At 65.8% G+C, this 56,150-nt stretch carries 52 protein-coding genes and 1 tRNA gene (1 of these 53 running past the window's edge); 31 read left to right on the forward strand and 22 right to left on the reverse strand.

Annotated elements, in window-relative coordinates; all coding sequences use genetic code 11:
* Together AC6CHY_RS14005 and AC6CHY_RS14010 are read right to left on the reverse strand one after the other, a co-directional pair.
* Positions 1–634 (reverse strand): potassium channel family protein (locus tag AC6CHY_RS14005; RefSeq protein ID WP_498227172.1); only part of this gene is annotated, 634 nt, incomplete at its 3' end.
* Positions 635–659: 25 nt separating this feature from the next.
* The gene (locus tag AC6CHY_RS14010; RefSeq protein ID WP_217390269.1) at positions 660–2,099 is read right to left on the reverse strand and encodes a TrkH family potassium uptake protein; all 1,440 of its coding nucleotides are present in this window, start codon (positions 2,097–2,099) and stop codon (positions 660–662) included.
* Positions 2,100–2,361: 262 nt separating this feature from the next.
* Here AC6CHY_RS14010 and AC6CHY_RS14015 point away from each other — a divergent pair, with 262 nt between their 5' ends.
* The 6 genes from AC6CHY_RS14015 to AC6CHY_RS14040 all read left to right on the forward strand — a co-directional run bounded on the left by AC6CHY_RS14015 (position 2,362) and on the right by AC6CHY_RS14040 (position 7,714).
* Positions 2,362–3,510 carry an acetoin utilization protein AcuC gene (locus AC6CHY_RS14015; RefSeq protein ID WP_217390359.1) on the forward strand — a complete coding sequence of 383 codons (1,149 nt, stop codon included), beginning with the start codon at positions 2,362–2,364 and terminating at the stop codon, positions 3,508–3,510.
* A 46-nt stretch (positions 3,511–3,556) separates the two neighbouring features.
* Positions 3,557–4,009, forward strand: a complete 453-nt coding sequence (locus AC6CHY_RS14020) for an ArsR/SmtB family transcription factor (protein ID WP_498227107.1) — start codon at positions 3,557–3,559, stop codon at positions 4,007–4,009.
* A gap of 203 nt (positions 4,010–4,212) precedes the next feature.
* The gene (gene gdhA, locus AC6CHY_RS14025; RefSeq protein WP_217390275.1) at positions 4,213–5,556 is read left to right on the forward strand and encodes an NADP-specific glutamate dehydrogenase; all 1,344 of its coding nucleotides are present in this window, start codon (positions 4,213–4,215) and stop codon (positions 5,554–5,556) included.
* Between the two features lie 404 nt (positions 5,557–5,960).
* Positions 5,961–7,067, forward strand: coding sequence for a 3-deoxy-7-phosphoheptulonate synthase (locus AC6CHY_RS14030; RefSeq protein ID WP_217390278.1), 1,107 nt, complete (start codon positions 5,961–5,963; stop codon positions 7,065–7,067).
* Between the two features lie 191 nt (positions 7,068–7,258).
* Entirely contained in the window at positions 7,259–7,471 is a 213-nt protein-coding gene (locus tag AC6CHY_RS14035; RefSeq protein ID WP_217390281.1) for a helix-turn-helix domain-containing protein, read from the forward strand.
* 144 nt (positions 7,472–7,615) lie between these two features.
* A complete protein-coding gene (locus tag AC6CHY_RS14040) occupies positions 7,616–7,714 on the forward strand; it encodes a 30S ribosomal protein bS22 (protein WP_003792170.1) in 99 nt (32 codons plus the stop codon).
* 112 nt (positions 7,715–7,826) lie between these two features.
* Here AC6CHY_RS14040 and AC6CHY_RS14045 read toward each other — a convergent pair whose 3' ends face one another.
* Entirely contained in the window at positions 7,827–8,642 is an 816-nt protein-coding gene (locus tag AC6CHY_RS14045) for an HAD family hydrolase (protein ID WP_498227108.1), read from the reverse strand.
* A gap of 49 nt (positions 8,643–8,691) precedes the next feature.
* Between AC6CHY_RS14045 and AC6CHY_RS14050 the strand changes: the two genes are divergently transcribed.
* Both AC6CHY_RS14050 and AC6CHY_RS14055 read left to right on the forward strand, forming a co-directional pair.
* Positions 8,692–8,946, forward strand: coding sequence for a glutaredoxin family protein (locus AC6CHY_RS14050; protein WP_217390287.1), 255 nt, complete (start codon positions 8,692–8,694; stop codon positions 8,944–8,946).
* Between the two features lie 65 nt (positions 8,947–9,011).
* On the forward strand, positions 9,012–9,755 hold the full coding sequence (locus AC6CHY_RS14055; RefSeq protein WP_498227109.1) for a redox-sensing transcriptional repressor Rex: 744 nt from the start codon (positions 9,012–9,014) through the stop codon (positions 9,753–9,755).
* 100 nt (positions 9,756–9,855) lie between these two features.
* On the opposite strand, the gene AC6CHY_RS14060 is transcribed toward AC6CHY_RS14055, so the two are convergent.
* Positions 9,856–10,605: a hypothetical protein gene (locus AC6CHY_RS14060; RefSeq protein ID WP_498227110.1), complete on the reverse strand. Its 750-nt coding sequence runs from the start codon at positions 10,603–10,605 to the stop codon at positions 9,856–9,858.
* 272 nt (positions 10,606–10,877) lie between these two features.
* Here AC6CHY_RS14060 and AC6CHY_RS14065 point away from each other — a divergent pair, with 272 nt between their 5' ends.
* From AC6CHY_RS14065 to AC6CHY_RS14095, 7 genes are all read left to right on the forward strand, one after another.
* The gene (locus tag AC6CHY_RS14065; RefSeq protein WP_498227111.1) at positions 10,878–11,540 is read left to right on the forward strand and encodes a histidine phosphatase family protein; all 663 of its coding nucleotides are present in this window, start codon (positions 10,878–10,880) and stop codon (positions 11,538–11,540) included.
* 4 nt (positions 11,541–11,544) lie between these two features.
* Positions 11,545–12,171: a TlpA family protein disulfide reductase gene (locus AC6CHY_RS14070; RefSeq protein WP_217390294.1), complete on the forward strand. Its 627-nt coding sequence runs from the start codon at positions 11,545–11,547 to the stop codon at positions 12,169–12,171.
* Entirely contained in the window at positions 12,171–12,962 is a 792-nt protein-coding gene (locus AC6CHY_RS14075; RefSeq protein WP_498227173.1) for a cytochrome c biogenesis CcdA family protein, read from the forward strand. Before AC6CHY_RS14070 ends, AC6CHY_RS14075 begins: the two co-directional genes overlap by 1 nt.
* 14 nt (positions 12,963–12,976) lie before the next feature.
* Positions 12,977–14,581: a cytochrome c biogenesis protein ResB gene (gene resB / locus AC6CHY_RS14080; protein WP_498227112.1), complete on the forward strand. Its 1,605-nt coding sequence runs from the start codon at positions 12,977–12,979 to the stop codon at positions 14,579–14,581.
* 20 nt (positions 14,582–14,601) lie between these two features.
* Positions 14,602–15,618: a c-type cytochrome biogenesis protein CcsB gene (gene ccsB / locus AC6CHY_RS14085; RefSeq protein ID WP_498227113.1), complete on the forward strand. Its 1,017-nt coding sequence runs from the start codon at positions 14,602–14,604 to the stop codon at positions 15,616–15,618.
* Positions 15,619–15,965: 347 nt separating this feature from the next.
* A tRNA-Met gene (locus AC6CHY_RS14090) sits at positions 15,966–16,039 on the forward strand.
* Between the two features lie 579 nt (positions 16,040–16,618).
* Positions 16,619–17,785 carry an RtcB family protein gene (locus AC6CHY_RS14095; protein WP_498227114.1) on the forward strand — a complete coding sequence of 389 codons (1,167 nt, stop codon included), beginning with the start codon at positions 16,619–16,621 and terminating at the stop codon, positions 17,783–17,785.
* A gap of 70 nt (positions 17,786–17,855) precedes the next feature.
* Here the strand turns inward: AC6CHY_RS14095 and AC6CHY_RS14100 are convergent, their stop codons facing one another.
* Positions 17,856–18,284: a PLDc N-terminal domain-containing protein gene (locus AC6CHY_RS14100; RefSeq protein ID WP_217389279.1), complete on the reverse strand. Its 429-nt coding sequence runs from the start codon at positions 18,282–18,284 to the stop codon at positions 17,856–17,858.
* Positions 18,285–18,336: 52 nt separating this feature from the next.
* Here AC6CHY_RS14100 and AC6CHY_RS14105 point away from each other — a divergent pair, with 52 nt between their 5' ends.
* On the forward strand, positions 18,337–18,606 hold the full coding sequence (locus tag AC6CHY_RS14105) for a DUF4229 domain-containing protein (protein ID WP_217389280.1): 270 nt from the start codon (positions 18,337–18,339) through the stop codon (positions 18,604–18,606).
* A gap of 94 nt (positions 18,607–18,700) precedes the next feature.
* On the opposite strand, the gene AC6CHY_RS14110 is transcribed toward AC6CHY_RS14105, so the two are convergent.
* Entirely contained in the window at positions 18,701–19,357 is a 657-nt protein-coding gene (locus AC6CHY_RS14110; RefSeq protein WP_498227115.1) for a GntR family transcriptional regulator, read from the reverse strand.
* Positions 19,358–19,514: 157 nt separating this feature from the next.
* On the opposite strand from AC6CHY_RS14110, the gene AC6CHY_RS14115 reads away from it, so the two are divergent.
* Both AC6CHY_RS14115 and AC6CHY_RS14120 read left to right on the forward strand, forming a co-directional pair.
* Positions 19,515–22,343, forward strand: coding sequence for an FAD-binding and (Fe-S)-binding domain-containing protein (locus AC6CHY_RS14115; RefSeq protein ID WP_498227116.1), 2,829 nt, complete (start codon positions 19,515–19,517; stop codon positions 22,341–22,343).
* Between the two features lie 192 nt (positions 22,344–22,535).
* Positions 22,536–23,006 (forward strand): hypothetical protein, encoded by a 471-nt coding sequence (locus AC6CHY_RS14120; protein WP_498227117.1) that lies wholly within the window; start codon positions 22,536–22,538, stop codon positions 23,004–23,006.
* 108 nt (positions 23,007–23,114) lie between these two features.
* Here AC6CHY_RS14120 and AC6CHY_RS14125 read toward each other — a convergent pair whose 3' ends face one another.
* The 4 genes from AC6CHY_RS14125 to AC6CHY_RS14140 form a co-directional block, all read right to left on the reverse strand.
* Positions 23,115–24,002, reverse strand: a complete 888-nt coding sequence (locus AC6CHY_RS14125) for a 1,4-dihydroxy-2-naphthoate polyprenyltransferase (protein ID WP_217389284.1) — start codon at positions 24,000–24,002, stop codon at positions 23,115–23,117.
* Positions 24,003–24,095: 93 nt separating this feature from the next.
* Positions 24,096–25,463, reverse strand: coding sequence for a short-chain fatty acid transporter (locus AC6CHY_RS14130; protein WP_217389285.1), 1,368 nt, complete (start codon positions 25,461–25,463; stop codon positions 24,096–24,098).
* Positions 25,464–25,621: 158 nt separating this feature from the next.
* A complete protein-coding gene (locus tag AC6CHY_RS14135) occupies positions 25,622–26,749 on the reverse strand; it encodes an AMP-binding protein (RefSeq protein ID WP_498227118.1) in 1,128 nt (375 codons plus the stop codon).
* Positions 26,750–26,770: 21 nt separating this feature from the next.
* Positions 26,771–27,736, reverse strand: coding sequence for a 1,4-dihydroxy-2-naphthoyl-CoA synthase (locus AC6CHY_RS14140; RefSeq protein ID WP_217389287.1), 966 nt, complete (start codon positions 27,734–27,736; stop codon positions 26,771–26,773).
* A gap of 364 nt (positions 27,737–28,100) precedes the next feature.
* Here AC6CHY_RS14140 and AC6CHY_RS14145 point away from each other — a divergent pair, with 364 nt between their 5' ends.
* On the forward strand, positions 28,101–29,552 hold the full coding sequence (locus tag AC6CHY_RS14145) for an amino acid permease (RefSeq protein ID WP_498227119.1): 1,452 nt from the start codon (positions 28,101–28,103) through the stop codon (positions 29,550–29,552).
* Positions 29,553–29,680: 128 nt separating this feature from the next.
* Here AC6CHY_RS14145 and AC6CHY_RS14150 read toward each other — a convergent pair whose 3' ends face one another.
* Complete coding sequence (locus AC6CHY_RS14150; RefSeq protein WP_498227120.1) at positions 29,681–31,129, reverse strand: MFS transporter; 1,449 nt, start codon at positions 31,127–31,129, stop codon at positions 29,681–29,683.
* Positions 31,130–31,475: 346 nt separating this feature from the next.
* Here AC6CHY_RS14150 and AC6CHY_RS14155 point away from each other — a divergent pair, with 346 nt between their 5' ends.
* The 6 genes from AC6CHY_RS14155 to AC6CHY_RS14180 all read left to right on the forward strand — a co-directional run bounded on the left by AC6CHY_RS14155 (position 31,476) and on the right by AC6CHY_RS14180 (position 36,261).
* Positions 31,476–32,699 (forward strand): thiolase family protein, encoded by a 1,224-nt coding sequence (locus AC6CHY_RS14155; protein ID WP_498227121.1) that lies wholly within the window; start codon positions 31,476–31,478, stop codon positions 32,697–32,699.
* Positions 32,700–32,702: 3 nt separating this feature from the next.
* Positions 32,703–33,491 carry an enoyl-CoA hydratase/isomerase family protein gene (locus tag AC6CHY_RS14160; protein ID WP_498227122.1) on the forward strand — a complete coding sequence of 263 codons (789 nt, stop codon included), beginning with the start codon at positions 32,703–32,705 and terminating at the stop codon, positions 33,489–33,491.
* Positions 33,488–34,360, forward strand: coding sequence for a 3-hydroxyacyl-CoA dehydrogenase family protein (locus AC6CHY_RS14165; protein WP_498227123.1), 873 nt, complete (start codon positions 33,488–33,490; stop codon positions 34,358–34,360). The genes AC6CHY_RS14160 and AC6CHY_RS14165 overlap by 4 nt, the downstream gene beginning before the upstream one ends.
* A gap of 167 nt (positions 34,361–34,527) precedes the next feature.
* The gene (locus AC6CHY_RS14170; protein ID WP_498227124.1) at positions 34,528–34,902 is read left to right on the forward strand and encodes an antibiotic biosynthesis monooxygenase family protein; all 375 of its coding nucleotides are present in this window, start codon (positions 34,528–34,530) and stop codon (positions 34,900–34,902) included.
* A 26-nt stretch (positions 34,903–34,928) separates the two neighbouring features.
* Complete coding sequence (locus AC6CHY_RS14175; protein WP_498227125.1) at positions 34,929–35,612, forward strand: tyrosine-protein phosphatase; 684 nt, start codon at positions 34,929–34,931, stop codon at positions 35,610–35,612.
* Positions 35,613–35,655: 43 nt separating this feature from the next.
* Positions 35,656–36,261 (forward strand): GNAT family N-acetyltransferase, encoded by a 606-nt coding sequence (locus AC6CHY_RS14180; RefSeq protein ID WP_498227126.1) that lies wholly within the window; start codon positions 35,656–35,658, stop codon positions 36,259–36,261.
* A 21-nt stretch (positions 36,262–36,282) separates the two neighbouring features.
* Here AC6CHY_RS14180 and AC6CHY_RS14185 read toward each other — a convergent pair whose 3' ends face one another.
* The 5 genes from AC6CHY_RS14185 to AC6CHY_RS14205 form a co-directional block, all read right to left on the reverse strand.
* Entirely contained in the window at positions 36,283–36,867 is a 585-nt protein-coding gene (locus tag AC6CHY_RS14185; protein WP_217389295.1) for a hypothetical protein, read from the reverse strand.
* Between the two features lie 135 nt (positions 36,868–37,002).
* The gene (locus AC6CHY_RS14190; RefSeq protein WP_217389296.1) at positions 37,003–39,420 is read right to left on the reverse strand and encodes a GNAT family N-acetyltransferase; all 2,418 of its coding nucleotides are present in this window, start codon (positions 39,418–39,420) and stop codon (positions 37,003–37,005) included.
* Complete coding sequence (locus AC6CHY_RS14195) at positions 39,417–40,757, reverse strand: lysine N(6)-hydroxylase/L-ornithine N(5)-oxygenase family protein (RefSeq protein WP_217389297.1); 1,341 nt, start codon at positions 40,755–40,757, stop codon at positions 39,417–39,419. Before AC6CHY_RS14195 ends, AC6CHY_RS14190 begins: the two co-directional genes overlap by 4 nt.
* Positions 40,754–42,277, reverse strand: a complete 1,524-nt coding sequence (locus tag AC6CHY_RS14200; RefSeq protein ID WP_498227127.1) for a pyridoxal phosphate-dependent decarboxylase family protein — start codon at positions 42,275–42,277, stop codon at positions 40,754–40,756. Before AC6CHY_RS14200 ends, AC6CHY_RS14195 begins: the two co-directional genes overlap by 4 nt.
* A 298-nt stretch (positions 42,278–42,575) precedes the next feature.
* Positions 42,576–43,184 carry a hypothetical protein gene (locus AC6CHY_RS14205; RefSeq protein ID WP_498227128.1) on the reverse strand — a complete coding sequence of 203 codons (609 nt, stop codon included), beginning with the start codon at positions 43,182–43,184 and terminating at the stop codon, positions 42,576–42,578.
* 140 nt (positions 43,185–43,324) lie between these two features.
* Here AC6CHY_RS14205 and AC6CHY_RS14210 point away from each other — a divergent pair, with 140 nt between their 5' ends.
* Positions 43,325–44,338, forward strand: a complete 1,014-nt coding sequence (locus tag AC6CHY_RS14210) for an NAD-dependent epimerase/dehydratase family protein (RefSeq protein ID WP_498227129.1) — start codon at positions 43,325–43,327, stop codon at positions 44,336–44,338.
* A gap of 332 nt (positions 44,339–44,670) precedes the next feature.
* Positions 44,671–46,335 carry an ATP-binding cassette domain-containing protein gene (locus tag AC6CHY_RS14215; protein WP_217389301.1) on the forward strand — a complete coding sequence of 555 codons (1,665 nt, stop codon included), beginning with the start codon at positions 44,671–44,673 and terminating at the stop codon, positions 46,333–46,335.
* On the opposite strand, the gene AC6CHY_RS14220 is transcribed toward AC6CHY_RS14215, so the two are convergent.
* From AC6CHY_RS14220 to AC6CHY_RS14230, 3 genes are all read right to left on the reverse strand, one after another.
* Positions 46,316–46,744: a hypothetical protein gene (locus tag AC6CHY_RS14220; RefSeq protein ID WP_217389302.1), complete on the reverse strand. Its 429-nt coding sequence runs from the start codon at positions 46,742–46,744 to the stop codon at positions 46,316–46,318. The two genes, AC6CHY_RS14215 and AC6CHY_RS14220, sit on opposite strands and share 20 nt — an antisense overlap.
* Before the next feature lie 228 nt (positions 46,745–46,972).
* Positions 46,973–47,860, reverse strand: coding sequence for a serine protein kinase RIO (locus AC6CHY_RS14225; RefSeq protein ID WP_498227130.1), 888 nt, complete (start codon positions 47,858–47,860; stop codon positions 46,973–46,975).
* 543 nt (positions 47,861–48,403) lie between these two features.
* The gene (locus AC6CHY_RS14230; protein WP_217389304.1) at positions 48,404–48,844 is read right to left on the reverse strand and encodes a PaaI family thioesterase; all 441 of its coding nucleotides are present in this window, start codon (positions 48,842–48,844) and stop codon (positions 48,404–48,406) included.
* A 113-nt stretch (positions 48,845–48,957) separates the two neighbouring features.
* Here AC6CHY_RS14230 and paaZ point away from each other — a divergent pair, with 113 nt between their 5' ends.
* Positions 48,958–51,084 (forward strand): phenylacetic acid degradation bifunctional protein PaaZ, encoded by a 2,127-nt coding sequence (gene paaZ / locus AC6CHY_RS14235; protein ID WP_217389305.1) that lies wholly within the window; start codon positions 48,958–48,960, stop codon positions 51,082–51,084.
* Positions 51,085–51,313: 229 nt separating this feature from the next.
* Positions 51,314–52,531, forward strand: coding sequence for a phosphotransferase family protein (locus AC6CHY_RS14240; RefSeq protein WP_217389306.1), 1,218 nt, complete (start codon positions 51,314–51,316; stop codon positions 52,529–52,531).
* A 131-nt stretch (positions 52,532–52,662) separates the two neighbouring features.
* On the opposite strand, the gene AC6CHY_RS14245 is transcribed toward AC6CHY_RS14240, so the two are convergent.
* Entirely contained in the window at positions 52,663–53,142 is a 480-nt protein-coding gene (locus AC6CHY_RS14245; protein ID WP_498227131.1) for a hypothetical protein, read from the reverse strand.
* A 340-nt stretch (positions 53,143–53,482) separates the two neighbouring features.
* On the opposite strand from AC6CHY_RS14245, the gene AC6CHY_RS14250 reads away from it, so the two are divergent.
* Together AC6CHY_RS14250 and AC6CHY_RS14255 are read left to right on the forward strand one after the other, a co-directional pair.
* On the forward strand, positions 53,483–53,974 hold the full coding sequence (locus tag AC6CHY_RS14250; protein WP_498227174.1) for an ASCH domain-containing protein: 492 nt from the start codon (positions 53,483–53,485) through the stop codon (positions 53,972–53,974).
* Between the two features lie 349 nt (positions 53,975–54,323).
* Positions 54,324–55,214 (forward strand): hypothetical protein, encoded by an 891-nt coding sequence (locus tag AC6CHY_RS14255; RefSeq protein ID WP_498227132.1) that lies wholly within the window; start codon positions 54,324–54,326, stop codon positions 55,212–55,214.
* Between the two features lie 156 nt (positions 55,215–55,370).
* Here AC6CHY_RS14255 and AC6CHY_RS14260 read toward each other — a convergent pair whose 3' ends face one another.
* A complete protein-coding gene (locus tag AC6CHY_RS14260; protein ID WP_217389309.1) occupies positions 55,371–56,039 on the reverse strand; it encodes a response regulator transcription factor in 669 nt (222 codons plus the stop codon).
* Positions 56,017–56,150: the 3' end of a sensor histidine kinase gene (locus tag AC6CHY_RS14265; protein ID WP_498227133.1), read on the reverse strand. 1,381 nt of this gene lie beyond the right edge of the window; only the last 134 of its 1,515 coding nucleotides appear in the window; its start codon lies off the right edge, out of view; it ends in the stop codon at positions 56,017–56,019. Before AC6CHY_RS14265 ends, AC6CHY_RS14260 begins: the two co-directional genes overlap by 23 nt.

Genomic DNA, 56,150 nt, shown 5'->3' on the forward strand with positions numbered 1-56,150 from the left:
GCCGGGCTGCGAAGCGCTCGAGCAAATCCACGTGGCCCGAGACGATCAGCACGTCGCGCCGGGTCACCTTGGTGTCGGGCTGGGCATAGGTGAAGTCCTCGCCGGGGGATTTCACGCCCACCACCGTGATCCCGTACTTGGAGCGGACCTGGGACTCGGCCAGGGTGAAGCCCTGGGTCTCCTTGGGCGGGTACATCTTCACGATGGCAAAACCGTCGTCGAACTCGATGAAGTCGAGCATCCGCCCGCCGACCAGGTGGGCGGCGCGCACCCCGGCGTCCGCCTCCGGGTAGATCACGTGGTTGGCGCCGATGCGGGTGAGGATCTTGCCGTGCGAGGGCGTGATGGCCTTGACCCAGAGGTGCTCGATGCCCAGGTCCACCAGGTTCACGGTGATCAGCACGGAGGACTCGATCGAGGTGCCCACCCCGACCACCGCGGAGGTGAACTCCTGGGCGCCGAGCTGGCGCAGCGCATCGATGTTGGTGGCGTCGGCCTCCACCACGTGGGTGAGGACCGAGGCCCACTTCTGCACCAGTTCCTGGTTGCGCTCGATGGCCAGCACCTCGCGGCCCTGCTTGACCAGTTGCTCGGCCACCGAGGCGCCAAAGCGGCCCAGCCCGATGACCAGCACCGCGGCGTTGTGGTCCGTGTTTTTCTCAGCCAATGATCGGCCTCTCTTCGGGGAAGTGGTAAAGCTGGTTGCGCTGGCGCAAGGTCAGCGCCGCCGCAAGGGTAATCGTACCGATTCGGCCGGCAAACATCAGTGCGGAGAGCACGTACTTGCCCGCCGGCGGCAATTCCCCCGAAAGGTTGGTGCTCAGCCCCACGGTAGCAAAGGCCGAGATCGACTCGAAGAGCGCGCGCGAGAGGGAGGTCCCGCTGATGGCCAGCAGCGAGGCCGTGGCCAGCATCACCAGTGTGGCGCCCAAGACGATGACCGAGATGGCCACGCGCATGGTGCCCTCCGGGATGCGCCGGCCGAAGGCGCGCACGTCGGTGTCGCCGCGGGCCTCGGCGAAGATCGCCAGGAACATCACCGCGATGGTGGTGACCTTGATGCCGCCGGCCGTGGAGGCCGAGCCGCCGCCGGCGAACATCAGCGCGTTGGTCAGCAGCATCGTCACCTGGTGCATCTCGCCCTGTTCCACCAGGTTGAATCCGCCCGAGCGCGTCATCACGGAGGCGAAGACCGAGTGGATGACCTTGTCGCTGTTGGACATGTAGCCGATGGTGTCGGGGTTGGTCCACTCGGCCACCGCCCACAGCAGCGCGCCGGCCACCAGCAGCATCCCGGTGACCACCAGGGTGAGCTTGGCGTGCAGCGACCACTTCCGGGTGTTGAAGCGGTGGGCCAGGAGCACCATCAGCACCGGGAAGCCCAGGGATCCCAGGAACACCCCGAGCATCAGCGGCACCAGGATCCACAGGTCGGTCTCGTAGGGGACCAGCCCGTCGGAGTGCGGGGTGAATCCGGCGTTGTTGAAGGAGGAGACCGCGTAGAAGATCCCGTGCCACACGGCCTCGTCGATCGGTTCGCCCAGGATCAGGAAGCGCGGGATCAGCATCAGGGCCAAGGCCACCTCGATGGCCACGGAGGTGGTGATCACGATGCGCAGCAGCGAACCGACCTCGCCGAGGGTGGAGGCCGCGGAGGTGTTCATGGAGCTTTGCGCCAGCAGCTTGCCGCGCACCCCCAGCCGCTTGGACACCGCCAGGGAGAGCACCGAGGCCAGGGTCAGGATGCCCAACCCGCCGACGAACACCGCGATGATCATCACCAGCTGCCCAAAGAAGGACCAGTGCGTGGCGGTCGAGACGACGGTCAGTCCGGTGACGCACACCGCGGAAACTGCGGTGAACAAGGCATCGTAAAACGGCGTGGGCTCGCCGGTCGCGGAGGACACCGGCAGGGCCAGCACGGAGGTGAACAGTGAGATCACCAGGGTAAAGGTGAACAGGGCCAGGCGTGCGGGGGAGCGGACGGTGAAGTCGGACACCAGCCGGCGCCACTGGTCCAGGCGCAGGCGCCAGCGGGCCGGCGCGCCCGACTCGGTGCCCTGCCGTCGTGCTGGTTCGGAAAAGGGAGGCATTCCCATGTGATCTGCTCGGCTCCAAGACGTGGAAAACTTCGGTGCGGAAGCGCTGCCCCGCAGGATCCCACAATAAACCATGCCGCAGCGGGATCCTCCGGTGGCCCGCCGACGCGCTGGCGCGACCCGCGCCGGGCGCCGTGGACCTGCGTTGGCGGAGGTCACGAGGGTGTCTTGGCACACACCGGCGGTGCCGATCGCGTAGCCTGAAGGGGTGTTTGCCGCAAATGAGCCACTGCCCCCGACCCAGGTGATCTGGAGCGAGCAGATGATGGAGTACCGCTTTAGCGAGACCCATCCCATGCACCCGCTCCGGCTGGATCTCACCGCCCGGCTCTGCACGGACCTGGGCCTGTTCGAGCGCGCCAATCTCACCGTGGCGGCCCCGCCCGTGGCAACGGATGCGGAACTGGCCGCGGTGCACGAGCCGGCCTACATCGCCGCCGTCCACGAGGTCAGCGCCAATCCCCATGTGCCCAACGAGGCCCGCGGGCTGGGCACCGAGGACAACCCCGCCTACGCCGGGATCCACGAGGCCAGCGCCCGGCTGGCCGGGGGCTCGCTGCTGGCCGCCGAGGCCATCCTGGACGAGAGCGCCCTGCACGTGGTCAACTTCGGCGGCGGCATGCACCACGCCTCGGCCTCCAAGGCCAGCGGCTTCTGCATCTACAACGACGCGGCCCTGGCGATCCGGCGATTGCTCGACGGCGGCGTGCAGAAGGTGCTGTACATCGACGTGGACGCCCACCACGGCGACGGGACCGAGTCGATCTTCTGGGACGACCCGCGGGTCATGACCATCTCCATCCACGAAACGGGCATGTCGCTGTTCCCCGGCACCGGGTTCGCCAACGAGATCGGCGGGCCCAACGCACAGGGCACCGCGGTGAACATCGCCGTGCCCCCGCGCACCGGCGACGCCGCTTGGCTGCGCGCCTTCCACGCGGTCGTCCCGCAGCTGGCGGAGGCCTTCGGGCCGGAGGTGATCGTCTCCCAGCATGGCTGCGACGGGCACCGGGACGACGACCTGTCCAACCTCCGGCTGACCATTGATGCGCAGCGGCAGAACGCGCTGGACATTGCCGAACTGGCCCGCAGGCTCTGCGGCGGCCGCTGGATATCCACCGGCGGGGGCGGCTACAACACCGCCTCGGTGGTTCCGCGGGCGTGGAGCCACCTGGTGGCGGTCGCCTCGGGCAAGCCTGTCCCGCTGGCCACGCCGGTGCCGCGCAGCTGGCGCGACTACGTGCTTCAGCGCTACGGGATCCGCACCCCCGAATCCATGGGCGACAACGCCGAATTGTGGTGGCGCAGCTGGGAGGTCGGCTACGACCCGGCGGACCCGGTGGACCGCACCGTGATGGCCACCCGCAAGGAGATCTTCCCGCTGTTCGGGCTTGACCCCTGGTTCGATTAGGGCGCCCAAAGATGCCATCGCACGTATATGCGGATAGGGTTATGCGGTGGCTCATGATGATATCTTTTCCGCCCTGGCCGACCCCACCCGGCGCAGGCTGCTCGATTCCCTGCGCGAGGAGTCGCGCTCGGTCGGGTCCCTGGTCGAAGCCCTGGGCGTTTCCCAGCCGACCGTTTCCAAGCACCTGAAGGTCCTGCGCGAGGCAGGCATGGTCTCGATGCGCGCCGACGGGCAGCGCCGCTATTACGCACTGGAACCGGCGACGTTCCTGCACCTGCAGGCCTGGTTGCACGGCTTCGTTCCCCCTGCGCCAGCCCTGGGCCTGGCCCCCGAGATCTATGCCGATCCGCAACTGGGGTCGTACGAGGCGACCAGCCAGGCCACGGTGGCCGCCGCGCAACTCGGACGGACCGTGGGACGCGGACTGGAACAGGTCACCGGCCGCGCCCACGACTTCCTGGAGCGCCTGCCCAAGCCGAAGTTCGGCAGAAAGCGCTAGCCTTCCGCACCTCCTCCGCACGCGGAAATGCCGGCGCGAAATCATACACCGAAGCGCAAAAACATTACGCGAGCGTGCTCGATTGATGACGCCCGGTTGTGCCGACGGGACGCGGCCGTGGCATTCTCGACGTCTGGGGCAGCGTCGCCAGACATGGCGGCAGCGTGCCCTCGTGCCTGCCCCAAGTGATGAGGAGATAAGACTTGGACCAGCATCTAGCGACCATTCGCGACGAAGTGTTCCGTCGCAACCCCGGTGAAGCAGAATTCCACCAGGCGGTGACCGAGGTATTTGAAAGCCTCGAAGCGGTCTCGCGCAAGCATCCTGAATATGCCGAAGCTGCGATCCTGCAGCGTATGTGTGAGCCCGAACGCCAAATCATCTTCCGCGTGCCGTGGATGGATGACGAAGGCCGGGTACAGATCAACCGCGGATTCCGCGTTGAATTCAATTCCGCCCTGGGCCCGTACAAGGGCGGACTGCGCTTCCACCCCTCGGTGTACCTGGGCATCGTCAAGTTCCTGGGCTTTGAGCAGATCTTCAAGAACTCGCTCACCGGCATGCCCATCGGCGGCGGCAAGGGCGGCTCGGACTTCGATCCGCGCGGCAAGTCCGACGCCGAGGTCATGCGCTTCTGCCAGTCGTTCATGACCGAGCTGTACCGCCACATCGGCGAGTACACCGACGTTCCCGCCGGTGACATCGGTGTGGGCGGGCGCGAAATCGGCTACCTGTTTGGCCAGTACAAGCGCATCACCAACCGCTACGAGTCCGGTGTGCTCACCGGCAAGGGCATCAGCTGGGGCGGATCCCTGGTTCGCCCGGAGGCCACCGGCTACGGCGCGGTCATCTTCACCGACGAGATGCTCAAGACCCGCGGGGCCAGCTTCGACGGCCAGCGCGTCTCGGTCTCGGGTTCGGGCAACGTGGCCATCAACGCCATCGAAAAGGCCCAGGGGCTCGGTGCCCGCGTCGTGACTGCCTCGGATTCCGCCGGGTACATCGTTGACGAACGCGGCGTCGACGTCGAATTGCTGCGCCAGATCAAGGAAGTCGAGCGCGGGCGCATCAGCGAGTACGCAGTGCGCGCCAAGTCCAAGAAGGTGCACTACGTCGAGGGCGGCAACGTCTGGGACGTCGATGCCACCGTGGCGTTGCCGTGTGCCACGCAGAACGAACTGGACGCCAAGGATGCCAAGAAGCTGATCGACTCCGGCGTCGTTGCCGTGGCCGAGGGCGCCAACATGCCCTGCACCGCCGCAGCAACCTCGCTGTTCCAGGACGCAGGGGTGCTCTTTGCGCCGGGCAAGGCTGCCAACGCCGGCGGCGTGGCCACCTCCGCACTGGAAATGCAGCAGAACGCCAGCCGTGACTCGTGGAGCTTCGCCCACACCGAGGCGCGCCTTACCGAGATCATGGTCGGAATCCACGACCGCTGTGCCTCCACCGCAGACGAGTACGGCGTGCCGGGCAACTACGTAGCCGGCGCCAACATCGCCGGTTTTGTGAAGGTAGCCGACGCGATGCTGGCCCAGGGCCTCATCTAGGTAGCCGGCCCTCGAGCCGCGCGCCGAGGGGGCGGGGCAGTGCAGACGGGAACCTCCCATGGATCCGTCGGGACTGTCCCGCCCCCTTTGTCGTGCTTCATGACGAACTGTTTCGGGCATGCGAAGGGGCGCGTTTGTCATTTGCGTTGCACCGCTGTAAATTCTCAACCATGACTCAACGTTGGTATGCGTATTTTGTGTCGGCTCTGGAGGGGCCTAAGACGCGATAATTTCGCATACCCACCTTCAGAGCCGACAAGGGCCGCAAGCTATTGCTTGCCGGCCCTTCGCTATTTCCAAGATAGCGGCCCTGAAGGAATACGCAGCGAGATCTCCGGGGCCGCATTGAAACCACCAGGCCCCCCACCGCACGGCGCGGGGCTGAAACCGAGAGGCCCCAGACCATGAGCACCGCCATCGCCACCGAGACACAGCACCGCGCCAACACCAACGAGCGCGTCCTGGGGATCACCGAACTGCCGACTCCCGCGGAATTGGTCGCCGAGCTTCCCGCGGGCGATGCCCAGGGTTACCGGATCATGCGGGCGCGCCAGGAGGTCCGTGCAGTGCTCTCCGGGCTCGATGAGCGCCTGCTGGTCATCATCGGTCCCTGCTCGATCCACGACCCGGTGGCCGGGCTGGAATACGCCACCAGGCTCGCCACGGCGGCGAAGGAACACGAGGGCGAACTGCTGGTGGTGATGCGCAGCTACTTCGAAAAGCCGCGGACCACCGTGGGCTGGAAGGGCCTGGTCAACGACCCGCACCTGGATGGTAGCCACGACATGGCCGCGGGGCTGCGCACGGCCCGCGAATTCATGCTTGCGGCGGGCAACCTGGGCCTGCCGCTGGCCACCGAATTCCTCGAGCCACTCAGTGCCCAGTACCTGGCGGATCTCATCAGCTGGGGCGCAATCGGGGCGCGCACCACCGAAAGCCAGACGCACCGGCAACTGGTCTCGGGTTTGTCGATGCCCGTCGGGTTCAAGAACGGCACTGACGGATCGGTGCAGGTTGCCATCGATGCCTGCCAGGCCGCGGGCTCCCCGCAGTCCTTCCTGGGCATCAGCGACGACGGGCGTACCGCGGTGGTCAGGACCGCGGGAAACGAAGACTCCCACTTGATCCTGCGGGGAGGTGCCGACGGACCGAACTTCGCCGCCGAACCCGTGGCCGCCGCTTCGGCCGCGATGGGCAACGCGGGCATGAACCCGCGGTTGATTGTCGATGCCTCCCATGCAAACTCGGGCAAGTCCCACCTGCGCCAGCGGGAAGTCATCATCGAGCTGGCCGCCCGAATTGCCGATGGTGATCAGGCCATTGCCGGAATCATGGCCGAGAGCTTCCTGGTGCCGGGCGCGCAGAAACATGATCCGGATGCCGTGGAGGCGGGCTCGGACGTCCTGGCCGGACTGAACTACGGGCAGTCGGTCACCGACGCCTGCATGGGCTGGGATACCAGCGCCGAATTGCTGGCGACCCTTGCCGAAGCGGTGCGTTCGGCGCGTTAAATGCGCAAAATATGTTCCCCAGTATTAAATGGTGGTCCCGCAAAGCCGAGAATCGTTCACATTGGCCCCACGAGCCACTAAAGTGAGTCCCAAGGACATAGGGTATCTTGGGGTGTTGGCACAGACAAGGTACGTTCCTCAGTCTGTGCCAAGGCATGATTGCTATGTGAAATTGTCAGGAGAAACAGGGAATGGTCGAATCGCAAAACTTTGCCAGCGCGCGTTTCATGACGGTGGCCGAGGTTGCCGAGGTGATGCGTGTGTCAAAGATGACGGTTTACCGCCTCGTCCATTCTGGAGAGTTGCCGGCCGTGAGGTTTGGTCGTTCCTACCGTGTACCCGAAAACGCCGTGCAAGAGTACCTGCGGGCGGCCGGGTTCGGCTGGGACTCCAACACCGGCTAGCGCCGCCGAATTTCGCGAGTGGTCAGAATCTGCTCTAGAAGCAGGTAATCTGTTAAGGAACGTTTAACGTCCAGTTGGCTATTCTGGTGCTTTGGTGCCGAAGAAATAGTAGTCGGCAATCGAATCAGTTTGTGAGGAACCATTATGGGCTCTGTTATTAAGAAGCGCCGCAAGCGTATGGCCAAGAAGAAGCACCGTAAATTGCTTCGTAAGACCCGCCACCAGCGTCGTAATAAGAAGTAAATGCAGTTCCGGGCTTGCCCGGAATTAAGCATGTAAAAAGGTGCGTTTCCCTCTTGGGGAAACGCACCTTTTTGCATGGTGGGGAATGGGCCGTGGGCTGGCGTCTGGAATGTCAGGGGCGGCGGCGAAGAGCGCCGAAACTGCGCCACAGCCCCCAAAGGGCTCCCGAGATCCCCGCGGCCTTCAACCCGAAGGTCGCGGCCTTGCGTCCGGTCCGGAAATCGTAAACCGGCCAGTTCCGGTCCTTGGCATGGCGGCGCAAACGCCAGTCGGGATTGATGGCCACGGGGTGTCCCACCGCCTCAAGCATCGGGATATCGTTGTGCGAGTCGCTGTACCCCCAGCATTCGTCAAGGTCCAGCCCCTCCGTCAGGGCCAGGTCCTGGACCGCCTCGGCCTTCGCCGCCCCATGCAGGATCTCGCCGACCAGGCGACCGGTGTAGAGCCCCTCGACATGTTCCACGCTCGTGCCCAGTGCGCCACTGAGCCCGAGCCGGCGGGCCATCACCGAGGCGACCTCCAGCGGCGTGGCAGTGACAAGCCACACCCTCCGCCCGGCGTGCAGGTGCTGGTCGGCAATTGCACGGGTGCCTGGCCAGATTTTCGACTCAATGAATTCGTCATAAATTTCATCCCCGAGCGCAACCATATCCGCCACGGAGAACCCTGCGGCCATCAAGAGCGCACGGTCGCGGATGGCCTGAATGTCGCCGAGGTTCTCTCCCCGGGCCACAAAGCGCAACTGGTGGAGGGCAAACCATGCCACCTCACGCAGCCTAAATGCCCGTCGTTGATACATTTTTCGGGCTACGGCGAATAGCGATGCGCCGCGCATCATGGTGTTGTCCACATCGAAGAAGGCCGCGGTCGAGCTCGCGTGCACCGGCTCTTGCCCAGGGACTGAAACAGGGGAAAGGTTAGAGGGCATCCGCCCAGTGTATTGCAATCTTTTTTGGCGGGAGCGGTAGCGTTGGGGCATGAGCAGTGAGCAGACCCCGCGGGAAATTACGTTGTTGGTTCGGTCCGGATGCCATCTGTGCCTGGCCGCGATCGAGACACTCGATGAGGTCACCAGCCGGCTGGATTACACCTGGCAGAAAGTTGACATCGATCAGGACGCTGAACTCTTGGCACGCCACTCGGAAGAGGTGCCCGTGCTGTTGGTTGACGGACGGGTGCGGGACTTTTGGGTGATTGATGCCCAGCGCCTTGAGACCTTGCTGACCAGTTAGGGCGAGGCGTCGCATGAACTGGTTGATAAGTCATTAAGGTATCCAAGGAATTGAGTCAAAACAGAATGCCCACCGAGCGCGCCCCCGCAAGCAGCGAAGCAAACGTCCCGGCTGCCGACCCTCAGATCGAGCGTGGCCTGGTGCCCGACTTGACCGTGGAACAGGCGCCCACCGGTTCGCTGGGCAGGCTTCTTCCCGAAGCGACCCTTGCACGGTTGACCCAGTACCTGCGGGCACTGAACACCATGCAGACGCGCGGCGAGGCACGTACGTCATCAGGTGTCCTGGCCACGGAAGCGGGGGTTAATCCGGCGATCCTGCGCAAGGACCTTTCTCTTCTTGGATCTTATGGGACCCGTGGAGTGGGCTACGTGGTGACGGAGCTGGCCGAACATATCTCCAAGGCCATGGGGCTCCTGCGTCAGTGGCGCGTGGCAATCATCGGTGCCGGAAACCTGGGCCGTGCGTTGTCAGGGTATGGCGGATTCAGAAGCCGCGGATTCGAGATCGTTGCGCTAATGGATTCCTCACCGGAGGTTATCGGAAGCACAGTCGGGGACTTGCAGGTCCAACCCATTCTCGATCTCGACAAGATCCTCGAAGACACCGGCGCAAACATGGCCGTGCTGTCAGTTCCCGGGGCAGCCGCCCAGGACTTGTGCGACAAACTGGTGGCAAGCGGTGTACGAAGCATCCTGAGTTTTGCCCCGGTTGTGCTGCACGTCCCGGCAGGGGTCAATCTGCGCAAGGTCGATCTGGCCACCGAGCTGCAAATCCTGGCCTACCACGCACAAAACCTCGATTCCTAGGTGCCGGTCGAAGATCAGCCATCAGCCTTGAACACAAAATGGTCCGTGGGATCCAGCCGTTGCCGGCTCGATCCCACGGACCATTTTTAGGAGGCGCTGTTTAGCGGTATCCGGCCGCCCGCGCCGCCCGCCGCGCGGCAATAAACTGGCTGGAGGGGCGCAACCAAGCAAAGACCACGCCGGCCACGCCCAGAACGACCGAGAGGGCCATCAACACTCCGCTGCCAATGCTGAACAACGACAGGACTGCGAAGATCGTGGCGAAGATGCGTGCGACACCGCTTCCCTTGCGGACCATGAACGCAATCAGGACGTATAGCAACAAGCCGATCACCGCGAATACGATCGCCGTGGTCTGGATCATGGGGATTGCATCGGTGATGCTCATTCCCGCAGCCTCGAGCTGTTCCTCCAGCTCGGGAACTGCCTGGACCTGTTGCATGATCGCGGCGGTGCTCAAACCAAACACGGAGCTCAACAAGAATGCGACGCCTGCAGCCAGGATCGCCCAGAAAGAGGTGTCCAGCTCCTTGGGGCGGTGGGTGGGCATCTGGGGCGGTGCAAAGTTGCCCTGCGGGGGAACCGGGAATCCACCGGCGTATGGTTGCTGGCCATATGGCGACTGCGGTGGCTGCTGGCCGTAGGGGTTGTTCGCTGGTGCAGGCTGGCCATATGGGTTGGGGTTTTGGCCATACGGATTCGGCTGCTGTGCGCCGTACTGCGGCGGCTGGCCGTACGGGGCCTGCCCGGCAGCATTCGGATCTTGCGGTGCACGCTGTCCGTATTGCGGCGGTGCGGGGTCCTCGGACGGCTTCTCGGGATTCAGGGGATCATTTTCAGGGGTAGACATAACCTGCTCCTTGGGGTTGGAAAAGTACGGCTTATCCTCACGATATCGGTTCGAGATTGCTTTTCACCCCTCCCAAAGGATGGTTTTTCGTTTCGCCGGAAACTTTGGCCAAAGTCCCTACATGGGTCGGGCCTTGCAGGTTGCCTGAGGTGTTGGGTAAAGAGGCAGGGGCATTGCACCAACGGCGTCGGGGCGCGTCCAAGGGTCGGCCGCGTGGGCAAAATCAAGTATCCGGTTTAGGTAACGGAACAAAGATTTGAGACACTTAATTCATGTCGACTGCCACCGTTCACCTTCTGCGTCACGGCGAAGTGTATAACCCGGACAGGGTCCTTTACGGTCGGCTACCGGAATTCCACCTCTCCGATCTCGGCAACCAAATGGCCGAGCGGGCCGCGGAATACTTCACGGCCCAGCGAAACGCCGGTGCAAATATCACCCACTTGGTGTCATCCCCGCTCGTCCGGGCACAGGAAACGGCAATGCCCACCTCAGCGGCGTTGGGCCTGGAAATCGTGACAGATGATCGGATCATCGAGGCAGCGAACCGCTTCCAGGGGCTCTCCCAGATCAAGAACCGACTGAAGGAACCGAAGTACTGGTCCTACGTCGTAAATCCATTTCGTCCATCCTGGGGGGAACCCTACCGGGACCAGGTGGAACGAATGATGACCGCCATTGTGGAACACCGCGACCGCGCGGTGGAACTTGGCGGCCGAGGGGCGCAAGCCATTTTGGTCAGCCACCAGCTGCCCATTTGGGTTACGCGCCGCTCCGCCGAGGGCAAGGCCCTGTGGCACGACCCGCGGAAACGCGAGTGCACTCTCACCTCCGTGACTAGCCTGGACTTTGAAGGTGAAAGTCTGGTCGCAGTCCGTTATGCAGAACCTAGCGTGGACCTCTTGGCCAACGCTGCGAACATCCCTGGAGCTTGAGATCATGACCGATCCCATCTCGTCCCAAGCGAAGCGTTTGGGACGACGTACATTCTTGCGCGCTGCGGTACTTGGCGCCGCCGTGCTGCCGCTGGCGGCATGCGTGGGGGAGGAAGACCCCCTGGCCAAACAGGCGCGCGAAGGCAATAACAAGAATTACATTGCCGGTGACGGCTCGGTGGAGGAATACGGTCCGGACTCGCGCACGGCTCCGGTCGAGATCAACGCGGTGGCCTACGACGGAACAACTATCGATTCGGCCACCTGGGCTGGACAAGCCACCGTTCTGAACTTTTGGTACGCGGCATGCGCCCCGTGCCGCATCGAGGCCCCGCACATGGTCGAACTCAACAACGAATTCAAGGGCAAGGCCGAATTCATCGGCATCAACGTGCGTGACGAGAAGGAAGCAGCAGAGGCCTTCGAGCGCACCTTCGGAATCAAATACCCGTCGGTGCAGGACACGCAGGGCACGATTCAGCTCGCCATGACGAAGTACGTTCCGCTCAAGGCCGTGCCCACCACCTTGGTGCTCGACAAACAGGGCCGAGTCTCGGCCCGAATACTTGGTGTCGCCGACAAGCCCACGCTCAAGGCCCTAATCAATACGGCCCTTACCGAGTCGTTGTGATCAATTCAGTGTTGGCCGGCGCTTTGACGCTGCCTGCCCAAGGCAACCAGTTCGCCGAAATTGTCCAAGACGGATCCCTGATTCTCGCGGTTCCCGTTGCCGTCCTGGCGGGACTGGTCTCCTTTCTTTCCCCTTGCGTGCTGCCCTTGGTGCCGGGCTACTTGGGTTACGTCACCGGCCTGTCCGGTGCCGACCTTGCCGATCAACGGCGCGGGCGCATGGTTGCAGGCATTGGACTTTTCATCCTTGGCTTTACTACCGTCTTTGTCCTGGCGGGCGTGGTTTTCTCGCAAGTGGCTGCGTGGATGCAGTTCGAGGGTGCCTGGATCACTCAGGTCCTTGGCATTGTTGTGATCCTCATGGGCTTTGTTTTCATGGGCAGTTTTTCGTTCATGCAACGCGATGCGAAGATCCACCGGAAGCCACCGGCTGGCCTCTGGGGCGCCCCGGTTTTGGGAGTCACTTTCGGATTGGGATGGGCGCCGTGTATCGGACCCACCCTGGCTGCGGTACTGGCCATGAGCACGGGCGTCGACCCCAACCCCGCCAAGGGAGCTTTGCTGACGTTCTTCTACTGCATGGGACTCGGACTGCCATTCCTGTTCATTGCCATGGCGCTTCGCCGAGGCATGGGCGCAATGAAGTTCTTCCGCCGCCATCAACTCTCAATCATGCGCTTCGGCGGAGGCATGCTGATTCTCTTGGGAATCCTCATGGCCACCGGACTCTGGGGTTCATGGGTCACGCAATTGCAAGACTGGTTCGCCAACGAAGTGAAGTTGCCCATCTAATGAATAAGCCAGACATGAAAAAAGATGTTGCGGTTCCGGCCCTTGGATTCCTTGGGATGATTCGCTGGGCCTGGACCCAGCTCACCAGCATGCGCACGGCGCTCTTTCTGCTGCTGCTCCTGGCGGTGGCGGCAGTCCCGGGTTCGCTCTTTCCACAGCGCTCCATCAACCCGGAGCAGGTGACCACCTACCTGACCAACAAGCCGACCACCGGCGAATGGCTGGATCGCTTCCAGCTCTTCGATGTGTATTCCTCGGTGTGGTTCTCGGCCATCTACCTGCTGCTGTTTATTTCCCTCATCGGATGCATCTTGCCGCGCGTCAAGAAGCACGCCAAGGCGCTGCGCACACCGCCGCCACGGACACCGTCGCGGCTGAATCGCCTGCCCCAAAACGGCAGCTTCAGGATCCAGTCTGCCGAAGAATCCGGCGCAAGCGACGAACGGGTTGTCCGGGACGTTGCCAGTCTCCTGAAGAAGCGCGGATACCGTTCCGAAGCCCGGCCCGGGGGCTCCAATCCTTCGGTCGGCGCCGAACGTGGGTACAGCCGGGAAATCGGCAACCTCCTGTTCCATATTTCACTGGTTGGCCTTTTGGCCTCGGTGGGCGTCGGCGGTGCCTTCGGCTACAACGGCCAGCGGGTCCTCGTGGAGGGGGAGACCTTCGTGAACTCGCTGGTTTCCTACGACTCCTTCAAGCCTGGAACCCTGTTCCGCGAAGATTCGCTTGACCCCTACTCGGTCAAACTCGATAAGTTCAACATCACCTTCGACCGGGAATCCACCACGCACTTCGGCCAGCCGATCGACTTCACGGCCGAGGTTGAGACCCGCCGCAGTCCGGACGCCGAACCCGAAAAGGAAAAGCTCCGGGTGAACCACCCACTGCGCATCGATGGCGCGGACATGTACCTGGTCGGCAACGGATACGCGCCGGTCGTCACGGTCCGCGACGGCGACGGCGACATTGCCTTCAGCGGCCCGGTGGTCTCGGTTCCGCAGGATGGCATGTACACCTCCCTGATGGTCATCAAGGTTCCCGATGCGAAGCCGGAACAACTTGGATTCCAGGGATTCCTGCTTCCCACGGCCATGACCGATGAAACAGGGTTTGCCATTTCCGGGGACCCGAACGCGATCAACCCGCAGCTGCAGCTGAACTCCTTCTATGGGAACCTGGGGCTGGACAACGGCACGCCTCAAAACGTCTATGTGCTGGAAACCGACGAGCTCGAGGAACTGAACAACAGAAACCTTGACGCCGGTGGCATCGTGCTTGGCGCCGGTCAAACGTACGAGCTGCCCGACGGCAAGGGGAGCATTTCCTTTGACGGTCTCAAGCGCTTCATTGGCGTGGACATCGCCTACGACCCGAGCAAGCGTCCCGTGGCGATCTTTGCTGCACTTGCCCTGCTGGGACTGGCGATCTCGCTCTTTACCCCACGCCGCCGTGCCTGGGTGAAAATCAGGACCACTGTTGACGGCTCTGGCCGTGAAGAGCGGATAATCGAATACGGACTGCTGGCCCGTGGTGAAGACCACCGCCTCGAATCCGAAGCCAAGGAGTTGCGTAAGCTTCTTGAGCAGCAATGGCCCGCCGTTGAGCGAGCCGGAGTCTAGGAGACCCTATGGAAAACGACATGCCCACGATCAACGTGGCCTTGGGACAGTACAGCGACCTGTTCATGTTGCTGGCCGCAATCGTCTACGCCTCGGCCTTCGTCGCCTTCGCGTGGGACCTTGCAAAGTCCAGCAAGCTCATCCAGGAGATCGACGCCGCCACACTTGCGTCCGAAAAGAAGACCCTGGTTGCGGCGGGTGCCATCGATTCCCCTCCGGCGGGCAGCTCGGCAAACGAGCTGGTCAATGACTCCATGGACTACACCGTCGCCTCCTCGAAGCGCATGGCGGCGAAGGTTGCGGTGTCCCTGACCTGGCTCGGCGTGCTCATGCAGGGCTTTGCCGTGGCATCCCGCGGAGTGGCGGCCGCCCGCGTGCCGTGGGGCAACATGTACGAATTCCTGTCCACGGGCTCCTTCCTGGTGGCCCTTGTGTTCTCTCTCGTGCTGCTGAAGAAGGACCTGCGCTTCATGGGCACCTTCGTCATCGGCCTGGTCACCGTGATGCTGTGTGGTGCCACCATGGGCTTCCCCACGCCGGTTGCGCACCTGGTGCCCGCCCTGCAGAGCTATTGGCTGATTATCCACGTTTCCATCGCGGTGCTGGCCTCGTCCCTGTTCACCATCACCTTTGCCATGAACGTGCTCCAACTGGTCCAGCACTCAAGGATCGATGCATTGGCCGCAGGCAAGGCCGACAAGATGCCATTCATGCGCCTGGCGCCGGGTGCAGCTGCCCTGGAGAACTTTGCGTACCGCATCAATGCCGTGGCATTCGTGATGTGGACGTTCACCGTCATGGCCGGCGCGATCTGGGCGGAGGCCGCGTGGGGCCGCTACTGGGGGTGGGACACCAAGGAAGTCTGGAGCTTTGTGATCTGGGTTGTCTATGCCGGATACCTGCACGCCCGCGCGACGGGTGGCTGGACCGGTGCACGCTCGGCCTGGTTGAGCATCATCGGCTACCTCTGCATCGTCTTCAACTTCACCATCGTGAACATCTACTTCAACGGTCTGCACTCGTACGCCGGCCTCTAAGCCTGCCGCAAGAAGCCTGGTGGCCTCGTACCCGTAACGACGGGTCCGGGGCCACCGGTGCGTTCTGGAGGCCCGGGCTCCGGGTGGACGCCGGTCACGGCGGAGAACCCTGCCGGCGGCGCACCGAGACCCCGTGTGGGACTTTCCGGGGGTGGGCGGCATGTCGCTCACCTGGGATCGTGACCGACCTCACCGTGGAATGTTGTGCAATCGGCGGCGTTCAGGCAACGAAATTAGTGCAACATAGCCCAATGTGGCCCGGATATGCCGGAATTCTCGGGAAGTTCACCTAGTTGACCGCTCGATTAGGTGGCTGGGCAATCCACTGTTATTGTTGTATCTACCGACGCGGGGTGGAGCAGTTCGGTAGCTCGCCGGGCTCATAACCCGGAGGTCACAGGTTCAAATCCTGTCCCCGCCACAAAGAAACAGCCTTTGTTCCTGATTCAGGAACAAAGGCTGTTTGCATTAACGAACAGACCCAAAGTCGGGGACCGGCAGACGTGTCGTCGACCGGTTCGACATAGAGCCCCGCGGGCTCGAGCCGGGGCGCCAAAGTCGTTGCCGGGCGAAATTCGAATTCTCCTTCGAAGGCACCCGCCCGTCGCGCCATCTTGCCGTGGTGCCCGAAATGGCATGAAGGCGATTCCTTGCCCAAATCCAATTTCGGCTGCTAGGCTCGGCATTTGTCGACCATCGCTGGTGGCCGGCTCACCAACAATCCCGCCCGCGGGAACCGCTCCGGAACGAAGGGAAGAGGACCATGTCGAATCTGAAAATGATTAAGCCCAGTGTTCTTTCCCTGCGCGTTTTTGCTGGCCAGCAAAAGCAAGAAGAAGTCCGTCGGTTGCCCCGTTTGTAGATCCCTGCACGCCAGCAGGACACAAAACCCCGCAACCGCACCGGTTCGGGGTTTCTTTTTTGGATCCGATCGTTTCCCCGAATCTTTCGACCCGCCCTGAGTCTTCAGGCCGGAACAAGCCAAGCAGAAAGAGAATTCGTGGAGACCATCAACAGCCGGCTCAAGAACTGGGCGTCCATCTTGGACGAGAAGACCCGTGAGCAGGCAATCACCGCCTCGAAGATGCCCTTCGTCTTCCCTCACCTCGCCCTGATGCCGGATGCGCACCTCGGTAAGGGGGCCACCGTCGGCTCGGTGATCCCCACCCTCGGGGCCATCATTCCGGCCGCCGTTGGCGTGGATATCGGGTGCGGCATGATCGCCGTGAAAACACAGTACGGCGCGCACCAGCTCCCCACGGACCGCAAGCCGCTGCGCGAGGACATCGAACGCGCGATTCCCCTCTCCGCTGGCAGGTACAACCGAAAGGTCGTGGCCACGGCCGCACCCAGGATCGCCGAGTTGAAGGCGCTTGCGGCTGAGGCCGGGTTCGATCCGGGGAGCTATGCGGGGAACTGGGAACTTCAGCTGGGAACCCTCGGTTCCGGTAACCACTTCATCGAAGTCTCTCTGGACGAGGATGAGAACGTCTGGCTGTTCCTGCATTCCGGTTCCCGGGGGATCGGCAACAAGATCGCTTCCAAGCACATCAAGGTGGCCCAGCAGGTGGCCAAGAGGTACTGGATCAATCTTCCGGACCCGGACCTTGCCTACCTGGTGGAGGGAACCGACGAGTTTGCTGCGTACATCCGGGAATTGCGGTGGGCCCAGCATTTTGCGCTGCTCAACCGCGAGGAAATGATGGACCGTGTCATCCGCCAGTTCGGCGAATGGGTCGGCGGAGAGGTGCGGGAACTTGAACGGATCAACTGCCACCACAACTTCACGGAAAAGGAGACCCACTTCGGCAAATCGGTGTGGCTCTCCCGGAAGGGCGCCATCCGTGCCCGTGAAGGCGACCATGGACTGATTCCGGGATCGATGGGCACCGCCTCATACGTGGTCGTGGGGAAGGGCAACCCCGTTGCCCTGGACTCCTCTCCGCACGGCGCCGGTCGCGAGTATTCGCGCTCGGCGGCACGCAAGGCCTTCAGCCTCGAGCAGTTGCGCGAAGCTATGGCGGGGATCGAGTACCGCGACACGGATGCCTTCATAGACGAGATCCCCGGCGCCTACAAGCCCATTGACCAGGTCATGGAAGATGCGGCCGAGCTGGTGCGGGTGCAGCACAAGCTGCGCCAGATCATCAACGTCAAGGGCGATTAAAAAAATGGTTGGGTGGGCCACGGAGTCCGTGGCCCACCCAACCATGGGGCATTGCCGGTGGGCTTTTTACCTACGGCGTATGCCGCGGTGTGTCTTCCGTGGGGTTGCCACCTTCGTCACGGGGCTTGTCGCCGGGTTTGCCTTCTTCGCGCAATTTGCGCTCCAGGGCCTCCAACTCGGCTTCCTTGCGGCGCAATTCATCCTCACGCGCCTTGTTGCGACGCTGCCGCTCGAGCTTGCGAAGGAACTCCGGATCGTCGTCCGGGGCACCCGTGGCGCCCTGTCGCGACTCTGTCGCTCGCGCATCGGAAGTATTCTTGGGCCGACCCAGCCAGAACCACAGCCCGGCCCCGATCAGCGGAAGCAAGACGATCGCGGCCACCCAGCCGGCCTTGGGCAGCGAACGGACCTCGTGCGGAGGCGTACGCACGCATTCGATCAAGGCATAGATGGTTACCGCCAGTGCAACCAATGCCAAAAAAATAAAGTTCCTGACCATAGTGACAGTCTAGTGAATTTATCTGTGTTCTGGCTGCGTCTAGACTGTATGGGTGCAGTTCTTCAAGTACACCGTGATTCGGCTGGCCCTGTTCTTCGTAGTATTCCTTCCACTCGTAGTTCTCCTGCGCTGGCCCATTTTCACTGCGGGCCTGGTCGCATTGTTGATCGCCTTTGCGCTGAGCTACCTCTTCCTGAACAAATTGCGCCTGGCGGCCAACACCGACGTGCAAAAAATGTTCAACTCCAAGGGGCCCAAGAAGTCCAAGCAAGACTTGGACGATGAGGCTGCGGAAGACCGTTTCCTGGACGGCGAGAAGTAACTTTTCGCATCAGCGCGACCGGGGCCCTGCGTTACACGCGGCCGCGTCTAGGGCCCCCCGTGGCATTAACGCCTGTCTTGCGCCGTCCGGGCCCCTAGCCGGAAGTCGCTTCGAGCTGCGCCGCCAGCAGCTCCCGGGCGTGGGCCAGATGGCCATCCAACACGTTGGCCGCCCCCTCGGGATCGCCTGCCGCGATCCTTTCGAGGATGGCGGCATGCTCGGCGGCGATCTGGGCGGTGTCGAGTAGCTCCAGTGACTGTACGCGGGTCATGCAGAGCCTGACCTCGCCCAATAATGACCGGTACATCGCGCTGGTCCGCTTGTTTTGCATGGCGTCGACCAAGGCGGTGTGAAACATCATGTCTGGTTCGATGATGTCCGTGGCCGGCCGCGACGTGCGGGCGGTGATATCGGCATTCGCGCTGACAGCCGCCGGCGGGACGGTGGTGTTCCTGGCCAGGCGTCGCACCACCTCGGATTCCAGGTACGCCCGGGCGAAATAGATGTCCCTGACCGAATCGGCGCCCAATGTCTTGACCCGCGCAGTTTTGTGGGCGCCGCGCTCCAGGAGTGATTCCGATACCAGCCGCTCGATGGCGGCCTTGGCGGTTGGCCTGGCGACGTCATAGTTCGCGGCCACCTCCGCTTCGGTCAGGGCAGCGCCCTGTGTGAGCTCGCCCTGGTAGATCCGCCGACGCAGGTCCGCGACGATTGCGTCAATGATGGACAGGGCGGTGACGCGTTGACTCATGCGGGCGGATCCTTTGACTTGCGGGCAACCGGGACATTAATCGTGACAGATATTCTCGAACACGGCTTGAATGACAAGTGTACTTGTTAGACAATATTCGAGTTGGTACGTTTCGGGTCCCAGGGGCTTGGCACATTTGCCGGCGTATTCTTATCCGATGGAACGGAAGAGCCATACCTTGATTTCAACGCTGCGCAGTGCACTAAGCCATGACAACCAGCTCACCGAACGCGCCATCGACCTGCACGCCTATGCCAACGACGCCTCCCACTTCCTGCTGACGCCGCGGGCCGTGGCGATCCCGAACGATGGCGCCGAGGTCGGCGCCCTGCTCAGGGCCAGTGCCGAACTCAACCTTCCGCTGACGTTCCGTTCGGGCGGGACCTCGCTCTCAGGACAGGGGGTCACCGACTCGCTGCTGGTCGACGTGCGCAAGAACTTCAAGGACATCGAGGTCCTGGACAACGGCGAACGGGTGCGCGTCCAGCCCGGAGTCACGGTGCGGGCGCTGAATGCGCGGCTGGCGCTTTACGGGCGCAAGTTCGGGCCGGATCCGGCCTCCGAGGCTGCCTGCACCGTTGGCGGCGTGGTGGCCAACAATTCCTCGGGAATGCACTGCGGAACCGTCGACAACGTCTACCAGACCCTCGAGTCCCTGGTCATCGTGCTGACCAGCGGAACCGTGGTGGACACCGGTGCGGCCGACGCCAACGAGAAACTGCGGACGCTGGAACCGGATCTCTTCGAAGGCCTCGAACGCCTGGCCAAGCGGGTGCGCACCAACGCCGAGTCGGTGGCAACCATCAAGCACCAATTCTCCATGAAGAACACCATGGGCTACGGACTGAACTCGTTCCTCGACCACCAGGATCCCGCCCAGGTGCTGGCACACCTCATCGTCGGTTCCGAGGGAACACTCGGTTTCGTCGCGGAGGCGACCTTCAGGACGCTGCCGGTGCACAAGCACGTCACCACGTCGCTGATGGTCTTCGACGACCTGTTCTCGGCCAACGAGTCCCTCGAGGCACTGGTCGAATCCGGCGCCGCGACCGTGGAACTGATGGATTCGCTTTCGCTGAGGGTCGGGCAGAGCCTGCCCGGAACGCCGCAAATTGTCAGTGACCTCGCGGTGCAATCGCATGCCGCGCTTTTGGTCGAATACACGGCAACAAGCGCCGAAGAGTTGGCCGATCGCCAGGCGCGGGGAATGTCGCTGGCCAACTCTCTCAAGCTCAGTGCTCCGGCGCAATTCAGCCCGGACGCCAAGATCCGCGCCCAATTGTGGAAACTGCGCAAGGGGCTCTATGCCTCCGTGGCTGGCGCCCGAACGCAGGGGACGACGGCCCTGCTCGAAGACGTGGTCGTTCCGGTTCCCGCCCTGGCCAGGACCTGCGCCGAGCTTTCGGTGCTCTTCGACCGGTACGGCTACGAAAACTCCGTCATCTTCGGCCACGCCAAGGACGGCAACGTCCACTTCATGCTCACCGACGGATTCCACACCACGGACCAGATCCGGCGCTATTCGGCATTCACCGAGGACATGGTCGACCTGGTGCTCGGGGAGGGCGGATCGCTCAAGGCCGAACACGGCACCGGCAGGGTGATGGCTCCCTACGTGCGCCGCCAATACGGCGACGAGCTCTACGGCGTCATGCGCGAGCTCAAGATGCTGCTGGATCCCGCCGGGCTGCTGAACCCCGGGGTCATCCTGGACGAGGACCCGCAGGCCCACCTGCGCCACATCAAGGTCACCCCGGCCGTGGACCCGGAAGTCGACCGCTGCGTGGCCTGCGGCTACTGCGAGCCGGTGTGTCCCTCGCGGAACCTGACACTGACCCCGCGCCAACGCATCGTCACGCTGCGCGCCATCGAGACCGCACGGCTGGCAGGCGACACCAAGCTGGTCGCCGAGCTGGAGCAGGACTACTCCTACGAGTCTCTCGACACCTGTGCGGTGGACGGCATGTGCCAAACCGCCTGCCCGGTGGACATCAACACCGGCACCCTGGTGAAAAAGTTGCGCGCCAAGAACGCCAACAAGGTCGAAGGGGCCGTCTGGGGCGCCGCGGCGCAGCACTGGTCGGCGGTGACACAGGGGGCAGGCAAGCTGCTGGGCGTCGCGGACAAGGTGCCGCTGCCGCTGGTGCTCGGCGCCAACAAGGTCGGCCGCGCGGTGCTGGGGGAAGACACGCTGCCGCTGTATTCAGCCGAGCTGCCCGCCGGAGGCACCAAGCGGGCACGCCCGGCACCGGCCGGCGACCCGGTGGCGGTCTACTTCCCCGCCTGCGTGAACACCATGTTCGGGCCCGCGGACCCGTCGCAGGCCGGGATTCAGGAAAGCTTCGGCGCCCTGGCCCAACGGGTCGGCGTTGAACTGCTGGTCCCCGAGGGCATCGACTCGCTGTGCTGCGGCACCCCGTGGTCCTCCAAGGGGATGGAAACGGGACATGCGTCCATTCGGGAGCGCACCGTCGCGGCCCTGCGCGCCGCCAGCCGCAACGGCGAGCTTCCGATCCTCTGCGATGCCTCCTCGTGCACCGAGGGCCTGCGCCACAGCATCGAAGCCGAAGAGATCCCGGCGGGCGGCAAGCCGCTGCTGCGGATCATCGACGTGGTGGACTACACCGCCGAACACATCCTGCCGCTGCTGCCCGAGGGGCGGAAGGTGGCCTCCCTGGCGTTGCACCCGACGTGTTCCTCCACGCGCATGGGGCTGAACCCGGCGCTGCACACCGTCGCCGAGGCCGTGGCCGAGACGGTGCAGATCCCGGAGAACTGGGGGTGCTGCGCGTTCGCCGGGGACCGCGGGATGCTGCACCCCGAGCTCACCGCCTCGGCCACCGAGGTGCAGGCCGCCGAGGTCCGTGCCTTCGGCGCGACCGCGCATGCCTCGTGCAACCGGACCTGCGAGCTGGGCATGACCCGGGCGACGGAACAGCCCTACGAACACGTGCTGGAATTGCTGGAGCGCGCCACCCGGCCCTAGCGCGGGGCGATGCCCGCAGACATGTTGCAGGCATCGCCCCGCCGGGGCCGTGGCGGATGTGGCGGGCACGGACCTGGCTGGTCCACCGGAACGATGTCACGGCTACGATGAAATAATGCCCGGCACCACCGCAGCCCGGCCCCCCTGGTTGCGGTTCCTCCGCCGAACCCGCTCCCGAGAGGCGATTTTCCGATGGATGTCAAGCACCAACCCAAGGGCTCCAACCGGGCCCGCTCTTCCCTTGACTGGTATGCCGTCGGGAAGGGCTGGATTGTCACGGTTGGACTTTGGCTTGGCCTGGCCCTGGCGCTGGCCGTGTACTGGGATGCGGGGTCGGACGAGCATTACAGCGGGCAGCTGGACCATGTCGATTTCTGGCCGTTGTTTGCCGCGGCGAGCCTGGTCGTGGCGCTGTTGGCCGGGCTCCCGCTGGCACTGCTGCTGGACCGGCTGCTGCGCAGGGTGCAGGTTCCCTGGCTGCATGTGGCGGCGTTCTTCGTCTTCTTCACCTTGCTGCCGGCGGGCCTGTTGATCCGGTACGCCGAGATCGTGGAACCATACCCGCTCGCCTTCTGGGCAGTGCTGGGTGCCTGCGCGGCCATCGGCAGGGCCGCGGCCTTCCTGAGGGGCCGTGCCTTCCGCAGGCCGACCACCTGGGCCTGACGGCAGGCATTCACACGCTCCGGCCGGCGGTATGCAACAGGCCCTGCCGCATTCGCGGCAGGGCCTGTTGCCGGGACGGGGAGGGGAGCCGGCCGGCTCCCCAGGGGATCAGGCCAGAGCCTTCTCCATCACGATGGCGACGGTGAACAGCGCAGCGTAGGCCAGGTTGATGATGCCGGTCTGCTTGAGCACCGGGATCAGGGCCCCCGGTTCGTGGTTGCGCAACACGGTCCAGCAAGGCGCCAGGCCCAGCGGCACGGTGAGCAGGATCAGCCACATCCAGGGGTGCGTCGACACCATGACCAGCGGCAACAGGATGGCAAGGGCGAGCATCATCACGTAGCTGATGCGTGCGGCGGGATCGCCCAGCCGCACGGCGAGCGTCATCTTGCCGACGTCCCTGTCGGTGGGGATGTCGCGGATGTTGTTGGCCATCAGCAGTGCGGTGGCGATGAGCCCGGTCCCCACGGCCCCGAGGTATGCCGGAAGCGTGAGCTGGTGCGCCTGGGTGTAGGTGGTTCCCAGGGTGGCCACGAGGCCGAAGAAGATGAACACGAAGACCTCGCCCAGCCCCCGGTAGCCGTAGGGGTTCTTGCCGCCGGTGTAGCCCCATGCCGCAGCGATTGCCGCGACGCCGACCAGCAGCAGCGGCCAGGAGGCGGTGTACACGACCAGGAACGCTCCGGCGATGCCCGCGAGGCCGAAGCAGGCGAAGGCGGCGTTGCGGACCGCATGCGGCTTGGCCAGTCCCGATCCGGTCAGCCGCAGCGGGCCCACCCGGACGTCGTCGGTGCCGCGGATCCCGTCGGAATAGTCGTTCGAGTAGTTCACCCCGATCTGGAGCAACAGCCCCACCACCAGGGCCAGCAGGGCCTCGAGCCAGGCGAGCTTTCCCGTGACGTCCACGGCGGCCGCCGTGCCGATAATCACCGGGGCAATCACAATGGGCAGGGTCCGCAAGCGTGCGCCCGCAACCCATTGGGCAATCGTAGCCACCATCAATCCTCTCGCTGCTTCCAAAAACCTGCAGTCCCCATTCTCTCCCGCCCGTTGACAGGGGAGAAATTCCGCCGGCGGAGGCGGGAGCCGCTAGAGCGAGACGACCAGCAGGGTTGCGGCGAAAACGATGCCGGAGGCGATCAGCACGATCGTGGTGTAACCGAGGATGTCGCGCATCTTCAATCCCGCGATGGCCAGCAGCGGCAGGGCCCAGAAGGGCTGGATCATGTTGGTCCACTGGTCGCCGTAGGCAACCGCCATGATCGGGATGGCCGGATCCACGCCCAGCTCCGCGGCGGCGGTGAGCATGATCGGCGCCTGCACGGCGAACTGCCCGCCGCCGGAGGGGACGAAGAAGTTCACCAGCCCGGCCGAGAGGAACGCCAGCACCCCGAAGGTCTGCGGCGTGGAAATCGACACGAACACGTCCGAGAGCACCTGGATCAGCCCGGTGCCGGTCATGATGCCCAGGATCCCGGCGTAGAGCGGGAACTGCAGCAGGATCTCGCCGACGTTCGACGCCGCGTGCTTGGTCAGCGCCATCAGCTCGAAGGGACTGCGCACCAGCAGCAGGATCAGGGCCAGGAAGGACCAGTTGACGATGTCCAGGGTCAGGGTGCCGCCGGTGGAGAAGTGGATGGCCAGGTAGGCCAGCAGCATTGCGCCCAGCAGCAGCGTGGGCAGCCGGCTGGCGTCCAGGCGGTCCGCCGGCGTGCTGACCTCGTCGTCCACGGCTACCAGGCCCTCGCGGGCGTCGGTGGCCAGTTCCACGATCTTGTCGTTTCCGCGCGGGGCCACCAGGTACAGGGAGAAGGCAACCAGGACGATGGTGGCCACGGTGGCGATCATGTTCCACGAGGAGAACGTCGTCTCCGAGGTCGACAGCGGGCCGCCGAGCTGCTTGGCTATGAACGAGTCAGGGGTGGCGGCGGTCAGCGGCCCGGAGCCGGAGTAGCCCATGTGCCAGACGACGAACCCGGCGAATCCGGCGGCCACGAGCATCGGGAAGTGGAAGCGGATGCCGCGTTCCCGTCCCTGGGCGGCGACCTCCCGCGCCAGCAGCCCGCCCACCACGAGCCCCAGTCCCCAGGTGACCAGGGATGCCACGGCGGCCACGAGGAACACGAACAGGTAGCCCTGGAGCGCGGTCTTGGGGATGCGGCCCAGGAAGCGCAGGAGCCTGCGCACGGGCCGGGTGTTGGCCAGGATGAACCCGAGCATCAGCACCAGCGCCATTTGGGTGATGAAGGCCAGCAGCCCGGAGAGCCCGTCTCCCCAGCTTTGCACGATGAGCAGCGGGCTGGACCCGGTGACCAGCAGCGCGAGGACGGCGACGATGAAGGTCAGGGCAATCGCGAAGACCAGGGCCGAGGGGATGAATCGTTCGACAAGGTTGTTGACGGGCCGCATGGCCCGGGAGATTGCTGTTCCACCTTGCGGTGCGGCGGTTTTGCTCATGAACTGACACCTCTTCGTGTGAATCCGGCGGGGTCAGCCAGAAAATGGACGCTGACCAGTGATGTTTCCCACGTTACGACAGAAGAGCTGGTTTCCCCGGCCGCATGCCGGCCGGGCGGTGAGCGTGTCGCCGGCTCCCGGGCGGGGCCGCGGGCCGGTCAGTCCGAGGGCGCGGCCAGCCGCGAGGCGAGCTGCATCCGGTCGTACTTGCCGTTGGGCAGCAGCGGCAACGCCGGCAGGTTGAGCACCCGCCGGGGCACCGCAACCGCACCGAGCGACCGGCGCACCGCGTCGGCCAGGGCCTCCGGGGAGCAGTTGCCCACATAGGCGGCACCGATCTGCTGGCCCCACTGTGCATCGGGCACCGGGACCACTGCCACCGCCTCGACCCCGGGAACCGCTTCGAGGACGTGCTGGACCTCGGCGGCGGAGACCTTCACCCCGCCGGTGATGATCACGTCGTCCGCGCGTCCTGTCACCGAGAGCACGCCGTCGTTGAAGCTGCCCAGGTCGTCGGTCGCATACCAGCGCACGCCGGAGTCGTCGACGCTGAAGTGCCTGGAGGTCAGTTCGGGGTTCCCGAGGTAGCCCGAGGCGATGGTGGTCCCACCCAGCCAGATCCTGCCCCCCACGGTCTTCACCCGGACCCCGGGCAGGGCGCGGGCGTTGTAGACGCAGCCGCCGGCCGTCTCGCTGGAGCCGTAGGTGAGGTGGAGCTTGAGCGAATGCCTGGCCGCCTCCTCCAGCACTGCCCGCGGGGCGCGTGCCCCGCCAAGCAGGATCGCGTCGAAGCGCTTGAGCGTCGCCAGGGTTTGCCCCGTCGGCTCGGTGAGCAGGCGCTGCAGCTGCGTGGGAACCAGGGAGACGAGCCGCCGCGAATCGGTCAGGGCGGAGGCTGCCTCGTTGAACCCGGCCGCGTCGAAGCCGGTGTCCAGGTCCATGGCCCAGGGCCGGGTCCCCGCGTACAGGCTGCGCGTGAGCACCGCCAGCCCCGCCACATAGTGCAGGGGCAGGGCCAGCAGCCATTGGCCCTCGAACCCCAGGTACTCGGCCGTGGCCATGGACGAGGTGGCCAGGGCCTCGACCGACAGCGCGGTGCGCTTCGGGGTGCCGGTGGAGCCCGAGGTGCGCACCACCGCGGCGATGTCCCGGAGCCCGTCAAGCTCCGCGACGGGCACCGGGTTCACGAGATAGCCGTTGTTGGTGGCACCGGGCAGGATTTCCACCGCCGGTCCGTCCCCGTTGAGCGAGGCGGACAGGGCGGCGAGCGCGGAATCGGGGTTCATGGGCGGCTGGATTCCTTGGGCCTAGAAGTAGTAGGGGTGCGGCGACCAGTCGGGGTCGCGCTTCTCCAGGAAGGCGTCGCGGCCCTCGACGGCCTCGTCGGTCATGTAGGCCATGCGGGTGGCCTCGCCGGCGAAGACCTGCTGGCCGGCCAGCCCGTCGTCTGCCAGGTTGAAGGCGAACTTGAGCATGCGGATGGCCTGCGGGGATTGCCTGGCGATGTCGGCGGCGTACTCCAGGGCGACCTCCTCGAGGCGGGCGTGGTCCACCGCCTCGTTGACCGCTCCCATGGCCACCATGTCCTCGGCCGAGTATTCGCGGGCGAGGAAGAAGATCGCCCGTGCGGTCTTCTGGCCGACCTGGCGGGCCAGCAGCGCCGAGCCGTAGCCGGCGTCGAAGGAGCCGACGGTCGCGTCGGTCTGCTTGAACCTGCCGTGCTGGCGGGAGGCGATGGTCAGGTCCGAGACCACGTGCAGCGAGTGCCCGCCGCCGGCGGCCCAGCCGTTGACCACGGCGATGACGACCTTGGGCATGGTGCGCATCAGGCGCTGGACCTCGAGGATGTGCAGGCGGCCGGCGCGGGCCGGGTCGATCGAGTCGGCGGTCTGGCCCTCGGCGTAGCGGTAGCCGTCGCGGCCGCGGATGCGCTGGTCCCCGCCGGAGCAGAAGGAATGCCCGCCGTCCTTGGGCGAGGGGCCGTTGCCGGTGAGCAGGACGGTTGCCACATCCGAGCTCATGCGCGCGTGGTCCATCACGCGGTAGAGCTCGTCCACGGTTCCGGGGCGGAACGCGTTGCGGACCTCGGGGCGGTTGAAGGCGATGCGCACGGTGGGCAGGTCGCGAACGACGGCGCCGGCGGAATCGCGTTCGACCTGGCGGTGGTAGGTCATGTCCTCGAGGTCGAATCCCTCGACGACGCGCCACTGCACGGGGTCGAAGATGTCGGAAACCTTGGCTGGCAACTGGGGTGCGGAATCAACGGTGCTCACATCCTGAATGCTATCTGCTCGGGAGCCATGGGGGCGAAAGCGGTGCGTGCCCGGCTCCCGCATCCCCGGGGCCGGGCGCGGGCGCGCAAACTGTTCAACAATTAATGGTGGCGTTTTGGGCCCGCGTGTGGGTTGCATCAAACTGCCTCCTCACTAGTGCACCTGTGTCCTTGTCGGTGCCGTGCGGCACCGCCGCGGGGTGCGCCCGGGCCCCTCTGCCGACTTCATGTTGGGTGGCAAAGTGCGGTAATTTTGCGGCTTGCCACCCCCGCCCAATGTTTGATCGGGCGCCCCCAACGGGCCTAGACGGGTGCCTCCCCGTGCTACCGATGCGGGTTGATCGAGTCACCAAAGGAGCCACGCGTTGGAACCACACAACGTCCGAGACCACCAGCATCATGTCGCCACCGGGGAACCGGAACTGACCTCCGAGGGGTACCAGAAGACCCTCACCCGCAGGCACGTCCAGATGATCGCGATGGGCGGCGCGATCGGCGTGGGCCTGTTCATGGGGGCCGGCGGCCGCCTGGCCTCGACCGGCCCGGCGCTGATCCTGTCCTACGCCATGGCCGGGTTGATCGCGTACTTCCTGATGCGCGCACTGGGCGAACTGATCATGTACCGCCAGTCCTCGGGTTCCTTCGTTTCCTACGCCGGTGAGCTCTTCGGCGCCAAGGGGGCCTTCCTCTCGGGCTGGATGTACGTGCTGAACTGGGCCATGACCGGCATCGCCGAGCTCATCGCCATCGGCCTGTACTTCACCTATTTCTTCCCGGGCGTCCCGGTGGAGGCCGCCGCGCTGTGCGCGCTGGGCCTGCTGGTGGCCGTGAACCTCTTTAGCGCCAAGGCGTTTGCCGAGTTCGAGTTCTGGGCGTCCTTCCTGAAGGTCGCCGCGATCGTGCTCTTCCTGTGCATCGGCACCTACCTGGTGGTGACCAACGCCCAGGTCGGCGAGGGCCACGCCTCGGTGTCAAACCTGTTCGCCGGCGACGGCGGAATGTTCCCGCGCGGCTTCATGATCACCATCCTCGTGCTCAACGCAGTCATCTTCGCCTACAACGCCATCGAGCTGGTCGGCATCACCGCCGGCGAAATGGAGGACCCTGCCAGGGAGGTCCCGGCGGCAATCCGCGCCGTCGTGGTGCGCATCGTGGTCTTCTACGTCGGCTCGGTGACGCTGCTGGCGATGATCGTTCCGTGGAACCAGTACAAGGCGGGGGAAAGCCCGTTCGTCACGGTCTTCGACCAGCTGGGCTGGGGCTGGATCGGCGGCGTGATGAACTTCGTGGTCATCACCGCCGCACTGAGCTCCTGCAACTCGGGCCTGTACTCCATCGGCCGCATCTTCCGCGCCATGGCCAACAACGGCCACGCCCCGGCGTGGCTGACCAGGATGAACAAGCGCCACGTCCCCTACGCCGGCATCCTGGCCATCGGCGGGGTCTACCTCGTGGGCATCGTCCTGAACGTCTGGCTCGGCGGGACCTACGCCTTCGACCTTGCGCTGAACACCGCCTCGATCGGCGTCCTGTTCACCTGGGCCTCGATCTTCGCCTGCCAGTTGATGTTGCGCAAAAAGCGCGGCGAGGTCTCCTCCCTGCCGATGCCGGGTTCCCCGTACACCAGCTGGGCCGGCCTGATTGCCCTGGCGATCATCACCGTGCTCATCGGCTTTGACACGCTCACCGGCCCCGACGGCGAGGTCTTCCACCTGGGCCTGTACACCATCGCCTGCATCCCGCTGATCGCCGTCGGCCTCTGGATCGGCTGGCAGAAGGCCAAGCACAACACCGCCAAGAGCGAGCTCTACTCGTAGGGCTTCGTCCGCGCCGGGCAGCGAAAACGGCAAAAACGGTGGGTGGGTGGTTCCCAAGGAAGTCTTGGGAACCACCCACCCACCGTTTTTTCCAGCGCGTTGCCCCGGGGGGAAGCGGCCGGTCCAACCTAGGAACGGGGAGCGAGGGCCTCTTCGTCCGTGTCGGCGAGGATGCCGGTCTGGTGGGCGTCCGGAAGCTCGGTTCCGCGCAGCGAGGCACCGGCGGTCTCGGGCAGGTACCGCGTGGCCACCAGGCCGATGGCACAGGCCGCCATCATGTAGACGGCCGGGAACAGCAGGAAGTCGGTCTCGTTGATGACCGCCTCGTTGACCATGGCCGCGGTGCCGCCGAAGATCGCGGTTGCCACGTTGTAGGTCACGGCGAAGCCGGCAAACCTGACATGGGACGGGAACATGGCGGGGAAGGTGGCCGTGATGGTGGCCAACTGCGGGATGTAGAGCAGGCCCAGGATCGCAAAGCCGAGGATCGCGAGCGGAAAACTCCTGCCCATCAGCCAGAACAGCGGCAGGGCCAGCACAAACAGGCCGATCAGCGACGCGAACCACAGGGGTTTTCGACCCACCTTGTCCGACAGCGAGCCGGCAAAGGGGATGACGGCCATCATCGCGACCTCGCCGACCAGGATCACCATCAGTGACGCCTTCGGGTCAAGGCCCAGCTGGCCCTCGAGATAGGTCGGCATGTAGCTCAGCAGCGTGTAGTTCACGACGTTCAGGGCGATGACCAGGCCGCTCATGATGAGCATCGGGCGCCAGTAGCCGCGGATAAGCGTGCGCAGCGAGCTTGATTCCTCGACCTCGCCGCGCTCTTCGAGTTCCTGGAAGACAGGGGTGTCTTCCAGCTTGTTTCGCAGGTAGAGGCCAATCAGGCCCATGGGCAGCGCCATCATGAACGGCACGCGCCAGCCCCAGTCCATCATTGCCTCGTCGCTCAGCGCGACCTGGAAGCCCAGCATCACGGCCGTGCCCAGGGCGAAGCCGCCGAGGGTCCCGAACTCCAGGAACGACCCGAAGAAGCCGCGCTTCTTGTCGGGGGAGTACTCGGCCATGAATGTTGCGGCGCCGCCGTATTCCCCGCCGGTGGAGAAGCCCTGGACCATGCGCAGGAGCACCAGCAGAATCGGTGCCAGGATGCCGACCTGTTCGAAGGTCGGCAGGATGCCGATGAAGAAGGTTGCCAGGGACATCATCAGGATGGTGAGGGCCAGGATGTGCTTGCGGCCAAGCTTGTCGCCCAGCGGTCCCCAAACCAGGCCGCCGAGCGGCCTGACCAGGAACGAGAGTGCGAAGGTCCCCAGCGCCATGAGGGTTCCGCCCTCGGTGGGGAAAAAGTGGAACGTAATGTAGGTGACCGCCACGGCATAGACGCCGTAATCAAACCATTCGGTGAGGTTTCCCATGGCCGAGGCGGCAGTTGCCTTGCGGATTTCGCTGCGGCCGGCGGTGGTGGAGAGGTCCGGGCCGATGTCTTCGCCGAAATCCACCGGGTTGGTGGTCTGGGCTGCCTCGGGTGTGGTGCTATTTAGTTGGTTGGGTTGGCTGTTTTCCGGCTGCATTACTGCTCCGTTTGCTATTCAGCTTTCCGTCGACCGGATGCCCGCCCAAGTCCATGTTGAAGGCCCGGACGGTGACGGTCCACGATCCAGGCAGGGCCCGGAGTCGGTCAAGTGGAAGACGATACGGCAGTGATTTGGCAGGGTCAACCCGAAAAGTTTGTTTCCCGGGAGGTTGACCCCGCTTGTGGCATGATGGGATTGTATTAGTGAACGAATGGTCGGTAATTCTTCTCGTCTCCGTCAGGAGCCGGGTGCCGGGGCCAAACCACGGAGCATTGCAGGGTCTCTTCCGCCGGGTTTCCGGCGGGGATGGGCCGGGCGTGTGCCAAATGACAAAGGAGTTGTGATGACCGAGGCTTACTTGGTGGGCGGAGCCCGCACCCCGGTGGGACGATACGGCGGTTCGCTGAGCAGCGTGCGCCCCGACGACCTGGCCGCAATCGCCATCAAGGCGGCAGTCGAACGTGCGGGCGTCGACCCGTCGGCCGTGGACGAGGTCATCTTCGGCAATGCCAACGGCGCGGGCGAGGAAAACCGCAACGTGGCCCGCATGGCCTGGCTGCTGGCAGGATTCCCCGACAGCGTTCCCGGCATCACCGTCAACCGCCTCTGTGCCTCCGGGATGAGTGCCATCACCATGGCCAGCCACATGATCAAGGCCGGTGCCGCGGACATCGTGGTTGCCGGCGGCGTCGAGTCCATGTCGCGCGCCCCGTGGGTCATGGAAAAGCCGGACAAGGCCTTCGCCAAGCCGGGTGCCAGCTACGACACCTCCATTGGCTGGCGCTTCCCCAACCCCGAGTTCCTCTCCGGAGAGCTCTCCCGCGACGGCAAGGCCACCTTCTCCATGCCGGAAACCGCCGAAGAAGTCGCCCGGGTCTACAACACCTCCCGCGAGGACTGCGACGCCTTTGCCGTGCAGTCGCACGAACGCGCGATCGCCGCGATCGAGGCGGGGCACTTCACGGACGAAATCGTCCCGGTGGTCGTGAAGACCCGCAAGGGCGAGACGGTCGTGGACACCGATGAGGGCCCGCGCCCCGGCACCACCATGGAAGTCCTCTCGAAGCTGCGCCCGGTCGTGAAGGGCGGCACCGTGGTCACCGCCGGCAACGCCTCCACGCTCAACGACGGTGCCTCGGCCATCATCGTGGCCTCCGAGGCGGCCATCAAGAAGTACGGGCTTGTTGCCCGCGCCCGCATCATCGACGGTGCCTCCGCCGGGCTGGCCCCGGAAATCATGGGCATGGGCCCGGTCCCCTCCAGCCGCAAGGTCCTGGAACGTTCCGGCTACACGGTCGATGACCTGGCCGCCGTGGAACTCAACGAGGCGTTCGCCTCGCAGTCCCTGGCGTCCATGCGCGAGCTCGGGCTGGACCCGGAGATCGTGAACCGGGACGGCGGAGCCATTGCGCTGGGCCACCCGCTGGGCTCCTCCGGCTCGCGCATCGTGATCACCCTGCTCGGCCGCCTGGAACGCGAAGCCAAGGACGGCGGGTCCAAGCTCGGCCTGGCCACCATGTGCGTGGGCGTCGGCCAGGGCGCGGCCCTGCTCATCGAGGGGGTCTAGGGCATGGGGACCGGCGTGCAGCAGGCCGACTTCCAGACCCTGTTGGTCACCGAGGGCGAGGACAGGCTCAACGTACAACTGAACCGCCCGGCGGTCCGCAATGCGATCGACCAGCTGATGGTCGATGAGCTGCACACCGTCTGCTCCTACCTCGAGGCCAGCCCCAAGATCCTGATCCTCTCCGGGATCCCGGCCGACCCAGAGACCGGAACCAAGGGCATCTTCGCCTCGGGCGCCGACATCGCCCAGTTGCGCGAGCGCCGCCGCGACGACGCCTTGGCCGGCATCAATTCGGGCATCTTCGACAGGCTTGCGAAGCTGCCCATGCCGGTGATCGCCGCCCTTGACGGGTTTGCGCTGGGCGGCGGGGCCGAGCTGGCATATGCCGCCGACTTCCGCATCGGCACACCCGAGCTGCGCATGGGCAACCCCGAAACCGGGCTGGGCATCATGGCGGCCGCCGGTGCCACCTGGCGGCTGAAGGAACTCGTGGGCGAACCTGTCGCCAAGGAGATCCTGCTGGCCGGGAAGGTGCTCAAGGGCGAGGAGGCCCTGCGCGTCGGACTCGTCACCGAACTCGTCGACGGGGCCAAGCTGCTTGCCGCCGCCTCCGCCCTGGCCGACCGCATCGGTGCCCAGGACGCGTTGGCCGTGCGCATCACCAAGAGCGTCTTCCACGCCCCGCGCGAGGCCCACCCCGTCATTGACACGCTCGCCCAGGGAATGCTCTTTGAATCCCCGGCAAAATTTGATCGCATGCAGGCCTTCCTGGACAGAAAGAAAAGCAAATGAGTGAAATCGAGACGGCACTTCCCGCAAGGGTCGGCGTGCTGGGCGGCGGGCGCATGGGGGCAGGCATTGCCCACGCCTTCCTGATGAACGGCTCCCACGTCGTCGTCGTGGAACGCGACCAGGACAGTGCGCGCGCGGCGCTTGAACGCGTCACCGACTCCGTGGCCAAGTCGATTGCCCGCGGCCAGGTGGCCGAATCGCACGACCAGATCGTCGCGCGGCTGGCCGTTTCGACGGACTACGCCGCTTTCGCCGACCGCGGGCTGGTCGTCGAGGCGGTTCCCGAGATCTGGGAGCTGAAGGTTTCCTCGCTGCAAAAGGTGGAGGAAAACCTGGGCGAAACCGCGATTCTCGCCTCGAACACCTCCTCGCTGTCGATGAGTGGCCTGGCCGCGGAACTGCGACGCCCGGCGAACTTCCTGGGCCTGCACTTCTTCAACCCGGTGCCCGCCTCGACCCTGATCGAGGTGGTCATCGCCAAGCAGAGCGCCGCGGAGGTCATCGACAAGGCCCGCGGCTGGGTCAAGGCCCTGGGCAAGACCGCCGTGGTCGTCAACGACGCCCCGGGGTTCGCCAGCTCGCGCCTGGGAGTCGCCATTGCCCTGGAGGCCATGCGCATGGTGGAGGAGGGCGTGGCCACGGCCGAGGACATCGACAACGCCATGGTGCTGGGCTACAAGCACCCGACCGGCCCCCTGAAGACGACCGACATCGTCGGCCTGGACGTGCGGCTGGGCATTGCCGAGTACCTGCACGAGACCCTGGGGGACCGCTTTGCCCCGCCGCAGATCCTGCGGGACCTGGTGGAGCAGGGGCACCTGGGTCGCAAGACCGGTCGCGGTTTCTACGACTGGTCCGATTCCAGGTAGTCCCGACCGCCAAGCCGGTGTGCGCCGTGGGCCATGGGTCCTGGGCGCGCGCCGGCTTGCGTGTCTCCACGCGGCAGGGAGAAATGGGCAGCCGCGGAGATCTTCGGTAGGTTGGAAGCCGAGCCGTCCGGGCACACCGGGCGCCACGGTGGGAAGGGAAAACAACCATGTATGTCGTCACGAACCGCATCGATGTTCCGGAAGAACGTGCAGCAGCATTCGAGGAACGCTTCATCGGCAACATGCGCTCCAACCTCCCCAACGTCCAGGGCCTGTCCCGCGCCACCCTTGATCGCCCCGTGGACCCGGCGGCGCAGTACAGGGTGACCATGGAATTCGACTCCGAGTCGGACTTCGAGGCCTGGCGGGATTCCGAGGCGTTCCGCGCCTCGCATGCCCGGCCCGCGGCAGCGGCCCCCGGCACCGCCGGCCCGGCATCGGATGCCGGGACTGCCGGGGCGCCGAAGCCCGGTGCCCCGCGTCCGGCCACGGGACCGGAACACCACATCCGCATCGAAACCTACGAGGGTTACAGGGCCTGAGGGGAAACAACGCGATGGGGGAGTCCGTGGAGCAGCCGCAGTGGGAGGGCGCCGTCAACGCCAGGATCGTGCTGGGAAGCATCTACCGCATGGGCCGGCGCGAGTGGCTGACCGGTGCCGGATGGCAGCAGGCCCACGCCGACGGCGTGCGCACCGTCATTGACCTGCGGAACCCCGACGAGGTGCGGCGGCGCCCCACCGACCCCCAGGTCGACGAGGCCGCCACGGCGGGAATAACAATTGTCAACGCGCCCACCGAGGAACCGGGCCACCCCGAGTTCGCGCAGCTCGCCGTGCCCTACATGAACCATCCGCGGATGTACCCGCGGAACATCGAGTTCTTTCCCGGCCGCATCGCGGAGGTGTTCCACCAGATCGCCGCGGCCCGCGGAAAGGTCGTGCTGCATTGCTCGGCCGGGCGCGACCGCACCGGGTTGATCGTGTCGATGCTGCTGAAATTGGTCGACCGGCAGGACCTGCTCGAGGCCCAGTACGAGGCCTCCCTCCGGGGCATCAACGATTGGCACAGGGTCAGCCCCGTCAAGCACCCGCACGAGTCCTACCTCGAGGAACCGGACCTCATCGGCCCGCTGAACGAGCGGTTGGAGGCGCTGGGGCGGTTCGTCGATTCACTCGGCGTCGAAGCCTTCCTGCTGGAGCACGGGCTCAGCCCGGCCGAATTGGATCAGATCAGGAAGAAGATGGCCTGAGCCCCGAGGTCTTCGGGGCCCGGCAGCACCTTAGGCTGGAGCCATGACAAAGATTGAACCCCTGACGTTGCGCGGGCGCCTGGTGACCCTCGAACCCCTGCGGCACGGACACCACGACGAACTCGTTGACGCGGTCAACGACGGCGATGTCTTCAACCTTTGGTACACGGTGGTGCCGGCACCGGATGAGATGCGCGCCGAAATCGATCGCCGCCTCGAATTGCAGGAGCAGGGGTCGATGCTGCCATTTGTCACCCGGCGCAATGCGGATTCCGCGGTGCTGGGCATGACGACCTACATGGACATCGACCCGGGGCTGCCCCGCGTCGAGATCGGCTCGACCTGGAACCGGGCCTCGGTGCGCGGGACCGGCACCAACGTCGACTCAAAGCTCCTGCTGCTCACCCACGCCTTCGAGGTGCTCGGCTGCCCGGCGGTGGAGTTCCGCACGCACTGGATGAACATGCCCTCCCGCGCCGCCATCGAACGCCTGGGCGCCAAGCTCGACGGGGTGCTGCGCTCCCACCGGCGCATGGCCGACGGGTCGTTGCGCGACACCTGCGTGTACTCGATTATCGCCTCCGAATGGCCCCAGGTGCGGTCCGGGCTGGAGCACCGGCTGGCCGGGCACCTGCAGCGAGGCCGCTAGCCCGGGGCCTCCGGGCGGGGCTCAGGTCCCGTCGACGGGCACGAACGCCATGTAGGCGAGATCCGCCTCGGTGTCGCCGCGGAAGGTGACCTCCAGAAACGCCGCTTCCCTGGGCGTTGCCACGCTGCCGGAGATGCCCACGGGGCCACCGGGGCCACACTGCGTTCCGCCGTCCCCGGCCAGCTCTGCGCTGTCACCATCGAGCAGCCTGAACGCATAGGCCACGGGCGTGGAACACGACAGCTCGATGTGGAAGCCGCGTCCCGGGCCGTCACCGGGCAACGCAAAGCGCGTGGAGGTGGAAAAATGTTCCGCCAGCTGCACGCGCTCGCTGCCCGGTTCGGCGTCCACGACCGGGTGCATGCCCCGGCGGACCTGGTGGGCGGCCATGGCCGGAGGCAGGCCTGAAATGCGCTTCGCCAACCCCTCCGACTCGTACGGCTGGAACATGAGGACCGAAGCCGTCGGCGGCACCTCGTGGTGGGTGGGCACCGGGGAGGGCGCCGGGGGACCCCCTGCCGCTCCCTCCCCGTCAAGCGGCACGCAGGCGGCCAGCAGCAGCACGAGCGCCGTGGCGCCGGGAAATGCCTTCGGGATGCGCATCATGAACCGACCCTATCGGCAACGGGCACGCCACGGGAGGTTGCGCGGGCGGGCACGTGCCCCGTGGTGTGCGCCACCGACCCGGTGAACGCACCGCAGGGCCGCCGCCGGATGGCGGGGGCCCTGCGGTGCAGCCAGCTAGCCGCGCCCGGCCAGCGGATTGGCCAGGGTGCCGGCGTAGATCAGCCCGCCGGACTGGTCGGCGAGGTCAAGCATCTGCGCGTTGTTGCGCAGCTGCAGCCGGTTCAGGCAGGAGAGCTCGAAGTCGGCGGCGAACAAGTCCAGCGCGTCGAACGCCTCGGCCGTTTCCGGGTGCCGGGTCCGGTAGGCGAGCAGCCGCTCGGCGGCGGTTGCCCAGAAATCCTCCTCGCCGCAGATTCCCTCGCGGGCCAGGGCGGGGGCCAGGAAGCGCAGGAAGCAGTCCACGATGTCGGTGAAGACCACCAGCCGGCGCTCCGCCTCCGGGACCGCCGCGCGGATCCGCTCAACCTCGGCCGGCAGCGGCTGCCGGTCCCCGAGCACCGCGATCTCCTCGGCCAGGTCCTTGTGCAGCACCTTCACCGGGACCGATCCCTCGAGCACCAGGATGACGTTCTCCCCGTGCGGCATGAACGCCAGGTCGTAGCGGCACAGGCAGTGCACCAGCGGCACCAGGTAGGCGTCGAAGTAGCGGGCGAGCCAGTCGGTGGCCGCGAGGCCGGAGCGCCGGATGTGCGCGGCGGCCAGCGAGGCGCCCGCCGCGTCGACGTGCAGCAGCGAGGCCATGGTGGCCAGCTGCTGCCCGTCCTCCAGCAGGCCGGCCGGGGATTCGCGCCAGAGCGCGGCCAGCATCTTGCGCTGCGGGGCGCCGTGGCCGGCGGCCTCGAAGAGCGGGGAGGAGTAGCCGACCGCGGCGATCTCGCGCAGCAGGCCCACGTTGCCGCGCGAGAGCTCCGCGTCGTTGTCGAAGACCGCGGTGAGCCACGCGTTGATGGCCGGGGTGCCCTCCATGTAGGCGGCCGAGAGCCCGCGCATGAAGCCCATGTTCAGCACCGACAGGGCCGTCTTCACGTAGTGGCGCGTCGGCGCGCTGCGGTTGAAGAAGGTGCGGATCGACTGCTGCGGCTGGTAGAGGTCCTCCCCGGCGCCCAGGTGCACCAGGTGGCCGCTGGCGACATCGGGGGCGAAGCTGAGGGCCAGCTTGTGCTCCCACTGCCAGGGGTGGATGGGCAGCAGCACGAAGTCGGCCGGATCCAGGCCGCTGCCGGCGCAGGCATCGGCGATCCGCGCCCGGAAGAGCGCCAGCTGGCGCTCGCCGAGTTCGGCGAGCAGCAGCGATTCGGCGTCCAGTCCCGGCAGCGAGCTGTAGCGGGCGCGGGAGGCGTGCGCGGCCAGCCACTCGAGGGCAAGCGCGGCGCCGGTTTCCGGCGCGTAGGACAGGTAGTCGTTGGCGCCCAGGCCGAGGCGCCCGTTGTTCGCCACGAAGCAGGGGTGGCCCTCGGTCATCGCGGCCTCGGTGCGCTGGAAGTCGGCGACGGCGTCCCCGGTGCCGGCGGCCAGCTCGGCGGCGCCGGCGGTGGAGTGCAGCTGCTTGTAGCAGTGCCCGGCCAGGGTGCTGCCGATCTCCTCGAGGTACACCGGCAGCTGGGCCGCGGAAAGCCCCAGGGTGTCGCGGAAGGCCAGCACGAAGCCGGCGGCATCCGGTGCCGCCGGCACCCCGTCGGCCAGGACCTCCAGCGAGTCGGGGTCGACGGACCAGTGTTCCAGGGCGTGCACGTCGGCGCGGAAGCGGTATTCAAGGGTGCCGGTGCCCAGGGTCCAGGAGCCGGGAACGGCGCCGGGCGCCGGGGCGAGCAGCCGCTCGTGGGTGAACTCGGCGATCGCCTTGGCCAGCACGTGCCGGTTCGCCGTTTCCCAGCGTCCCGGGGACAGGTGCGCGGCGGCACTCGAGGGCCGCCCGGTGGCCCGCGCGAAGTCGTCCCGGGTGCACAGCGAGAGCAGCGCGGTCTTGGCCGGGGTGTCGGGGCCGGCCGGCAGCTCGATGCGCCCGGCCGGGCGGAAGCCGAGCCGGGAATTCAGCGAGTGGATGGCGGTGTTCGCGGCGTCGGGCTCGACCACCACGCGCAGCACCGCGGGATCCGCGAAGAGGTGGGCGAGCGCGGCCTCCATGGCCGCGGCGCTGAAGCCCGGCAGGGCCCTGCCGTCACCGGGGCCCGCGAGCAGCAGGTGCATGCCCGCGTCCCCGTGCCGGTGGGCGTAGCGCCCGGCCAGCACCGAGTGCTCCGGCGCATAGTGCTCGAGCAGGAACACCGCTTCGGGCGCGGCGTCCCCGCGCAATGCCGGCAGCAGGCCCAGCAACACGTGGTGGTGGGCCGCGGCGTCGAGCTGCTCGTAGGCGGCCCGGACCTCCGCGACGCTGGTGCCGTTCATGCCCCAGAAGCGGGCCCGTTCGGTGTTTACCCAGCCGTGCAGCAGCCCGGCGTCGGTCCCCGGGTCGAAGCGGCGGAAGGTGAAGTCGGTGGCCGCGGGCGCGGTGCGGCGGGCGGGGGGAATGACGATTGAGGGCGTGGAAATCATGCGTGGGCTCCTTCGAGCGTGGGGGAGGGCAGCGTCGGGGATGCGGGTGCGGGGCTGCCGAAGGACTGGAAGCCGATGCGCTTCTCCACCGCGTAGTGCTCGTACCCCGCGATCCGGTTGATGATCACCGAGTTGCGGTAGGCTCCCATGCCCAGGTCGGGGGCGGTGAAGCCGTGGGTGTGCAGCTCGGCGTTCTGCACCAGCACGTCGCCGTCGTTGCTGACCGCGTAGTTTCTGTCCACGTCCAGCCGGCCGTCGGCCAACCGGTTGATGCGCGTTCCGAGGCCCGCCAGGAACGCGGGCTCGCGGTAGGCGTAGCCGGTGGCCAGCACCAGGGTATCGGCCACGGTGGAGAATTCCCCGCCGTCGTCCTGGTTGCGCAGCCGCAGCTCCAGGGCACCGTCACGGTGTTCGATGCCCTGCAGGGCGGTGGCCGCGCGCAGCGTGACCGGGGCGTGCCCGGAGACCTGGCGGCGGTAGAGCAGCTCGTGGATCTCGTCGATCAAGTCGGCGTTGATGCCCTTGTACAGGCCCTTCTGGCTGGCCGAGAGCGCGTCGCGGGTGCCCTGGCCCAGGGAATGGAAGTGGTCGATGTACTCCGGGGAGGTCATCTCCAGGGTCAGCTTGGTGTATTCGAGCGGGAAGAAGCGCGGGGAGCGCGTGACCCATTCGAGGTGCGTCTCCGGGCCCAGGGTCCCGAGCAGGTCGGCGAAGACCTCCGCGGCACTCTGTCCGCTGCCCACCACCGCGATGCGGGAGCCCGCGGCGATGGCGGCGCGGGCGGGGCGGTAGCCGCTGGTGTGCACGGCCTGGCCGGTTCCCAGCACGCATTCGGGAACGGAGGCGGGCACGTACGGGCTGGTTCCGGTGCCCAGCACCAGGCGCCGGGTGCGCACGGTGGAGACCCCGTCGTCGTGGTGCACATCGAGCTCGTACACCCCGTCGGCGAAGCGGGCGGCGGCGACGTGGGCGCCGAAACGCACCGAGGGCAGCCGCGCGGCCGCCCAGCGCAGGTAGTTGTTGTATTCCTCGCGCAGCGGGTAGAAGTTCTCGCGGATGTAAAACGGGTACAGGCGCCCGGTGTCCTTGAGGTGGTTCAGGAAGGAGAGCGGGTGGGCGGGGTCGGCCATGGTGACCAGGTCGGCCATGAACGGGACCTGCAGGTGCGTGCCCTCGAGCATCATGCCCGGGTGCCAGGCGAATTCCGCGGCACGCTCGAGCACCAGCACGTCGAGTCCCGGCACGGCGTCGGCCAGGGCCGCGAAGCCGAGGTTGAAGGGCCCGGCGCCGATGGCGATCGCGTCGTGGACGCGGGCGGTGTCAAATGCGGTGCTCATGCCTGCACCCCCGCCAGTGCGCGCTCGCCGGCGATGCGGCGGCCATGTCCCACGACGGCCGCCAGGATGGCGGCGACGTCCTCGATGGAGGTCTGCGGGTTCAGCAGCGTGAGCTTGAGGTGGCGCACCCCGGCAATGGTGGTGGCGGCGACCATGGCCTCGCCGGAGTCGTAGAGCGCGCTGCGGATCTCGTTGGCCAGCGGCGCGTGCCCCGCCTCGACGGGGACCGGTGGGACGTAGCGGAAGACGACGGTGCTCAGCTGGACCTCGGCGGCCAGCTCGAGTTCGGGGTGCTCGTCGACCAGCCGCCCGGCCGCGGCGGCCAGGTCCATGACGCTGTCGAACATCGATCCCAGCGCCTCTGCGCCCATCGAGCGCAGGGTCACCCAGAGCTTGAGCGCGTCAAAGCGGCGGGTGGTGGCCAGCGACTTGTCGACCTGGTTGGGGGTGCGCCCGGCCTCGGCGGCGGGGTTGAGGTATTCGGCGTGGTGCGAAACCAGTCCGAGGGCGGTGCGGTCGCGGACCACGATCGCGCTGGAACCGATGGGCTGGAAGAAGGACTTGTGGAAGTCCACGGTCACCGAGTTTGCGGCCTCGATGCCGGCCAGCAGCCCGCGGTGGCGCGGGGAGCCAAGCAGCCCGCAGCCATAGGCGGCGTCGACGTGGAACCATGCCCCGTGCGCCGCGGCCAATTCCCCAATGGCCGGCAGCGGGTCGATGGAGCCGAAGTCGGTGGTACCGGCGGTGGCGACGATCGCCATGGCGCGCAGCCCGGCCGCCCGGTCCTGTTCCAGTGCGCGCCGCAGGGCAGCCGCATCCATCCGGTGGAGCGCGTCGCACTCAATGGCGACCACCGCCTCGGCGCCCAGCCCCAGCAGGGACGCGGAGGTGGAGATGCTGAAATGGCTGTCGGCCGAGGCGTAGATGCGCAATCCGGCGAGGCGTTCGGGCAGGCTCCCCGGCTTGCCCGCGACGGCGGTGTTGCGGGCCAGCAGCATGGCCTGCAGGTTCGAGGCGGTGCCGCCGCTGGTGAAGACGCCGTCGGCTTCCGGGCCGAGGCCGGCCAGGTCGGCGGCCCAGTCGATCAGGCGCTGCTCGATGAGCGTGGCGCCCGCGCTCTGGTCCCAGGTGTCCATCGAGGTGTTCACCGTGGTGACCAGGGCCTCGGCCGCGATGGCGGGAAGCGCCACGGGGCAATTCAGGTGCGCGGCGTAGCGCGGATGGTGGAAGTAGACGGCGTCCCGCAGATAGAGCTCCGTTGCCTCTTCGAGGGCGGCTTCGGTGGTGCCCAGCGGAGTGCGCAGATCCACGGCGTCGAGCCTGGCGCGCAGTGCGTCGGGGCCGGGGCCGGTGGTGGGACCGGCGGCGGCGGCGATGGACCGGGCCGCGAGCCTGGCGGCGGCGCCAAATTCCTCGGCCATGCGATCGGCGGTGTCGCTGCCGAGGAGTTGGTCGGCGGCGGCCGGAAGGAATCGCGTGGGGGTGGACAGGGTCTGCGCCAGGGGACGTTGGGGCGTCATGGGGCTCCTTTAAGATCGGGGAATGCCGCGAGATGGTAAGCAAAGGTTATGCTTACCTAACTCGCACCGAGATATTAAAGACATAGGTGAGGGCGCTAATACAACTTAAGTTCAATACACAACCAATAAAGACCAGGTCGGACGGGCAAAAGTGCCCGCCCGGCACTTTCGTACCCGCTGCACGGCTCCAGGGCCCGATTCGGTCGCGTCACACTTCGCAAAATTTCCGCCCCGCGCCACGCGGGTCGGGGCGTCCGGGCTCCGCGGGGCGGGCAGGCCGCGTAGGACCGGGAAGGACTCAGCCTTCGGTAGCCTGTCCCGGGTCCATGGCCGCGACCACCGTGACGCTCAGCTCCAGATCCGCCGGCCGGTCGATGGTGACTTCGATGACGCGGATCGGTCGGTGTTCCGCGGCGCCGAACCCATAGCCGTTGGGGCCATCGGGGGAACACTCCGAGGACAGGCCGCTCCCAAGGCTGCGCCCCTCGTCGTCGAGCGCCTCAAAGCTTGCCCTGGTATTTTTCGAGCAGGTGATCTCCACAATGATCATGTTGCCCGGTTGTTCCCCGGACAATTCAAAGCGCGTGCTCCGCGAGAACCGTTCGGCAAGCAGCACCCGCTCGCTTCCCGGAACCGCATAGTCGACAGGATGTCGTCCCTGCTGGACCTGATAGGCGACGGAGAGCTTGTCCAGGGCGGCGATTCGTTGTTCCAGCCCGTCGCCGGGGCTGCTCTGCAACGGCAAGTCCGCCATCTGCGACGGGGTCGAACCGGCGGGCGTGAGCGAGGCTTCCCCCGTTGTGGGGGGCTTCGGGGGATCACTCGTTTCAGTTGCCAGGGGCACGCATGCGCTCAGCAGCAGTCCCAGTCCCGCAAGACCGGCGATCATCCTTGGAATTCGGCTCATGACCTGAGCCTAGGCAATAAAACCGTGCATCGGGGAGCATGGCGGATAACGATCCGGACAGCCCCCGGGCGCGGATGGTCCCGCGTACGCCCACCGAGAATCCCCTTGCACCGGGGGCGGGCAGGCCCTTGACTCGGGTCATGAGCAAAATCCTGCTGCTTGGCGGCACCGGCTGGTTGGGCAAAACCCTCAGCCGTCTCGCCCTGGAAGGCAACCACCGGCTGACGGCCTTGGCGCGGGGGACAGAAGCGTTTGCACCGGGGGCCACGGCGGTCGTTGCGGACCGCGCCGCACCGGACGCCTACGCGGAGGTGGAAAAGGACGACTGGGACCTGGTCATCGAGCTGACATCAACACCGGTATTTGCCCGCGAGGCACTGGGCAGGCTCGGCGCAAATGCCCGGAACTGGGTGTTTGTTTCCTCCTGTTCGGCATACGCCGACCAATCCGAGCCGGGTGCCGACGAGACGGCAAGGGTCCTGGAGCCGCTGGCTGCCGATGACCGGGACGCCGAACCGGACTACGGAAGGGCCAAGTCCGCCTGCGAAGAGCTGAGCCGGTGGGTCCGCGACGGCCGGGTGCTGGTGGTCCGTCCTGGATTGATCGGCGGCCCCGGGGATCCCAGCGGGCGCAGCAGCTACTGGCCGTTGCGTTTTGCCGAGTCCCGGGACCCTGTCCTGGTTCCCGCCGACCCGGACAGCCGGCAATCGGTGCAGATCCTCGACGTGCGCGACCTCGCGGCATTCATCCTCGATGCCGGCCTGGCGGGGCTCCACGGATTCGCCAACGCCGTGGGTGCACAACACACGCTGGGCCAGGCCCTGGGAATGGCCCGGGACGCCGCTGCTGCCGTGGCGCCGCCGGAAGCTCCGGCTCCCGCCCACACGCTCGCGGAATACGACCTGGCCCGGATGGAAGGGGACCGCGTGAACCCCTGGGCAGGTCCCATGTCGCTGCCCTTGGTGCTGCCCGCGGACCCGGAATTTGCCGGATTTGCGCGCCGCTCCGATGCCCGCGCGCTGTCCATGGGCCTGCGCCGCAGGAGCCTGCGCGAGACCTTTGAGGACATCGTGCGCGCCGGGGACGGGACCGGGACGGCTTCGCTGCGGTCTGGGCTGGCAGCGGAGGAGGAAGCCGCGCTGCTCCTGCGGTAGCCGCGGGATCCGTCGACCGCCCCGCCGGGGATGCCCCCGGAGGAGCGCTGCCGGCGTCCCGGGTCCTGCCACCCGCGACGCGTCCGGTGATATGCCCCGTCTCCCCGCGCTGACCCCGGACGAAACTGCCGGTAAGCGGCGGGACATTTGACAGCCGGCGTCTCCCGGCCGCAGGATTGAAATGTCCCATTGCCGACGTCAGGATCGCGACGTGTTGCCAGTTCTCGCCTTCGCCTAATCGCGCCAAGGACATTTCCATGACCCCTCCCTACGTGGAGCGATCGAGGTCGTGGTGAAGTTTTGGCGCATCCACCGTCGAAACGAGAACGACCATGCAGCACCCCAATCCCATCATCATTGACCGTCTCGGCTTTTCCTGGCCCGATGGCGGAACCGTATTTGACGACGTCTCGACCACTTTTCCCCATGGCAGCACCGGCCTCATGGGTCCCAACGGTTCGGGAAAGTCCACGCTCTTGCGGCTGGTCGCCGGGGAACTCAGGCCCACCCGGGGCACGATCCACACCCAGGCACCGCCGGCCTACCTGGCACAGGACATCGTCCTCGACAGCCATCGAAGCGTGGCGAGCCTGATGGGCATCACGGAAAAGCTGGCGGCGCTGCACCGGATCCTGGACAACACGAGCGAGGATCTGGCCCGGGACATGGAATCGGTCGGCGACGACTGGGATCTTGAGGAGCGGTCGGCGGCGCTGCTGGACGGATACCTCAATACGGAAGTCACCGCCTCATTCCTGCAACGAACCGTGGGCACCCTGTCGGGCGGCGAGACCATGGCCGTGGCCCTGGCCGGCATGGAAGTCCGCGGCGGCGGGATCACCCTGCTCGACGAGCCGACCAACAACCTGGACCGCGACGCCCGGCACCGCCTCTACGACATGGTGGAGCGATTCTCCGGCACCATGCTGGTCTCCACGCACGACAAGACGCTGCTGGGGCTGGTCGATTCCCTGGCCGAGCTGCGCCCGGTGAACGTGCGGGCGCTGCGCGCCGAGAAAATGGAGGTGGTGCGATTCGGCGACTGGGGTTCACGGGAGGAAGTCCTGGGTCACGAACGGGACAGCGCGGCACGCAGGCTCAGCGATGCCCGCCGCAGGCTGGCGGTCGAGAAACGGCAGGTCCGCGAGGCCGAAACCAAGATCGCCAGGCGGTCCAGGCAGGGGCAAAAGGCCGCGGAATCCATGCCGAAGATCCTGGCCAACGCGCTGCGCAACAAGGCCGAGGTCTCCGCGGCAAAGAACCGCGGCATCATGAGATCCCACGAGGCAGACGCCCGTACGGAGCTGGCGGAGGCCCGCAACGGGTTGCCCGTGGACCTGAGGATCGGGATCGAGTTGCCGCGGACCCGGGTTCCCGCGGGCCGCAGCGTGGTTGAATTGCCGGTCGCCGAGATCGGCCGCGGCATCGTGCTCGAAGCGGGGGAACCCGTGGAGGGGGATTCGGTGCTGGGCATCAAGGGGCCGGAGCGTGTCGCCCTCCTTGGGGGGAACGGGGCGGGGAAGACAACCTTGCTCCGCGAGCTGGAGACGCGTTCGAGGGTTCCGGTCGGGTTCCTGCGCCAGCGCCTGTCTGCCGGGGGCGGGGAGGACTGGGCAGGGCTCGATGACGGGATGAGCATGTTGGAAAACCTCCGTCTCGCGGCACCCGGGGCGGAACCGGGGCTCCTGCGGGAGCAGCTGGCCGCCTTCCATTTCCGGGGAGCCCGGGTCGACGAGCCGGTGTCCCGGCTTTCGGGCGGGGAGAGGTTTCGGGTTGCCTTGGCGATGATCCTGCTGGCCGACCCCGCCCCGCAATTGCTTCTGCTTGACGAGCCGACCAACAACCTGGACATGGCCACCGTCGAGCAGCTGCTTTCGGCCCTGGAATCATTCGGAGGCGCCATGGTGGTGGCCAGCCACGACGAGGAATTCCTCGCCGTGCTGGCCACGGACCGCGAGTGGGAAATGCGGCGCCGGTCTATGTCGCCGGACGCATGACGTTCTTGCGGCCCGCCACATGTTCCGGGGCGTGGGCGACCGCGCGGGCGCCGATCTCGGCCAGCGCGATGATGGCAAAGGCGTTTGCCCCGTGGAGCAGACCGACCCAGGCGGCATCGAAGGCCACGAACGCCAGGGTGATTTGGACCGCGACGGCAAGAAGGAGCCACAGTGCCCATTTCAGTCCGGCGTGCGCGAGCAACGCGATGACCAGTAGCACCAGTACGAGAACCGGGGCCGCGTACATGCCGATCATGCCGTGCATGAGCGCGGCCACCGGCGGTTCGTCCGGGACGGTTCCGGACTGCAGGGATGGGATTAGCCCGAACATCGCCCAGGCGATCAAGGCCGCCTGGACCACGACTGCGGCGGCAATGATGTGAGCAACAACCTTGTATGCGGTACGCAAGGTGAATGTCCTTTCTGGAAATTGCTCAAGTTAACTCATGAAGAAGGCCAACACTGGCCACGTGGCCGCATCGTCGACGTAGGGGTGCGAGGTTGATGGTTTCGTATGGGCGGCCCAAGCGGTTTGGTGGGCCAACCATAGCCCCGTGGCCCAGCCGAGACCAGCACAGCGGATGTACCAATTAATCGCCTGGGAACCGCCCCGGTGAATGGAGCTCGGTCCCGGCGCCTACCAGGCCTCGGCAATGAGTTCGGCCAGGAGTTCGTCGGCGTCAACGTCCAGGCCGCGCGACTGGAACCAGGCGCACATGTTTTGGCAGTCCCGCTGAAGAAAGCCGACACCGCGTTCGTTCTCGGTCATGTCGACAAATTGCGGCAGGTCGATGACCACCAGCCTCTCGCCGGCAGCAAGTACGTTATAGGGCGAGAGGTCCCCGTGGGCATATCCCAGTCGGGCGAAGACCTTCATGGCCTCCACGATTTGTTGCCAGTAGTGGCCCAGCCGTTCGGCGTCCGGGCGCACATGCTGCAGCCGCGGTGCCGCAGCACCCGGGGCCTCCGGGTCTTCGATGAACTCCATGAGAATCTCAGTGCCCAGGATCTGTACCGGATAGGGGACCGGCGCTCCCGCCTCAAAGCACAGGCGCATGTGTTGCCACTCGGCATTGGCCCACCGCGAGGCCTCGACGAGCCGCCCATAGGCGCTGCCGTTTTTCAGCGCGCGGGCGTCGCGTGAACGTTTGACGCTGCGGCCTTGTGTGTAGGTCGAAGACCTGTTGAAGGTGCGTTGCTCCGGGGACCTGTAGCACTTGGCGGCCAGCAGGGCATGTTGCTCGGACGTGGCCCGCTCGATCAGAAAGACATCGGCTTCCTTGCCGGTCTTGAGCACGCCGAGCTCGGTGTCGATGGCACCTGCATCCTCGATAACGAACTCGGGGTAGGGAAGCGGTCCGCGCATGAGCTTCTCGGTGGCCAGCCAGGTTGACCAACGTTGGGAGTCGCCGAGTTGGTCGTCAAGATAGTTCCAGTCATCCGCGCGATCGGTCTGCCTGGCCTTGGTGCCCGTGGAGCGCCGTTCAAAGGTGTCTGGAAAGTTGTTTTCTACGTGTTTCTGCATTGCTGGAGTAACTCCTGTGGGAAGGAAAGAGCGGATCCGGGGTCACGACTGGGACACTCATTGTTTTCCTCCTTCGGTGGTTACTGGTGCTGCTGACTCAAGGACACCACAACTCATTGATGTATGTCAATCACTTGGCTCCGGCTGCTGGTTCCTTGGCCCGTAACCGTTGCCAGATGCGGCGAAAAACCTCATGCTGCCGCCCGTGTCGGGCGTGTGGCGCCCCCGATCATGAACCCCGTCGGGCAAAGCCAGCGAAGCGCCGGTGTGGCCAACTCTTGCCATGTTGCTGCTCGCATTACCGGGCGCGCTTTTGGTGGCGCCATGCGCGGGACGCCGGGGGAGTGGCGATGTCCGATGGGCGCGATGGGTGGACATCGCCCACGCGGCGACAGGCCGGCGGATCTGCGATCCGCCGGCCTGGCGGGGTCGCTGTGGGACCCGCCCGGGAATAAGCCTGCCGGTGCGGGAATTCTGGCCGCGGATCCCCGCAAGCGCGGACGAGGAAGGGCCTGCGGCCAGGTGATTTCCGGGGCTGCAGCCCTACTGCTTGATGTCGACGATCAGGTTGGTGATCCGCAGGGTGCAGAGGCGCTCGCCGGCTTCGTTCTCGATGACGACCTGATGGCTGGCCACGCGGCGGCCCAGGCTGATCGGCGTCGCGGTGATGGTGATCAGCCCGTTGCGGGCACCTTTGTGGTGGGTCGCCGAGACATCCACTCCGACCGCCGACTTGCCCATGGTCGAGGCATGCTTCACCGCGGCCCAGGAGCCAACGGCCTCTCCCACGGCCAGCGACGCGCCGCCGTGCAGCAGCCCGAACGACTGGCGGTTACCCTCCACCGGCATGGTGGCCACGACCTTCTCGACCGATTCCTCGAGGATCTTGATGCCCATCTTGATGTCCAGTTCGCCCAGGGCAATCTGCCAGACGCCGTCAATCGAGGTTTCCGGGGTGGGCGCGGTGGGGCGCTCTGCGCTCATGCTGTCTATCTCCTGTTTTCCGGGCACCCATGGCGCCCGAGACTCGTGGTGTTCTTCCCCATACTGTACTGTGGTTGCTAATACTGACCGATCGTTCAGGAAGGACTTCGTCGATGACGACAACTCCCATGGCTCCACTCGTTCCCAGCTTCGTCCAAAACACCTGGTGGACCCCGTCCGATGCGGTGGGCGGCACCCCGGTGCTGGACGCCAACACCGGGGCGCCCCTGGCAACGGTCAACAGCGACGGCATGGATCTTGCCACGGTTGTTGAGTACGGGCGCACCGTCGGGCAGGCCGAACTTGGCAAGCTCACCCTCCACGAACGCGCCCTGAAGCTCAAGGAACTGGCCCAGTACCTCAACGACCGGCGAGAAGTCCTCTACGAGATCTCCTACCAAACCGGTGCCACCAAGTTCGACTCGATGGTCGACATCGACGGCGGCATCGGCGTGCTCTTCACCTTCTCTTCGAAGGGCCGGCGCGAGCTGCCGAACTCCAATGTCATCCCCGATGGCCCCATGGAAGTGCTGTCGCGCGACGGCTCGTTCGCCGGCGAACACATCTACACCCGCATCCCCGGGGTTGCCGCACAGATCAACGCCTTCAACTTCCCGGTCTGGGGCATGCTCGAGAAGTTCGCCCCCGCATTCATCGCCGGGGTTCCGACCATTGCCAAGCCCGCCACGCCCACCGGCTACGTCGCCGAGGCCATGGTGCGCCTGATGGTAGATTCCGGCATCCTGCCCGAGGGCTCGATCCAGCTGATCTCCGGCTCGGCACGCACCCTGTTGGACGTGCTTGACTACCGCGACATGCTCTCCTTCACGGGCTCGGCTTCCACCGCCTCGGCGCTGAAGTCCCACCGGAACGTCATTGACGGGGGAGTGCGCTTCACTGCCGAGACCGACTCGCTCAATGCGGCCATCCTGGGACCCGACGCGGTTCCCGGAACGCCGGAATTCGACGCCTTCGTCAAGGCCGTCACCACGGAGATGACCTCGAAGGCCGGACAGAAGTGCACGGCGATCCGCCGTAACATCGTCCCCGCGGCGCTAGTTGACGAGGTGGTCAAGGCCGTGGGGACGCGCCTTGACGAGCGCGTGGTCATCGGCGACCCGCGCGCCGAGGGAGTCACCATGGGTGCCCTCGCCTCCCTGGAACAGTTGCGCGACGTGCGCGCGGCCGTCGAGGACATGATTGCCGCCGGCGGCGAGATTGCCTACGGAACCCTGGATGCGCCGGTCGTCCGCACCACCACGGGCGAGGAAAAGACCGTCGATGCAGGCGCTTTCATGTCCCCGTTGCTGCTCACGTGGGACGACGTGGAAAACGAGGCCGTTCACAGCCGCGAGGCCTTTGGCCCGGTGTCATCGGTGATCGGATATTCCGACCTTGACGACGCCATCCGCCTTGCGGCCATGGGTTCCGGTTCCCTGGTGGCCACCGTGTGCACCAACGACCCCGACACCGCGCGCGTCCTGACCACCGGCATCGCCTCGCACCACGGCCGGGTCCACATGCTCAACCGCGAAACCGCGCGCAGCTCCACGGGCCACGGCTCGCCGGTGCCGCACCTGGTCCACGGCGGCCCGGGCCGCGCCGGAGGCGGCGAGGAACTCGGCGGCATTCGCTCGGTCAAGCACCACATGCAGCGCACCGCCATCCAGGGCTCGCCAAACATGCTCACCGCCGTCACCGGCATCTGGCACACCGGTGCCGACCGCGTGGTCGCCGGGGCCGCAGAGTTCGGCGCCGTCGAAGGGGCCATCCACCCGTTCCGCAAGTCGCTGGCCGAGCTGCGGATCGGCGACGCCTTCGCCTCGCCGCTGCGCGTGGTGTCCCTGGAGGAAATCACCGCGTTCGCCAACGAAACCGGTGACACCTTCTATGCGCACACCGACCGCGCAGCGGCCGAGGCCAACCCGTTCTTCCCGGGCATCGTGGCCCACGGATACCTTTTGGTCTCCTGGGCGGCCGGACTCTTCGTCCAGCCCGCCCCCGGCCCGGTCCTGGCCAACTACGGCCTGGAGAACCTGCGCTTCATCACCCCGGTGCCGGACGGGGATTCGATCCGGGTCACGCTGACCGCCAAGAAGATCACCCCCCGCGTCACGGACGAGTACGGAGAGGTCGCGTGGGACGCCGTCATCAACAACCAGGACGGCGAGATCGTGGCCACCTATGACGTGTTGACCCTGGTGGAGAAGGAAAACACCACCTACGCCAACTGGGCCTAGTTCCCGATCCGCATGATGCTGCGGCAATGACCGATGGCCGACCGCTGGACTCCTGATTAGGGGGTTGCGCGGTTGGCCGTCGGCGTCTGCGGAGCCGGTATCGGGACGCGCCCGTGGCGGTGGGCCGTGGCCCGCGGGGCACCGAGTGTGAGAAGGTAGCGGGCAAAGGGAAGCGGGGCGGCATCATCCGCCGGCACGGCCCGCGGCGCGTAGGAGGAACGAGGGTTCAATGAATTCACCGGTGCTTCAGGATGCCGACGCATGGACCGAGCGGGAACAACTGGACTTCTTCGAATCGGAGGAGTTCGCCGGAATCCTCGCGGAAGTCGTGCGACCGATGGGACTTGAGCATGCGCAGGTTTACTTGGCGGACCTGCACCACCGGCCGGGGGCCGGGGTATCCGGTGTCTTTGCGGCAAGCAACGGGACAGCAACGCTTTACCTGGGTGCCACAGCTGAAAAGCTGGAGAAGTTCCCCGAAGGGGCCGTCCGCCTCGACAACGGGCGCGGCGCCGTCGTCGTATGGCTGCATCCGGCAGACCCGCTGCTGCCCGGGTTGCGGTTGGCGACAACCCCGGGGCTCGTGGAGGAAAAATGGGGCGACGGACGCGTTCTGGAGGAACTGCGCACCCTGGCCTACCGCCCGCTGCGCCGCGCCGTCTTGCTTGCCCGCTTCGTGGACGGCGACCAGCTATTCCTCAAGGTGCTGCGGAAGGACTCGCAACTCCTCCACGACAAGCACCTGGCCCTGTTGCAGGCAGGTATCCCCGCACCAGCGCCGGTCGGACCGCCGATAGACGGCGTCCTGGCCTTTCGCCGGGCCGAGGGCGTGCCGTTGGCCGAGGACCTGATGCATGCCAAGGACCTGCCGTTGGACCCGCAGCGCATCTTCGGGCTTCTCGACTCGTTGCCGCAAACCCTTATGGACGTCCCGGCGCGACCTGCCTGGTCCGACCGCTTGGGCTGGTACGGTCACGCGGCCCAAACGGCAATGCCGGAACAAGCCGAGAATATCGGGGTCTTGATCCAGCGCCTGGCCCGCATTTTGGAAACCTCCCGGCGTGGTGAACTGGTTCCCAGCCACGGGGACTTCTACGAGGCAAACATCTTCGTCACCGACGGGACCATCACCGGGTTACTGGACATAGATTCGGCCGGCCCCGGGTATCTGGTTGACGACCTTGCCTGTTTTCTTGGACATCTGGCCGTCCTCCCGGGTCTTGACCCGCGGTATGAACGGGTTGTCGGTTATCTTGAACGTTATGCCAAGGCCTTCGAATCTGAACTGGGTCAACGAGGGGTTTCAGGCGACGGTCTGTATGCCCGGGCAGCGTGCGTGGTCCTGTCGCTGGTGGCCGGCGCGCGGGACGAATCCAATCCCAATTGGCGTGTCGTGGCACTGGACCGCTTGCGGCGTGTTGAGCAATTTCTCGACCTGGCTGGGTAGCGAAAGGCCGGGACGTTTGGTTTGCTGCCGCCCTGAAAGTCTTTATTTATGGGCTGTGACGTGGCATTATTGCCCGAATCGGGAGGCCAAGATGAGAACATTCTCATTCGTTTCTCCTCCACGTCTCACATTCAGGAGTCAGGCTGGAAGAAGATCACCAGCAGGACAATGGACGAAAGGTTCGAAAGCATGAAGAAGTCACGCACATTTTGGTCAATCACCGGGGCACTTGGAGTAGTCGCCATCGGAGCGGGCGTTGCGGTCGCGCAGCCGATTGTCCCCGTCAATGAGTCGGTGGTTGTGGGGGAACGGGCAGCACTCCAAAGTTCCACCTCCGTGGAGCAGGTGGCCGCCGATGCTGAAGCCTCAGCACAGACTGCTGCATCGGCGAAGTCGGCAGCGTCTCCGGTGTCGGCCCAGACTCCTGTGTCGCCGGTGTCGGCCCAGACTGCTGTGTCGCCGGTGTCGGCCCAGACTGCTGTGTCGCCGGTGTCGGCCCAGACTGCTGTGTCGCCGGTGTCGGCCCAGACTGCTGTGTCGCCGGTGTCGGCCCAGACTGCTGTGTCGCCAGTGTCGGCCCAAACTCCTGTGTCAGCCCCGTCCCCGGTCACAGCTCAATCTCCAGTTTCGCCCGCCTCCGCGCAGTCACCGGTGTCCGCGCAGTCGCCGGTATCGCCTGTTTCCGCACAGTCCCCGGTATCGCCGGAGTCTCCAAAGTCAGCTCCATCGGCGGCCAGCGCAGCCTAGCGCTCCCGAGTGACTCCCGGCGGCTGGTGCCCGTTCAGAAACAGGCACCAGCCGCCGGGGTGTTCCCGGACCTCTACCCTCAACTGCCACTCCGTCCCGAACCCGGTCATGTGGACCACTAACGTGGAATAACCGTGGCATGCTATTCCTGTGAAAGCAGAAGACGTCAACAACCGATCGTTGGACCTGGAAGCCGCGGCCCGGATGTGGGCCGAGTATTCGACTGCCTACCCGGACGCGGTGAACCTCTGCCCTGAATACTCGGTCGAGCGCTTCGGGGATTCCGCGGTGCTGGCCGATGCACTGCTACACGAAGTGATCCACGGCCACAAACGAGCCACCTCGACGCTGGCTCGGGAATTCATGGATGACGGCATGGCACTTCCGCGCGTGGGTTCGCATTGGATAGCCTGCGACGGGGACGGAAACCCGAAGGTCGTCCTGAAGAGCGTGGAGCTTCGGTTGGGGACCTTTGCCAGTGCCGACGCGGACTTCGCCCGAGACGAGGGGGAGGGCGACAGGTCACTGGAAAGCTGGAGAACCGAACACCGCAAATACTGGCTGCGTGGCGAAGCCGCACGCGGCCGGACCTGGAGCGAAGACTGCGCGATCGTCTTCGAACGTTTCTTGCTCGTGTGGCCGCCGGAGCATGCCGGCGAAACGCCCGGATCCCAGGATGCGGCTTTTCCCGTTTAGTCGAGAATCGAGCGGGCGGTCGTCCGATTCGGAGAAGACCCAACCCGCAGCATCGCATCCGGAAAACCCCACTACACCGGCACCGGCGAAAAGGTCATCCATGCGGGGAGGCGGGCGTTGCCTCGAACAGAGTGCACCCTCGAAGCACGCGAAACACCGAGTAATTAAGGGGTGGGTTCACGTGTTGCCGTTCCGCTTTTCGCAGTCGTATGCTTCGAGCATCCGAGGCGTGGCGTGTCCATCCGTGATTTCCGAAATAGTTTCCGGATGAAGCTTGTTCTTGCTGGGAGTATGAGCCGTCAACTGCGCGCCGGATACGGTTTCCTACTCGTAGATTCAGAGGGATCTCATGAAAAGAATGTTCGCCATTCCCAGCGCAATTCTCGTCGCAGCCGCGACGCTGTGGGTCGCACCGGCAACCGCGGCACCTCCGCCCGGCACCCAGCTTTCAGGCGCCATTTTCACCACGGATGCCAGCGGTGTTCCCGTCAACCTGAACATCTACGACGCCAAGGAAGATGTCTACCTTAACGGCGGCCCCGGCATCAACGCCCCCGACGACGCGGCCGGCCTGCCGGCAGGCACCTACTCATTCCAAGTCACCGACCCCTCGGGAAAGGTCTTGCTCTCATCCGACGCGGTCGCGTGTCGTCAGTTCACTGTGAACGACAGCGGCGTCATTCAGGACACCTCGCCCTCGGGTGCCTGTGCCCATGCCACAGGGCTCGATGGTGAAGACGGCGGGGCAACCGTCCAATTGTTCCCCTATGCGGACACGCCCAACAACGGCGGGGTCTATAAGGTCTGGGTGACCCCGACTGACAAGCTGGACTGCAACGGAAACGGCAACAAGAACTGCTTCGTTCCCCGGTACAGCAAGACCGACAATTTCAAGGTCCGCAGCGACATGATCGTCGAAATCGACGTGCGCTTCTGGAAGAACGGTGTGGCCATGGACGGCTACGCTGCCACCTGGGTGGACACCAACGGCGCCCACAACATCAAGTACTCCGAATGGAACCCGGCCGTACTTGCCTTCCACGAGGCCCACTTCGAAGCAACCGAGGAAGGCACACATTCGATCCATGTGGCCAGCCAGCCCGGCTGCAGCATCACGGCGGTCGCGGCGCCTGACGGAAGCGCCGCGAGGGTCAGGGGCGGAACCGCAATGGTCCCGGTCACCGTCGCGGACCACACCGAAGGCGACCACACCTACTGGGTGGACGTTGCCTGCAAGTAAGAAAGGATGCCGGCCCGGTGCCCCGAGTCATGCACCGGGCCGCTTCGGCCGCCCGCAAGGAGCGGCGAAGTTGCGGACCACGGTCGTTGACCGTGGTCCGCAATTTTGGGGAACCGATGGCCCGTCAGCTGTACATGCCTGTTGCTCATCCCCTGCTCAGGAAGGATCCTCGAAGCGGTACCCCATGCCGCGCACCGTGGTGAACCATTCCGCGCCCAACTTGTTGCGCAGGTACCGCACATACACGTCAACGACGTTGGAACCCGGGTCGAAGTCGTAGCCCCAGACCCGGGAGAGCAGCTGCTCGCGGCTGAGCACTTGCCCGGGGTTTCGCATAAAGGCCTCCGCCAACCCGAATTCCCTGGCCGAGAGGTCGATTTCGCGACCATGGAGCCGCGTGCGCCGGCTACCGGAATCCAGTTCCAGCGGTCCCACCCGAATCACCTGGTCCTCGGGCGCCGCGGCCTGTGGACGCAGGCGCAGGCGCACCCTGGCAAGCAGTTCCTCGAAGCGGAAGGGCTTGGCCATGTAGTCGTCCGCGCCACCCTCGAGCCCCGCCACGGTGTCGTCGATGCTGGACCGTGCCGTGAGGATGATGACGGGGGTGTCGACGTTGGTGGAGCGGATGCGGCCCAGGACCGAGAAGCCGTCCTCGTCGGGAAGTCCCAGGTCCAGAATGATCAACTCGAAGTCGCCGGTCTGGGCCAGATAGCCGCCTTCCTTGCCGGTGTCGGCCACCGTGGGCGCGAAGCCGGCGGCCTTGAGCCCCTTGGCGACAAAGGAGCTGATGCGGTCCTCATCCTCAATGATCAGTATTCGGCTCATCTTCTTCTCTCTCGGGGGCAATGGGGATTTCTATGACGAAGGTTGAGCCGATGCCCACATCGGAGCTGACCCCGACGCTTCCGTGGTGTGCCTCGGCGATGGCCGAGACAA

This window comes from Paeniglutamicibacter sp. GQ140, from assembly GCF_059759235.1.

Excerpts from the sequence above, each read along its gene's own strand:
- AC6CHY_RS14225 (WP_498227130.1), bottom strand. The coding sequence starts at position 47,860 with ATGCAGAAACACGTAGAAAACAACTTTCCAGACACCTTTGAACGGCGC.
- AC6CHY_RS14055 (WP_498227109.1), top strand. The coding sequence starts at position 9,012 with ATGCCCACCGAGCGCGCCCCCGCAAGCAGCGAAGCAAACGTCCCGGCT.
- AC6CHY_RS14250 (WP_498227174.1), top strand. The coding sequence starts at position 53,483 with ATGTGGGCCGAGTATTCGACTGCCTACCCGGACGCGGTGAACCTCTGC.
- AC6CHY_RS14060 (WP_498227110.1), bottom strand. The coding sequence starts at position 10,605 with ATGTCTACCCCTGAAAATGATCCCCTGAATCCCGAGAAGCCGTCCGAG.
- AC6CHY_RS14130 (WP_217389285.1), bottom strand. The coding sequence starts at position 25,463 with ATGAGCAAAACCGCCGCACCGCAAGGTGGAACAGCAATCTCCCGGGCC.
- AC6CHY_RS14185 (WP_217389295.1), bottom strand. The coding sequence starts at position 36,867 with ATGATGCGCATCCCGAAGGCATTTCCCGGCGCCACGGCGCTCGTGCTG.
- AC6CHY_RS14065 (WP_498227111.1), top strand. The coding sequence starts at position 10,878 with ATGTCGACTGCCACCGTTCACCTTCTGCGTCACGGCGAAGTGTATAAC.
- AC6CHY_RS14155 (WP_498227121.1), top strand. The coding sequence starts at position 31,476 with ATGACCGAGGCTTACTTGGTGGGCGGAGCCCGCACCCCGGTGGGACGA.
- AC6CHY_RS14215 (WP_217389301.1), top strand. The coding sequence starts at position 44,671 with ATGCAGCACCCCAATCCCATCATCATTGACCGTCTCGGCTTTTCCTGG.
- AC6CHY_RS14070 (WP_217390294.1), top strand. The coding sequence starts at position 11,545 with ATGACCGATCCCATCTCGTCCCAAGCGAAGCGTTTGGGACGACGTACA.
- AC6CHY_RS14165 (WP_498227123.1), top strand. The coding sequence starts at position 33,488 with ATGAGTGAAATCGAGACGGCACTTCCCGCAAGGGTCGGCGTGCTGGGC.
- AC6CHY_RS14230 (WP_217389304.1), bottom strand. The coding sequence starts at position 48,844 with ATGAGCGCAGAGCGCCCCACCGCGCCCACCCCGGAAACCTCGATTGAC.
- AC6CHY_RS14120 (WP_498227117.1), top strand. The coding sequence starts at position 22,536 with ATGGATGTCAAGCACCAACCCAAGGGCTCCAACCGGGCCCGCTCTTCC.
- paaZ (WP_217389305.1), top strand. The coding sequence starts at position 48,958 with ATGACGACAACTCCCATGGCTCCACTCGTTCCCAGCTTCGTCCAAAAC.
- AC6CHY_RS14015 (WP_217390359.1), top strand. The coding sequence starts at position 2,362 with ATGATGGAGTACCGCTTTAGCGAGACCCATCCCATGCACCCGCTCCGG.
- AC6CHY_RS14150 (WP_498227120.1), bottom strand. The coding sequence starts at position 31,129 with ATGCAGCCGGAAAACAGCCAACCCAACCAACTAAATAGCACCACACCC.
- AC6CHY_RS14115 (WP_498227116.1), top strand. The coding sequence starts at position 19,515 with ATGGAACGGAAGAGCCATACCTTGATTTCAACGCTGCGCAGTGCACTA.
- ccsB (WP_498227113.1), top strand. The coding sequence starts at position 14,602 with ATGCCCACGATCAACGTGGCCTTGGGACAGTACAGCGACCTGTTCATG.
- AC6CHY_RS14050 (WP_217390287.1), top strand. The coding sequence starts at position 8,692 with ATGAGCAGTGAGCAGACCCCGCGGGAAATTACGTTGTTGGTTCGGTCC.
- AC6CHY_RS14100 (WP_217389279.1), bottom strand. The coding sequence starts at position 18,284 with ATGGTCAGGAACTTTATTTTTTTGGCATTGGTTGCACTGGCGGTAACC.
- AC6CHY_RS14045 (WP_498227108.1), bottom strand. The coding sequence starts at position 8,642 with ATGCCCTCTAACCTTTCCCCTGTTTCAGTCCCTGGGCAAGAGCCGGTG.
- AC6CHY_RS14180 (WP_498227126.1), top strand. The coding sequence starts at position 35,656 with ATGACAAAGATTGAACCCCTGACGTTGCGCGGGCGCCTGGTGACCCTC.
- AC6CHY_RS14200 (WP_498227127.1), bottom strand. The coding sequence starts at position 42,277 with ATGACGCCCCAACGTCCCCTGGCGCAGACCCTGTCCACCCCCACGCGA.
- AC6CHY_RS14255 (WP_498227132.1), top strand. The coding sequence starts at position 54,324 with ATGAAAAGAATGTTCGCCATTCCCAGCGCAATTCTCGTCGCAGCCGCG.
- AC6CHY_RS14035 (WP_217390281.1), top strand. The coding sequence starts at position 7,259 with ATGGTCGAATCGCAAAACTTTGCCAGCGCGCGTTTCATGACGGTGGCC.
- AC6CHY_RS14110 (WP_498227115.1), bottom strand. The coding sequence starts at position 19,357 with ATGAGTCAACGCGTCACCGCCCTGTCCATCATTGACGCAATCGTCGCG.
- AC6CHY_RS14010 (WP_217390269.1), bottom strand. The coding sequence starts at position 2,099 with ATGGGAATGCCTCCCTTTTCCGAACCAGCACGACGGCAGGGCACCGAG.
- AC6CHY_RS14240 (WP_217389306.1), top strand. The coding sequence starts at position 51,314 with ATGAATTCACCGGTGCTTCAGGATGCCGACGCATGGACCGAGCGGGAA.
- AC6CHY_RS14040 (WP_003792170.1), top strand. The coding sequence starts at position 7,616 with ATGGGCTCTGTTATTAAGAAGCGCCGCAAGCGTATGGCCAAGAAGAAG.
- resB (WP_498227112.1), top strand. The coding sequence starts at position 12,977 with ATGAAAAAAGATGTTGCGGTTCCGGCCCTTGGATTCCTTGGGATGATT.
- AC6CHY_RS14205 (WP_498227128.1), bottom strand. The coding sequence starts at position 43,184 with ATGAGCCGAATTCCAAGGATGATCGCCGGTCTTGCGGGACTGGGACTG.
- AC6CHY_RS14210 (WP_498227129.1), top strand. The coding sequence starts at position 43,325 with ATGAGCAAAATCCTGCTGCTTGGCGGCACCGGCTGGTTGGGCAAAACC.
- AC6CHY_RS14190 (WP_217389296.1), bottom strand. The coding sequence starts at position 39,420 with ATGATTTCCACGCCCTCAATCGTCATTCCCCCCGCCCGCCGCACCGCG.
- AC6CHY_RS14260 (WP_217389309.1), bottom strand. The coding sequence starts at position 56,039 with ATGAGCCGAATACTGATCATTGAGGATGAGGACCGCATCAGCTCCTTT.
- AC6CHY_RS14170 (WP_498227124.1), top strand. The coding sequence starts at position 34,528 with ATGTATGTCGTCACGAACCGCATCGATGTTCCGGAAGAACGTGCAGCA.
- AC6CHY_RS14160 (WP_498227122.1), top strand. The coding sequence starts at position 32,703 with ATGGGGACCGGCGTGCAGCAGGCCGACTTCCAGACCCTGTTGGTCACC.
- AC6CHY_RS14135 (WP_498227118.1), bottom strand. The coding sequence starts at position 26,749 with ATGAACCCCGATTCCGCGCTCGCCGCCCTGTCCGCCTCGCTCAACGGG.
- AC6CHY_RS14195 (WP_217389297.1), bottom strand. The coding sequence starts at position 40,757 with ATGAGCACCGCATTTGACACCGCCCGCGTCCACGACGCGATCGCCATC.
- AC6CHY_RS14030 (WP_217390278.1), top strand. The coding sequence starts at position 5,961 with ATGAGCACCGCCATCGCCACCGAGACACAGCACCGCGCCAACACCAAC.